Source organism: Microbacterium sp. NPDC058389 (assembly GCF_042722305.1).
GTDB lineage: Bacteria > Actinomycetota > Actinomycetes > Actinomycetales > Microbacteriaceae > Microbacterium.
Map to the genome: position 1 here is coordinate 13,444 of NZ_JBHXJQ010000006.1, position 56,221 is coordinate 69,664.

Annotated in this window: 52 protein-coding genes and 3 tRNA genes (1 of these 55 cut by a window edge); 21 read left to right on the forward strand and 34 right to left on the reverse strand. The window is 70.7% G+C overall.

What is annotated here, in order from left to right; genetic code table 11:
• Positions 1–133: 133 nt before the first annotated feature.
• The 3 genes from pstC to pstB are packed head-to-tail and all read left to right on the forward strand — an operon-like array spanning position 134 to position 3,008.
• Entirely contained in the window at positions 134–1,090 is a 957-nt protein-coding gene (gene pstC / locus ACFWJ8_RS09840; protein ID WP_378810975.1) for a phosphate ABC transporter permease subunit PstC, read from the forward strand.
• A gap of 1 nt (position 1,091) precedes the next feature.
• Positions 1,092–2,198 (forward strand): phosphate ABC transporter permease PstA, encoded by a 1,107-nt coding sequence (gene pstA, locus ACFWJ8_RS09845; protein ID WP_378810977.1) that lies wholly within the window; start codon positions 1,092–1,094, stop codon positions 2,196–2,198.
• 30 nt (positions 2,199–2,228) lie between these two features.
• Positions 2,229–3,008, forward strand: coding sequence for a phosphate ABC transporter ATP-binding protein PstB (pstB, locus tag ACFWJ8_RS09850; RefSeq protein ID WP_378810979.1), 780 nt, complete (start codon positions 2,229–2,231; stop codon positions 3,006–3,008).
• Between the two features lie 69 nt (positions 3,009–3,077).
• On the opposite strand, the gene ACFWJ8_RS09855 is transcribed toward pstB, so the two are convergent.
• The 8 genes from ACFWJ8_RS09855 to ACFWJ8_RS09890 all read right to left on the reverse strand — a co-directional run bounded on the left by ACFWJ8_RS09855 (position 3,078) and on the right by ACFWJ8_RS09890 (position 9,730).
• The gene (locus tag ACFWJ8_RS09855) at positions 3,078–3,965 is read right to left on the reverse strand and encodes an aminodeoxychorismate lyase (RefSeq protein WP_378810980.1); all 888 of its coding nucleotides are present in this window, start codon (positions 3,963–3,965) and stop codon (positions 3,078–3,080) included.
• A 234-nt stretch (positions 3,966–4,199) separates the two neighbouring features.
• Positions 4,200–4,838, reverse strand: a complete 639-nt coding sequence (locus ACFWJ8_RS09860; RefSeq protein ID WP_378810981.1) for a DNA-directed RNA polymerase subunit beta — start codon at positions 4,836–4,838, stop codon at positions 4,200–4,202.
• 98 nt (positions 4,839–4,936) lie between these two features.
• Positions 4,937–5,344 (reverse strand): VOC family protein, encoded by a 408-nt coding sequence (locus tag ACFWJ8_RS09865; RefSeq protein WP_378810982.1) that lies wholly within the window; start codon positions 5,342–5,344, stop codon positions 4,937–4,939.
• A 53-nt stretch (positions 5,345–5,397) separates the two neighbouring features.
• Positions 5,398–5,745, reverse strand: coding sequence for a helix-turn-helix transcriptional regulator (locus tag ACFWJ8_RS09870; RefSeq protein WP_378811321.1), 348 nt, complete (start codon positions 5,743–5,745; stop codon positions 5,398–5,400).
• 98 nt (positions 5,746–5,843) lie between these two features.
• A complete protein-coding gene (locus tag ACFWJ8_RS09875; protein ID WP_378810983.1) occupies positions 5,844–6,461 on the reverse strand; it encodes an anti-sigma factor domain-containing protein in 618 nt (205 codons plus the stop codon).
• 106 nt (positions 6,462–6,567) lie between these two features.
• Positions 6,568–7,359: an anti-sigma factor domain-containing protein gene (locus tag ACFWJ8_RS09880; protein WP_378811322.1), complete on the reverse strand. Its 792-nt coding sequence runs from the start codon at positions 7,357–7,359 to the stop codon at positions 6,568–6,570.
• The gene (sigK, locus tag ACFWJ8_RS09885) at positions 7,359–7,961 is read right to left on the reverse strand and encodes an ECF RNA polymerase sigma factor SigK (protein WP_378810984.1); all 603 of its coding nucleotides are present in this window, start codon (positions 7,959–7,961) and stop codon (positions 7,359–7,361) included. Before sigK ends, ACFWJ8_RS09880 begins: the two co-directional genes overlap by 1 nt.
• 32 nt (positions 7,962–7,993) lie before the next feature.
• Positions 7,994–9,730 (reverse strand): cytochrome c biogenesis protein DipZ, encoded by a 1,737-nt coding sequence (locus ACFWJ8_RS09890; protein ID WP_378810985.1) that lies wholly within the window; start codon positions 9,728–9,730, stop codon positions 7,994–7,996.
• A 212-nt stretch (positions 9,731–9,942) separates the two neighbouring features.
• On the opposite strand from ACFWJ8_RS09890, the gene ACFWJ8_RS09895 reads away from it, so the two are divergent.
• The 7 genes from ACFWJ8_RS09895 to narI all read left to right on the forward strand — a co-directional run bounded on the left by ACFWJ8_RS09895 (position 9,943) and on the right by narI (position 19,193).
• Positions 9,943–10,605: a fasciclin domain-containing protein gene (locus tag ACFWJ8_RS09895; RefSeq protein WP_378810986.1), complete on the forward strand. Its 663-nt coding sequence runs from the start codon at positions 9,943–9,945 to the stop codon at positions 10,603–10,605.
• A gap of 190 nt (positions 10,606–10,795) precedes the next feature.
• Positions 10,796–12,112, forward strand: coding sequence for a serine/threonine-protein kinase (locus tag ACFWJ8_RS09900; protein WP_378810987.1), 1,317 nt, complete (start codon positions 10,796–10,798; stop codon positions 12,110–12,112).
• Positions 12,113–12,187: 75 nt separating this feature from the next.
• Positions 12,188–12,260: transfer RNA gene (locus tag ACFWJ8_RS09905), tRNA-Lys, on the forward strand.
• A gap of 126 nt (positions 12,261–12,386) precedes the next feature.
• Positions 12,387–16,091, forward strand: a complete 3,705-nt coding sequence (locus tag ACFWJ8_RS09910) for a nitrate reductase subunit alpha (RefSeq protein ID WP_378810989.1) — start codon at positions 12,387–12,389, stop codon at positions 16,089–16,091.
• On the forward strand, positions 16,091–17,782 hold the full coding sequence (gene narH, locus ACFWJ8_RS09915; RefSeq protein WP_378810990.1) for a nitrate reductase subunit beta: 1,692 nt from the start codon (positions 16,091–16,093) through the stop codon (positions 17,780–17,782). Before ACFWJ8_RS09910 ends, narH begins: the two co-directional genes overlap by 1 nt.
• The gene (gene narJ, locus ACFWJ8_RS09920) at positions 17,779–18,402 is read left to right on the forward strand and encodes a nitrate reductase molybdenum cofactor assembly chaperone (protein WP_378810991.1); all 624 of its coding nucleotides are present in this window, start codon (positions 17,779–17,781) and stop codon (positions 18,400–18,402) included. The genes narH and narJ overlap by 4 nt, the downstream gene beginning before the upstream one ends.
• Positions 18,402–19,193 carry a respiratory nitrate reductase subunit gamma gene (narI, locus tag ACFWJ8_RS09925; protein WP_378810993.1) on the forward strand — a complete coding sequence of 264 codons (792 nt, stop codon included), beginning with the start codon at positions 18,402–18,404 and terminating at the stop codon, positions 19,191–19,193. The genes narJ and narI overlap by 1 nt, the downstream gene beginning before the upstream one ends.
• A gap of 46 nt (positions 19,194–19,239) precedes the next feature.
• On the opposite strand, the gene ACFWJ8_RS09930 is transcribed toward narI, so the two are convergent.
• The gene (locus ACFWJ8_RS09930) at positions 19,240–19,551 is read right to left on the reverse strand and encodes a hypothetical protein (RefSeq protein ID WP_378810995.1); all 312 of its coding nucleotides are present in this window, start codon (positions 19,549–19,551) and stop codon (positions 19,240–19,242) included.
• On the reverse strand, positions 19,548–19,997 hold the full coding sequence (locus ACFWJ8_RS09935) for a GNAT family N-acetyltransferase (RefSeq protein WP_378810997.1): 450 nt from the start codon (positions 19,995–19,997) through the stop codon (positions 19,548–19,550). Before ACFWJ8_RS09935 ends, ACFWJ8_RS09930 begins: the two co-directional genes overlap by 4 nt.
• A 114-nt stretch (positions 19,998–20,111) precedes the next feature.
• On the opposite strand from ACFWJ8_RS09935, the gene ACFWJ8_RS09940 reads away from it, so the two are divergent.
• Complete coding sequence (locus ACFWJ8_RS09940) at positions 20,112–21,332, forward strand: S1C family serine protease (RefSeq protein WP_378810999.1); 1,221 nt, start codon at positions 20,112–20,114, stop codon at positions 21,330–21,332.
• 36 nt (positions 21,333–21,368) lie between these two features.
• Here the strand turns inward: ACFWJ8_RS09940 and ACFWJ8_RS09945 are convergent, their stop codons facing one another.
• Both ACFWJ8_RS09945 and ACFWJ8_RS09950 read right to left on the reverse strand, forming a co-directional pair.
• Complete coding sequence (locus ACFWJ8_RS09945) at positions 21,369–21,956, reverse strand: isochorismatase family protein (protein WP_378811001.1); 588 nt, start codon at positions 21,954–21,956, stop codon at positions 21,369–21,371.
• Positions 21,953–24,232: an MMPL family transporter gene (locus ACFWJ8_RS09950; protein WP_378811002.1), complete on the reverse strand. Its 2,280-nt coding sequence runs from the start codon at positions 24,230–24,232 to the stop codon at positions 21,953–21,955. The genes ACFWJ8_RS09945 and ACFWJ8_RS09950 overlap by 4 nt, the downstream gene beginning before the upstream one ends.
• Positions 24,233–24,327: 95 nt before the next feature.
• Between ACFWJ8_RS09950 and ACFWJ8_RS09955 the strand changes: the two genes are divergently transcribed.
• Entirely contained in the window at positions 24,328–25,284 is a 957-nt protein-coding gene (locus ACFWJ8_RS09955; protein ID WP_378811004.1) for an EamA family transporter, read from the forward strand.
• 103 nt (positions 25,285–25,387) lie between these two features.
• Here the strand turns inward: ACFWJ8_RS09955 and ACFWJ8_RS09960 are convergent, their stop codons facing one another.
• Positions 25,388–25,786: a hypothetical protein gene (locus ACFWJ8_RS09960; RefSeq protein ID WP_378811006.1), complete on the reverse strand. Its 399-nt coding sequence runs from the start codon at positions 25,784–25,786 to the stop codon at positions 25,388–25,390.
• A 60-nt stretch (positions 25,787–25,846) separates the two neighbouring features.
• A tRNA-Thr gene (locus tag ACFWJ8_RS09965) sits at positions 25,847–25,918 on the reverse strand.
• Between the two features lie 260 nt (positions 25,919–26,178).
• Between ACFWJ8_RS09965 and ACFWJ8_RS09970 the strand changes: the two genes are divergently transcribed.
• From ACFWJ8_RS09970 to ACFWJ8_RS09980, 3 genes are all read left to right on the forward strand, one after another.
• The gene (locus tag ACFWJ8_RS09970) at positions 26,179–27,081 is read left to right on the forward strand and encodes a MetQ/NlpA family ABC transporter substrate-binding protein (protein WP_378811007.1); all 903 of its coding nucleotides are present in this window, start codon (positions 26,179–26,181) and stop codon (positions 27,079–27,081) included.
• Between the two features lie 79 nt (positions 27,082–27,160).
• The gene (locus ACFWJ8_RS09975; RefSeq protein ID WP_378811009.1) at positions 27,161–28,234 is read left to right on the forward strand and encodes a methionine ABC transporter ATP-binding protein; all 1,074 of its coding nucleotides are present in this window, start codon (positions 27,161–27,163) and stop codon (positions 28,232–28,234) included.
• Positions 28,227–28,886 (forward strand): methionine ABC transporter permease, encoded by a 660-nt coding sequence (locus tag ACFWJ8_RS09980; RefSeq protein WP_378811010.1) that lies wholly within the window; start codon positions 28,227–28,229, stop codon positions 28,884–28,886. The genes ACFWJ8_RS09975 and ACFWJ8_RS09980 overlap by 8 nt, the downstream gene beginning before the upstream one ends.
• Positions 28,887–28,954: 68 nt before the next feature.
• Here ACFWJ8_RS09980 and ACFWJ8_RS09985 read toward each other — a convergent pair whose 3' ends face one another.
• The 9 genes from ACFWJ8_RS09985 to ACFWJ8_RS10025 all read right to left on the reverse strand — a co-directional run bounded on the left by ACFWJ8_RS09985 (position 28,955) and on the right by ACFWJ8_RS10025 (position 38,326).
• Complete coding sequence (locus tag ACFWJ8_RS09985; protein ID WP_378811011.1) at positions 28,955–30,532, reverse strand: alpha/beta hydrolase; 1,578 nt, start codon at positions 30,530–30,532, stop codon at positions 28,955–28,957.
• Positions 30,529–31,713, reverse strand: a complete 1,185-nt coding sequence (locus ACFWJ8_RS09990) for a DNA polymerase III subunit delta' (RefSeq protein WP_378811013.1) — start codon at positions 31,711–31,713, stop codon at positions 30,529–30,531. Before ACFWJ8_RS09990 ends, ACFWJ8_RS09985 begins: the two co-directional genes overlap by 4 nt.
• A gap of 64 nt (positions 31,714–31,777) precedes the next feature.
• On the reverse strand, positions 31,778–32,413 hold the full coding sequence (tmk, locus tag ACFWJ8_RS09995) for a dTMP kinase (RefSeq protein WP_378811014.1): 636 nt from the start codon (positions 32,411–32,413) through the stop codon (positions 31,778–31,780).
• A gap of 8 nt (positions 32,414–32,421) precedes the next feature.
• The gene (gene topA, locus ACFWJ8_RS10000) at positions 32,422–35,139 is read right to left on the reverse strand and encodes a type I DNA topoisomerase (RefSeq protein WP_378811015.1); all 2,718 of its coding nucleotides are present in this window, start codon (positions 35,137–35,139) and stop codon (positions 32,422–32,424) included.
• 68 nt (positions 35,140–35,207) lie between these two features.
• Positions 35,208–35,525 carry an Rv3654c family TadE-like protein gene (locus ACFWJ8_RS10005; RefSeq protein WP_378811016.1) on the reverse strand — a complete coding sequence of 106 codons (318 nt, stop codon included), beginning with the start codon at positions 35,523–35,525 and terminating at the stop codon, positions 35,208–35,210.
• 43 nt (positions 35,526–35,568) lie between these two features.
• Entirely contained in the window at positions 35,569–35,928 is a 360-nt protein-coding gene (locus tag ACFWJ8_RS10010) for a TadE family type IV pilus minor pilin (RefSeq protein ID WP_378811018.1), read from the reverse strand.
• Positions 35,925–36,164 (reverse strand): DUF4244 domain-containing protein, encoded by a 240-nt coding sequence (locus tag ACFWJ8_RS10015; RefSeq protein ID WP_378811019.1) that lies wholly within the window; start codon positions 36,162–36,164, stop codon positions 35,925–35,927. Before ACFWJ8_RS10015 ends, ACFWJ8_RS10010 begins: the two co-directional genes overlap by 4 nt.
• Before the next feature lie 39 nt (positions 36,165–36,203).
• Positions 36,204–37,172, reverse strand: a complete 969-nt coding sequence (locus ACFWJ8_RS10020) for a type II secretion system F family protein (protein ID WP_378811020.1) — start codon at positions 37,170–37,172, stop codon at positions 36,204–36,206.
• A complete protein-coding gene (locus ACFWJ8_RS10025; protein WP_378811022.1) occupies positions 37,169–38,326 on the reverse strand; it encodes a TadA family conjugal transfer-associated ATPase in 1,158 nt (385 codons plus the stop codon). Before ACFWJ8_RS10025 ends, ACFWJ8_RS10020 begins: the two co-directional genes overlap by 4 nt.
• Positions 38,327–38,744: 418 nt before the next feature.
• Here ACFWJ8_RS10025 and acs point away from each other — a divergent pair, with 418 nt between their 5' ends.
• Entirely contained in the window at positions 38,745–40,739 is a 1,995-nt protein-coding gene (acs, locus tag ACFWJ8_RS10030) for an acetate--CoA ligase (RefSeq protein ID WP_378811023.1), read from the forward strand.
• Between the two features lie 70 nt (positions 40,740–40,809).
• Here the strand turns inward: acs and ACFWJ8_RS10035 are convergent, their stop codons facing one another.
• The gene (locus tag ACFWJ8_RS10035; protein WP_378811024.1) at positions 40,810–41,277 is read right to left on the reverse strand and encodes a RidA family protein; all 468 of its coding nucleotides are present in this window, start codon (positions 41,275–41,277) and stop codon (positions 40,810–40,812) included.
• A 2-nt stretch (positions 41,278–41,279) separates the two neighbouring features.
• Positions 41,280–41,495, reverse strand: a complete 216-nt coding sequence (locus ACFWJ8_RS10040; protein WP_378811025.1) for a DUF4177 domain-containing protein — start codon at positions 41,493–41,495, stop codon at positions 41,280–41,282.
• A 110-nt stretch (positions 41,496–41,605) separates the two neighbouring features.
• Between ACFWJ8_RS10040 and ACFWJ8_RS10045 the strand changes: the two genes are divergently transcribed.
• From ACFWJ8_RS10045 to ACFWJ8_RS10060, 4 genes are all read left to right on the forward strand, one after another.
• Positions 41,606–44,419: a transglycosylase domain-containing protein gene (locus ACFWJ8_RS10045; protein ID WP_378811026.1), complete on the forward strand. Its 2,814-nt coding sequence runs from the start codon at positions 41,606–41,608 to the stop codon at positions 44,417–44,419.
• A complete protein-coding gene (locus tag ACFWJ8_RS10050) occupies positions 44,419–45,357 on the forward strand; it encodes a metallophosphoesterase (protein WP_378811027.1) in 939 nt (312 codons plus the stop codon). Before ACFWJ8_RS10045 ends, ACFWJ8_RS10050 begins: the two co-directional genes overlap by 1 nt.
• A gap of 29 nt (positions 45,358–45,386) precedes the next feature.
• Positions 45,387–45,463 (forward strand) — tRNA-Pro (locus ACFWJ8_RS10055).
• A 50-nt stretch (positions 45,464–45,513) separates the two neighbouring features.
• Positions 45,514–46,287 carry an HAD-IIB family hydrolase gene (locus tag ACFWJ8_RS10060; RefSeq protein WP_378811029.1) on the forward strand — a complete coding sequence of 258 codons (774 nt, stop codon included), beginning with the start codon at positions 45,514–45,516 and terminating at the stop codon, positions 46,285–46,287.
• A 58-nt stretch (positions 46,288–46,345) separates the two neighbouring features.
• Here ACFWJ8_RS10060 and ACFWJ8_RS10065 read toward each other — a convergent pair whose 3' ends face one another.
• Both ACFWJ8_RS10065 and ACFWJ8_RS10070 read right to left on the reverse strand, forming a co-directional pair.
• On the reverse strand, positions 46,346–47,698 hold the full coding sequence (locus ACFWJ8_RS10065; protein ID WP_378811031.1) for an alpha-hydroxy-acid oxidizing protein: 1,353 nt from the start codon (positions 47,696–47,698) through the stop codon (positions 46,346–46,348).
• An 18-nt stretch (positions 47,699–47,716) separates the two neighbouring features.
• Complete coding sequence (locus ACFWJ8_RS10070) at positions 47,717–48,496, reverse strand: FadR/GntR family transcriptional regulator (protein WP_378811032.1); 780 nt, start codon at positions 48,494–48,496, stop codon at positions 47,717–47,719.
• 125 nt (positions 48,497–48,621) lie between these two features.
• Between ACFWJ8_RS10070 and ACFWJ8_RS10075 the strand changes: the two genes are divergently transcribed.
• Complete coding sequence (locus tag ACFWJ8_RS10075) at positions 48,622–49,455, forward strand: DUF1295 domain-containing protein (protein ID WP_378811034.1); 834 nt, start codon at positions 48,622–48,624, stop codon at positions 49,453–49,455.
• Positions 49,456–49,458: 3 nt separating this feature from the next.
• On the opposite strand, the gene ACFWJ8_RS10080 is transcribed toward ACFWJ8_RS10075, so the two are convergent.
• The 7 genes from ACFWJ8_RS10080 to ACFWJ8_RS10110 all read right to left on the reverse strand — a co-directional run.
• A complete protein-coding gene (locus ACFWJ8_RS10080) occupies positions 49,459–50,106 on the reverse strand; it encodes a thymidine kinase (protein WP_378811036.1) in 648 nt (215 codons plus the stop codon).
• 54 nt (positions 50,107–50,160) lie between these two features.
• A complete protein-coding gene (locus tag ACFWJ8_RS10085) occupies positions 50,161–52,194 on the reverse strand; it encodes a DUF2207 family protein (protein WP_378811038.1) in 2,034 nt (677 codons plus the stop codon).
• Between the two features lie 9 nt (positions 52,195–52,203).
• A complete protein-coding gene (locus tag ACFWJ8_RS10090; protein ID WP_378811040.1) occupies positions 52,204–52,641 on the reverse strand; it encodes a pyrimidine dimer DNA glycosylase/endonuclease V in 438 nt (145 codons plus the stop codon).
• A gap of 9 nt (positions 52,642–52,650) precedes the next feature.
• Positions 52,651–54,165 (reverse strand): malate dehydrogenase (quinone), encoded by a 1,515-nt coding sequence (gene mqo, locus ACFWJ8_RS10095; RefSeq protein ID WP_378811041.1) that lies wholly within the window; start codon positions 54,163–54,165, stop codon positions 52,651–52,653.
• A gap of 128 nt (positions 54,166–54,293) precedes the next feature.
• A complete protein-coding gene (locus ACFWJ8_RS10100) occupies positions 54,294–55,364 on the reverse strand; it encodes an aspartate-semialdehyde dehydrogenase (protein WP_378811042.1) in 1,071 nt (356 codons plus the stop codon).
• Between the two features lie 164 nt (positions 55,365–55,528).
• Positions 55,529–56,044 (reverse strand): GNAT family N-acetyltransferase, encoded by a 516-nt coding sequence (locus tag ACFWJ8_RS10105; RefSeq protein WP_378811043.1) that lies wholly within the window; start codon positions 56,042–56,044, stop codon positions 55,529–55,531.
• A gap of 5 nt (positions 56,045–56,049) precedes the next feature.
• Positions 56,050–56,221: the final stretch of an aspartate kinase gene (locus ACFWJ8_RS10110; protein ID WP_378811044.1), read on the reverse strand. Its footprint extends 1,115 nt past the window's final position; only the last 172 of its 1,287 coding nucleotides appear in the window; the start codon falls outside the window, past its right edge; the stop codon is at positions 56,050–56,052.

A 56,221-nucleotide genomic window follows, 5' to 3' on the forward strand; every position in this document is an offset into this window, starting at 1 on the left:
GCCCGACTGCCCCCCTTTACCGCCGCTCGCCCCGCCATGCCCGGGGCGGCGGTCGCGGACCTACTGCGACCCCCGGTACCGGGGCGGCCCCCCGGCGGCCCGGGACCTGCCCTCCTCCCAACAGGAAGACGACATGACGCAGACCACGGCAGCAGCCGGGACCGCCGCCACACCGAAGGCGAAGCGGCGAGCAGGGGACATCTGGTTCTCGGGCTCCGCGCTCTTCGCCGGATCCATGATCCTCGCGACGCTGGCAGCGGTCGCGATCTTCCTGATCATCCAGTCGGTGCCGGCGATCGGTGCCGACAGCTCGACCGCGTCGCTGCTGACCACCAACTTCTGGGACTACGTCTGGCCGCTGCTGTTCGGCACGATCTGGGCGGCGTTCCTGGCTCTCCTCATGGCCGTGCCGCTGTCGCTCGGCGTCGCGCTGTTCATCACTCATTACGCGCCCCGCCGCCTCGCGCAGGGTCTCGGCTACGTGGTCGACCTGCTCGCGGCGGTGCCGTCGGTCGTGTTCGGCCTGTGGGGCATCCTGGTCCTCGCCCCCGCCGTGCAGCCCGCCTACACGTGGCTCAACAAGAACGTGGGATGGTTCCCGCTGTTCGCCGGTGACGTGTCGGCCACCGGCCGCACGATCTTCACCGCGGCGATCGTCCTGGCCGTCATGGTCGTTCCGATCATCACCGCGATCTGCCGCGAGATCTTCCTGCAGACGCCGCGCCTCCACGAAGAGGCCGCGCTCGCGCTCGGCGCGACCCGCTGGGAGATGATCCGCATGGCGGTGCTGCCGTTCGGCCGCTCCGGAATCGTCTCCGCCTCCATGCTCGGTCTCGGCCGCGCCCTCGGCGAGACGATGGCCGTCGCGATGGTGCTCTCGGCCACGGGCACCGTCACCTTCCAGCTCTTCACGTCGACGAACCCCTCGACCATCGCGGCGAACATCGCGCTGACGTTCCCCGAGGCCTACGACGTCAACATCAACGTCCTCATCGCCACCGGTCTGATCCTGTTCATCGTGACCTTCGCGGTGAACGCCCTCGCGCGCTTCATCGTCAGCCGTCGCAAGGAATTCTCGGGAGCCAACTGACATGACCATCGCGACTGCTCCCGCTCCGTCCCCGACGCCGACCCCGGTCCGCACCGCTCCCCGCCTCACCAGCGGACACCTCAAGCGGTGGATGCCGTGGGCCCTGCTCGGCGCGAGCATCGTCCTCACCGGTCTGGTGTTCGCCCTCGTCGCCGTCGCCGGCGACACCGACTTCGATCTGACCGGCTGGCTCGTCGTCAGCGCGATCGTCTACCTCGTGCTGATCACGCTGATCTCGGGCATGGTCGAAGGTCGCCGCAAGGCCGTCGATCGCTTCATCACGGGGCTCGTCACGATCGCCTTCCTCATCGCGATGGTTCCGCTCGTGTCGGTCGCCTGGACCGTGGTGGCGAACGGCCTCGCCCGGTTCGACGCGATGTTCTTCTCGTCCTCGATGCGCAACGTCGTCGGTGAGGGCGGCGGTGCCGTCCACGCCATCTGGGGCACGCTGCTCATCACCCTGGCCGCCGCGATCATCTCGATCCCGATCGGGCTCATGACCTCGATCTACCTGGTCGAGTACGGCGAGGGCAAGCGTGTCGCGCGGGGCATCACGTTCCTCGTCGACGTCATGACCGGCATCCCCTCCATCGTCGCGGGCCTGTTCGCGTACGCGCTGTTCGCCCTGTTCCTCGGGCCGGGCATCCGGATGGGCATCATGGGCTCGATCGCGCTGGCCGTGCTCATGATCCCGGTCGTGGTGCGCTCGAGCGAGGAGATGCTGCGGCTCGTGCCGAACGAGCTGCGTGAGGCGTCGTACGCACTCGGCGTACCCAAGTGGCTGACGATCCTCAAGGTCGTGCTGCCCACGGCGATCGCCGGCATCACGACGGGCGTCATGCTGTCGATCTCGCGCGTCATCGGCGAGACGGCACCGCTGCTCATCACTGCGGGCTTCACCGACTCGCTGAACCTCAACCTGTTCGACGGCCGCATGAACACGCTCCCCGTGTTCACGTACTCGCAGTACATGAACCAGGGCATCCCGGCCGAGGCGTACGTCGACCGCGCGTGGGCGGCAGCGCTCACCCTCATCCTCATCGTCATGGTGCTGAACCTCGTCGCGCGTCTGATCGCGAAGCTGTTCGCCCCCAAGCTCGGCCGCTGAGCCTCAAGAGTCACGAAAGAACCCGGATAAGTGTCAAAGAGCATCGAAGTCAACGACCTCAACGTCTACTACGGCGACTTCCTCGCCGTCGAGGGCGTGGGCCTGCACATCGACCCGCGCTCCGTGACGGCCTTCATCGGCCCGTCGGGCTGCGGCAAGTCGACGTTCCTGCGCACCCTCAACCGCATGCACGAGGTGATCCCGGGCGCGCGCGTGGAGGGCGAGGTGCTGCTGGACGGCACCGACCTGTACGGCGCGAACGTCGACCCGGTGCTGGTGCGCCGCCAGGTGGGCATGGTGTTCCAGCGTCCGAACCCGTTCCCCACGATGTCGATCAAGGAGAACGTGCTCGCGGGCGTCAAGCTCAACAACAAGCGCATCTCGAAGTCCGACTCCGAGGCGCTCGTCGAGCAGTCGCTGCGCGGCGCGAACCTGTGGAACGAGGTCAAGGACCGCCTCGACAAGCCGGGCTCCGGCCTGTCGGGCGGTCAGCAGCAGCGTCTGTGCATCGCGCGTGCGATCGCCGTGTCGCCCGAGGTGATCCTCATGGACGAGCCGTGCTCGGCGCTCGACCCGATCTCGACCTACGCGATCGAGGAGCTCATCGGCGAGCTGAAGAACGAGTACACCGTCGTCATCGTGACGCACAACATGCAGCAGGCGTCGCGCGTGAGCGACAAGACGGCGTTCTTCAACATCGCCGGCACAGGCAAGCCCGGCAAGCTGATCGAGTACGACGCCACCTCCACGATCTTCACGACGCCGTCGGTCCAGGCGACCGAGGACTACGTCTCGGGCCGCTTCGGGTGATCGACGCGTTCGGCTGAGACAACGGGATGCCGCGGCACATCGTGCCGCGGCATCCCTCGTTCTCGGACGTCAGTCGCGCGGGCTCAGCAGGTAGCGGTTGATGGATGCCGTCAGCCCGGCGTCCATCGGAACCTCGACGCCGTCGATCGCCGTGATCGGCGCTGCCAGGCGCACGCTCGACACCAGCCACGCGGCATCCGCCTGCTGCAGCGTGCGCGTCGGGAGCGTCGCGTACCCCGTCACATGCCCTTCGGACTCGAGGTGCGCGAACAGGCTCAGCTGCGTCGTGCCGCGGAGGATGCCGCCGTTCGGCGCAGGGGTGACGAAGCGTCCGTCGAGTCGCAGGATGAGCGACGCCGTCGGCGCCTCGAGCACGAAGCCGTCCGATGTCACGAAGATCGCGTCGTCGGCGCCGCGCCGGCGCGCCTCGCGAAGGGCGGCCATGTTGACGGCGTACGACAGCGTCTTCGCGCCGAGCAGGAGCCACGGCGCCTTCGCCGGTGTGTCGATGCCGTAGCCGCGGTCGAGCGTCACCACGCGGATCCCGCGCTCGCGCGACGCCGTGTTGTCCGCCGCCGCTGCCGCGGTCACCCACGCCGTCGGCGCGGGGCCGTGCTCGACGCCGCGGCTCAGGATGAGCTTGATCACGCCTTCGCCCTGCTGGGGCGCCTGTGCCGCGGCGATCGTCACGGCCTGTCGCCACTGCTTCAGGTTCGGCGCGGGCAGATCGCAGATCTCGGCCGAGTGTGCGAGACGCTCCAGGTGCGCCTGCGTCTCCTGCGGATGCCCGTCGATCACGCCGATGGACTCGAAGATGCCGTCGCCGCGCTGCGTGCTCAGCTCTCCGACGCTCAGCGCCGGGGCGGACGGGTCGATCGTCCGGAAGGTCCCGCCGAAGTCGGGGCGGTCGTCGTCGGAGGCCACGGGCTCGATCACGAGCGCGAAACGCAGGGTCATGTCCCCGAGCCTAGGTGTTCGGGAATGCGGAGGCCGCCGACTCCGTTACACTGGATCGGCCGGGCCGCAGTAACCCCGGGCTCCATCTTTTGCCGCTACGAGCGGCACCGCGCCGAGAGGCGTTCTGCGGCCCGGCACTTTCATGCCCGGACCCTGTCGAGGTCAGGCCGCCGGGATCCGCTGATGCGGCACACGGAGCACAGCGGATCGCCGGATGAAGCGACGACGGAAGTCTCAGGCCAGCGCGTCGCGGCGCCACAGGGCGGCGCACGCCGAGAGGTCTGCGGCGTAGTCCGACAGCCGCAGTGCGCGGGTCGTGAACGCCGACGCGCGCTCGGGCTCGGTGCCCTCGTAGTCGTCGGCGACGTGTGTGGCGCCGGACGCCTGCACCCGGCAGAACGCCGCGGCACGGTCGAGCGCGACCGCGAAGTCGCCCTCGAACAGGCCGCGCATGATCGTGTCGACCAGCGCGACGAGCTCGTCGGGTCCGGCGGGCGTCGGGGCGCCCGCCACGACGTCGTCGGCCGAGGCGAGCTCGGAACGGCCGCGTTCGTAGAGGAACGCGGCCGTGCGCGGGTCGTCGTGGATCATGAGCTGCACGAGGTACAGCCGCCACAGCGCGCCGGGGAGGCTGCGCGACGGCGACCGCGACCAGAGCTCCGCCAGGTCGTCGATGCCGTGCTCGTCCGTGAACGCGACGAGGCGGTCGACCGTCCCGGCGTCCGGATCGGCCCGGACGCGCGCCAGCAGCGCGTGCGCGGTGGTGTGGGCGACGCGCGAGACCTCCGCCGGGTCCTCGGCCGAGAACGTCCGGTCGAAGAGTTCTGCGGGCCGGCGGACGGGTTTGTGGAACTCACGGGACGAATCGCTCATCCCCTCCAGGCTACCCGCCGCCACGAGCACACGCTCGGCCTCGGCCTCCTGCTCGCGCTGCATCGCGGCGATCCACGGCAGGCACATGTCCGCCCCGATCAGACCTGGTTGATGCGGATGTGGTTGCCGGCGGGGTCGCGGAACGCGGCGTCGCGCGGTCCCCAGCCCTGCTCCTTCGGCTCCTGCAGCACCTCGGCGCCGAACGAGCGCAGCTTCTCGAAGGTGGCGTCGAGGTCGGTGGTCGTGAAGACGTAGGGTCCGGGGCCGGAGCCCTTGACCACGAGGCGCAGCAGCGCCTCGCCGTCATCGGGCGAGCGCCCCGCTGCGGGGTCCGACACGACGAGCGTCAGACCGGGCTGCCCGGGGAAGCCGAAGCTCACCCAGCGGTGCCCGTCGTAGGCGACGTCGTTGACGAGCTCGAGGCCGAGTCCGTCGCGGTAGAAGGGGATGGCGGCGTCGACGTCGTCGACGGTGATGGGGCTGTACGCCAGTGCGATGTTCGTCATGGCTGCCACGCTACGGACCGAGCTCGCGCGGTGCTTCTCCGATCCTGCTCGGTTCAGGCGTAGCGCGTGGGCCGGGTGAGGATCTTCGCGACGCACAGCGGCATCGCCTCGGCGGCGTCGTGCGGCCTCGAGCGGTACGAGCTCGGCGTCTCGCCGACGATCTCGGTGAAGGTCGAGCTGAACGAGCCCAGCGACGTCGCGCCCACCGCGGTGCACGCGTCGGTCACCGATGCGCCGTCGCGCAGCAGCGCCATCGCCCGTTCGATGCGCCGCGTCATCAGGTAGGCGTACGGCGTCTCGCCGTACGCGGCCTTGAATTCGCGCGAGAAGTGGGCGGGCGACATGAGCGCCTTCGCGGCCATCGTGGGCACGTCGAGCGGCTCCGCGTAGTCGCGGTCCATGAGGTCGCGGGCGCGCCTCAGGTGGGCGAGCGTCTGCGTCGTCTGCGTCGGTGAGGTCCTCTGGAGGGCGGATGCCACAGCCCCAGGCTACCGAAGCGTCACTCGGTCGGGATGCGCGCGATCGTGTCGCCGAGGGGGCGGCCCGCCATGTCGTCGGCGCGCTCCACCGTGACGATGATCTCGTCCGCCGACGCCCAGTCGTCGACCACGAGGGTCGCCGAGCCCGAGACGTCGGTGTCGAAGGTGCCCGCCTCCACCGGGTCGCCGTCGCGCATCGCCCAGACGGCCCGCGTCTCGCCCACGCCGATCTCGGGCATCCGCTGCGTCACGAGCACGAGCAGGCCCGCGTCGTCCGACCAGTGGGCGGTCGCGATCCCGCCGCCGACGACCTTGACGGTCGCCGACGCGCCGTCCGCCGCGTCCTGCACATCCGAGAGCGCGGCGGCCTGGGGTGAGAGATGGAAGCGCTCGTTGATCGTCGCGACCGCGAACCCCACCCCGGTGAGCACGACGAGGGATGCCGCGAACCCGCCGATCACGCGGCCCCAGTTGCGGCGGCTCTGGGCCTGGATCGTGACGGTGTCAGTGGCCGGGCCGTGGCCCGGGACGGGAGCGGCGGCGGCCGCCTCGGCCGCCGGCAGGTCGGGAAGCGGGGGGATCAGCGATTCGACGCCCTGATCTGCGGCATCCAGCTCTCGCTCCCCGTCCCCCGTCATGCCTCCAGCATGCCGCACCGGCCTCAGCCGAGCCTGAGAGGTCGCCCTGTCCGCTGCGACCACGGCCCCGCCGCCGGACGCCGGGCGCGCGGAGACGAGGATCAGGTCACGCCGTCGGGATCGTCACGATCGGCTCGGACGAGGGCTGTCCGGTCGGGGAACCGCCCTGAGGCTCCACGGTGACCGCGATCGTGTCCCCTGGCTGCATCGCGCCTTCCATCAGCGCGGCCGTCGTGCCCGCCGCGGGCTCGAAGGTGCCCGCGGCCACGGCCGCACCGTCCCGCACGAACCACAGTTCGAAGCTCTCGTCATCGGCGATCGCAGGGAGCCCGTCCGACACCAGCACGGCCTTTCCGACCGACTCCGACCAGTGGGCGGTCGCCGTGCCGCCGTCCGCCAGGTCGGCGGTCGCCGATCGGGCATCGGGGGCGTCTTCGATCTGCTGCAGCGCGACCACCGCCGCGGGCCGGTTCAGATACGAGCTGATCATCGCCGCGCCGAGTCCGAGCGCGACCAGAAGGACGACCGATGCCGCGAGAGCCAGGATGCGGCGCGTCCAGCGCCGTGGCGACGGCGTCCGGGGCGCGGCTGCGGGAGGCGCGGGTTCCTGTGGCGCGGCGGCGGCGGGGACGGGTTCCTCCGGCGCCACGGCCGCTCCGGTCGCGGGCAGCTGGGGGGTCGAGGCGATGCGGGACAGCAGCGCGGAGCGAACGTCCGGGGACGGGATCGCCGGGGGAACCGCCTCGGCGAGCGCGGCGGTCGTCGCGGCGTCCTCGTCGACCCAGTGGCCCCATTCCGGATGCTCCCGCCGAGCCGTGTCGAACGCCTCGCGGTCGGCGGGCGACAGCGCGTGCAGCGCAGCACCTGCGGCGAGTTCGGCGAACTCCTTCTCGTCCATCACGCGGTCACCCCCATCTCGGTCCTCAGGCGGGACAGTCCATCCCGCATCCTCGTCTTGATCGTCCCCAACGGCGCCCCCAGCAGGGCCGCGATCTCGCTCTGACTGTAACCTCCGAAATACGCGAGGGTGATGGCTTCGCGCTGGACGTCGGGGAGCGCGGCCAGCGCCGCCGTCACCTTCTCTCCCTCGATGCGCAGCTCGACCTGCTCCGAGACCGCGTCGTGGGCGACGTCGAGGTCGCGGAGCCCCGTGCGCACGTCGCGATCGCTGCTCGCCTGCGCCGACCTCACCCGATCGACGGCCCGGCGGTGCGCGATCGTGAGCACCCACGACCTCCCCTGACCTCTGTTCGGCGCGAACCGCCCAGCGGATTGCCACACTTCGAGGAAGACCTCCTGCAGCACCTCCTCGCTCTGGGCGCGGTCGACGAGCACCCGGAGGATCAGCCCGAAGGCGCGGGGCGAGAGGATGTCGTAGACGCGGGCGAACGCCTGCTCATCGCCGCCGGCGACACGCTGCAGCAGCTCCCCCACGCCGTCGGCGGGCTCGGTGCCGTCATCCGGCACGTCGATCCCGTCGATCACCACGTCCACCAGCATGCCCTACCCACCCCCCTGGAACGGGCGACGCCTCAGCCGAACGTGAACGAGTACACCTCGACCCCGGGAGAGACCCGGACATCGAGCACGTGGGCGGCCGTCGCATCCGTCCCCAGGGCCACCGCATACGACCTCGGCGTCCCCGACACGGCGATCGTCCGCTCCCGCCCGCCGTCCAGCCGCACGCGCACCTCTCCTTCGCCGGCGAGCACCATGCGGACCTCCCCGGCGTGGAACCGCAGTCGGATGCCGCCGTCCCCGCCTGCCGACGGGGTGGCGAACTGCGTCTCGATGCGCCACATCCCGTCGAGGGCGAACGAGTCCGCGGGCTGATCCTCCGCCAGCGCGAACGTCCCGTCCCCCGCGCGATAAGCGCCCTCACCGCCGAAGTTCACGTCCTTGGCCGAGCCGAGGAAGGTCTCGCGCGTCCGCGGGCCGGCACCCGGCGTGTCGTCGGCGACCTCGGTGGCATCGGGCAGCGCCTGTCCGGGGTGCGCGTCGGCCAGCAGCTCGCGGACGAGCTTCTCGGTCGCGGCGTAGTTGCCCTCGCCGAATGCGATGTGCCGCACGACGCCGTCGGCGTCGATCAGGTAGTGCGCGGGCCAGTAGCGGTTGCGGTAGTTCGTCCAGGTCGAGAGGTCGTTGTCGAGGGCGACCGGGTAGGTGATCCCGAAGTCTGCCGCACCGGCCGCGACGTTGCCGGCATCCTTCTCGAAGGCGTACTCGGGCGAGTGCACGCCGATCACCCGCAGCCCGGCGGAGCGGTACGCGGCATCCCACGCGACGACGTGCGGGATGCTGCGCTGGCAGTTGATGCACGAGTACGCCCAGAAGTCGACGAGCACCACCTCGCCGCGCAGGTCTTCGAGGTCGATCGGCGCACCGTCGGGCGTGTTGAGCCAGGTCTGGATGCCCCGGATGCTGGGAGCCGTGCCGCAGGACTCCAGTTCCGATGCTCCGTTCGTGCACTTGTCGAGGTCCTTGTTCTCATCCGTCACGAGACCGCCGAGGTCGAGCGCCCGGCGGGCGTCCGGGCTGTCGGTGAGCTGACGCTGGACGCCCGCCGTGTAGTCGGGCACGAGCCGCTGCAGCAGCTGCGGGACGTCGAACACGAGGCCGACGGCCAGGGCGAGCATCGCGACGCCGGCCGCGATCCGCAGCCCGCGCTCGTGCGTGCGGAAGGCGCGGATGCGCTCGACGAGACCGCGGCCGGCCAGCGCGAAGAACAGCAGCGGGATCGCGACCCCCACGGCGAACGACAGCGTGAGCACGACCGTCCCGACATCGATCCGGCCGGTGGACCCCGCCACGATGATCGCCGCGAGGACGGGGCCCGCGCAGGGGACGAAGACTGTTCCGAGCGCGAGGCCGACCCCGTAGCCGCTTCCGCTGTTCTTCACCTCGGAGCGACGCGCGAGTCGTTGGAACGGCTTCTCGAGCAGCCGCTCGACGCGGGGCACGAGCAATCCCACGCCGATGAGCACCAGCACCCCGATGCCTGCCCAGCGAAGGACGTCCTGCGAAAGCCCCAGCGCGCCCAGGACGAGCGACCCCACGAGGGTCACGAAGGTGAAGCTCGTGACGAGCCCCGCGATCACGAGGTACGGACGCCACCGCGACGCGGGCACGAGCCCCTGGTCGCCCGCCGCGGACTCGAACCGGGCGGACTGCGCACCGCCGGTGAGGAAGATGACCGGCAGCACCGGCAGGATGCACGGCGAGATCCCCGTGATGAGTCCGCCCAGCAGACCGATGATGACGAGCTCCATGCGTGCCCTCCCTCTCTCGGGGTAGTTCGCTCCGGCACCCGGTTCGGATTGGCGCGGATCCGGATGCCGCTCCTTCAGGCGCCCTCGTGCGCCACCGACCAATCCGATCCGCGCGGGTCTCCGAACAGACCGTGTAGCCGCTCCTGCGGCGCACTCCCCGCACCGGGGACCGTCAGAAAGCGGGCCGAGGCCCGCGCACTGAGGAGGAAGACATGTCTCGCATCACCAGGAACCGGCTGTCGGCAGGATTGGCACTCGCCGTCGCCGCGACCTTCGCCCTCTCCGGCTGTGCGATGGGCGGTTCGACGGCCGACCCGACGACTGACCCGTCCACCCCTGCCATGGAGGCGACCGAAGAGGCGATGACGCCCGACCCCGCCGCGGACCTCGTCGGCCCGGGCTGCGCCGCCTACGCCGAAGCGGTTCCGGACGGCGACGGCTCCATCGAGGGGATGTCGGGCGACCCGGTCGCGGTCGCGGCATCCAACAATCCGATGCTGACGACGCTCACCGCCGCCGTGAGCGGCCAGCTGAACCCCGACGTGAACCTCGTCGACACGCTCAACGGCGACGAGTTCACGGTGTTCGCGCCCGTGGACGACGCGTTCGCGAAGATCGATCCCGCCACGATCGAGGCGCTGAAGACCGACTCCGCCACGCTGACGTCGATCCTCACGTACCACGTGGTGCCCGGTCGCATCGAGCCTGCCGACATCGCGGGCACGCACACGACGGTGCAGGGCGCCGATCTCGAGGTCACCGGCAGCGGAGACGCGTGGATGGTCAACGACGCCAACGTGATCTGTGGCGGCGTCCAGACCGCGAACGCCACCGTGTACCTGATCGACTCGGTCCTGATGCCTCCGGCTCAGTGACCGACGCCGGCGAGCGCCGGCACCCGGGGGGCGCGAGGCCGCCGACGCAGCGAGGTGCGTCGGCGGCCTCGTCGGTCGTTGCACGGCGCCGGCGGAAGGTCAAGGGTCTGCACGCCACACGTCCCGGGGCTTAGCCTGAAGTCGGCCGCAGGGTCGCGCCGGAGGGGTGCGCACACCGGCCAGGAGGATCATGACGGACCTGCGCGAGCCGGCGACGCTCTCGACCGGCGCGATCATCGACGGCCGCTATGCGCTGCGAGAGCAGATCGGCGAAGGCGGCATGGCGCGGGTCTTCCGCGCCGAAGACCTGCACCTGAAGCGGGTCGTCGCGGTCAAGATCTTCCGGGAATCGGCGGACGACCGCGCATCGATCGAGCGCGCGCAATCGGAGACGCTGCTCCTCGCCTCGGTGAACCATCATGCGCTCGTGACCGTGTTCGACGCGCATGTGTCGGCCCACGACACGAGCTACCTGGTGATGGAGCACGTCGAGGGGCCGACGCTCCGAGACCTGCTGAGGCGTGGCCCGATCGACGCCGCGACGGCGGCATCCATCGCCAGGGACCTTGCCGACGGACTGCACACGGTCCACACGGCGGGGATCGTGCACCGCGACATCAAGCCGTCCAACGTCCTGCTGACGAGATCAGACCTGACCGACCGCGCATGGCGTGCGAAGCTCGCCGACTTCGGCATCGCGCACCTGCACGACACCGCGCGCCTGACCACGCCCGGGCTCCTCATGGGGACGGCCGCGTACATCGCGCCGGAGCAGGCGCGGGGCGCGCCGCCAGCGCCCGCGGCTGACGTGTACTCGTTCGGCATCATGATGATCGAGGCGCTGACCGGCGAACGCCCGTTCGCCGACTCGGAGGGCATCGGCACCGTGATGGCGCGTCTCGCCGGGCCGCCGGAGATCCCCTCGCACCTGCCCGCCGCGTGGCAGGGTCTGCTGCGCGGCATGACGGCTATGCGTCCGGACGATCGTCCCAGCGCGCGGGAGGTCGGTGAGGCGCTCTCGGCCCTGGCGGCGTCGCCACCCGTGGCGCGCGCCCGCGTCGAGGACGAGCCGACCGCGCCCTTCCCCGCGTCAGAGGAACTCGCCCCGACCGCGGTGCTCCCTCCCGTCGATCCGCCGCCGGCACGGATCGCGGATGCCCCGTCACCCCGGATCCCCGACGACGCGCCGCGCCCGCGCCGGCGTCGGGTGGCGATCGCTGCGTCCGCCGGCGCTGCGGTCGTGGCAGCGCTGGTGGGTGCGCTGTGGTTCTCGACCCTGCCGTCCGCCACGCCTCGTCCGGAACCGACCTCACCGGTCCTGCAGGAGCAGCCGTCGCCCACCGACGCCCCACCTCCCACCGCTCCCGCGGACGAGGGCGACCCGAAGGGCGACAACGACAACAGCGGTCCCGGCAACAACAACGGGAACGGGAACGGGAACGGCAGCAGCAACGGCAACGGCAACGGCGGCGGAAACGGGAACGGGAACGGGAACGGCGGCGGTTGACGGGCTGCGAGTCCGCTTGCCCCGCGTGGGCGAAGGACGGACCGCCCGGCGGACCCCAGTAGGCTGGATGCCAGAGGGCCTCTAGCTCAGTCGGTAGAGCATCGGACTTTTAATCCGCGGGTCGTGGGTTCGAGCCCCACGGGGCCCACCGCGGACGAGGGCGGTCGGCAGCGGCCGCCCTCGTCGCATCCGTCTCCCGGTCCTCCGCGCGCAGACGCCGAACGGCATCGGAACCCCTGGCGCACCCGCCCGGCGGTTCGCTAGGGTCCGAGACATGACGCCCCAGATCGGTGTGGACGGTCCGGCTTCCGACGCGCTGCTCGCGGCGGGACGATTCTTCACGAGGTGGGACGAGACCGACGACAATCGGGCGGCGTTCCTCACGGGGGGCCGCGAGGGCGACGTCTTCTACCGCGATCGGTGGAGCCACGACAAGGTCGTCCGCTCGACGCACGGCGTCAACTGCACCGGGTCGTGCTCGTGGAAGGTGTACGTCAAGGACGGCATCATCACGTGGGAGTCGCAAGAGACCGACTATCCGAGCGTCGGTCCTGATCGCCCCGAATACGAGCCCCGCGGTTGCCCCCGCGGGGCTGCGTTCTCCTGGTACACCTACTCGCCCACCCGGGTGCGCTACCCGTACGTGAGGGGCGTGCTGCTGGACGCCTACCGCTCCGCGAAGGCGCGCGGCAAGGACCCCGTCGAGGCGTTCCACGAGGTGACCACCGACCCGGGTGTGCGCAGCCGCTACCAGCTGGCACGCGGCAAGGGCGGCCTTGTGCGCGCGAGCTGGCAGGAGGCCGTCGAACTCGTCGCCGCCGGCTACGTGCACACGATCAAGGAGTACGGCCCCGACCGGGTCGCGGGGTTCTCGCCGATCCCGGCGATGTCGATGGTGTCGCATTGCATCGGCACGCGCTTCACGCAGCTCATCGGCGGCGTGATGACGTCGTTCTACGACTGGTACGCCGACCTGCCTGTCGCGAGCCCGCAGGTGTTCGGCGACCAGACCGACGTCCCGGAATCGGGCGACTGGTGGGATGCCACGTACCTCATGATGTGGGGCTCGAACGTCCCCGTCACCCGCACGCCCGACGCGCACTGGATGGCCGAGGTCCGCTATCGCGGCACCAAGGTCGTGACGGTCAGCCCCGACTACGCCGACAACACGAAGTTCGCCGACGAGTGGCTGCCGTGCCAGGCCGGAACCGATGCCGCCCTCGCGATGGCGATGGGCCACGTCGTGCTCAAGGAGAACTACGTCGACCGCCGGGTGCCGTTCTTCGCGGACTTCTCGCGCCAGTACACCGACCTGCCCCACCTCGTGCGACTCGTCGAGCGCGACGGGGCCCATGTGCCCGGAACGTTCCTGACGTCGAAGGATCTCGGCGGCGACACCCCGGAGGACGAGTGGAAGACGGTGGTGCTGGATGCCGCCACCGCGACCCCGCGCGTCCCCAACGGCTCGATGGGGTTCCGGTACGCGCCTTCGGGCGAGGGCCGCTGGAACCTCGACCTCGAGGGCGTGGAGCCGGCGCTGTCGGTGAGCGATCTGCCCGCGGGCACTGCGATCGAGAACGCCGAGGTCCTCCTCCCCCGGTTCGATTCGTCCGACGGCGAGGGCGCGGTGCTGCGCCGTGGCGTGCCGGCCACGCGGGTGGACGGCATCCTCGTCACGACCGTCCTCGATCTGATGCTCGCCCAGTACGGCGTGGGCCGCGACGGTCTCCCGGGTGATTGGCCGGCGGACTACGACGACGCCGACGCGCCCTACACGCCGGCGTGGCAGGAGGAGATCACGGGCGTGCCGGCGCAGGCTGCCATCCGCATCGCGCGCGAGTTCGCCGCGAACGCGGCCGAGTCGCAGGGCCGCTCGATGATCATCATGGGCGCGGGCATCTGCCAGTGGTTCCACGGAGATGCCACCTACCGGGCGATCCTCGCGCTGCTGATCCTCACCGGCTCGATGGGACGCAACGGCGGCGGTTGGGCGCACTATGTCGGTCAGGAGAAGTGCCGCCCTATCACCGGCTGGCTGTCGCTGGCGAACGCGCTGGACTGGTCACGGCCGCCGCGCACGATGATCGGCACGGCGTACTGGTACATGCACACCGACCAGTGGCGCTTCGACGGCTACTCGGCGGACGCGCTCGCCTCACCGCTGGCCGAGGGCAACCTGACGGGCATGCACACGGCCGACACGATCGCGCAGTCCGCGCGGCTGGGCTGGATGCCCTTCTACCCGCAGTTCGGCGTGAACCCGCTCGACCTCGCCGACAAGGCGGATGAGGCGGTGGCGAACGGCGAGGCGGCGGACGCGGCATCCTACGTCGTCTCGCAGCTCGAGTCCGGGGAGCTGCAGCCGGCGATCTCGGACGTCGACGCCCCCGAGAACTGGCCGCGCCTGCTGACGCTGTGGCGCTCGAACCTCATGGGATCGAGCGCGAAGGGCAACGAGTACTTCCTCAAGTACCTGCTCGGCACCCACAGCAACGTCATGGCAACCGACGAGGCGAGCGTCCGCCCGAACGACGTGACGTGGCGCGACCGGATCCCCCAGGGCAAGCTCGACCTGCTGGTGTCGGCCGACTTCCGCATGACGTCGACGACCCTGCTGTCGGACGTCGTGTTCCCCGCGGCGACCTGGTACGAGAAGCACGACCTGTCGTCGACCGACATGCACCCGTTCGTGCACGCCTTCACACCGGCGATCGACCCGCCGTGGGAGGCCCGCAGCGACTTCGACCTGTTCCACGCCATCGCGGTGGAGTTCTCGGCACAGGCCGCCACCCATCTCGGCACGCGCCGGGACCTGGTGTCGACGCCGATGCAGCACGACACCCCGGGCGAGACGGCCCAGCCCGGCGGCGAGGTGCGCGACTGGTCGCGCGGGGACGGTCGCGGCATCCCGGGCAGGACGATGCCGCAGTACACCGTGGTCGAACGCGACTACACCGCGATCGCCGACAAGCTGGCCGCGGTCGGGCCGCTCGCCGACACCCTGGGCTTCACCACCAAGGCGGTGACCTACGACCTGAAGCACGAGGTCGAGGTGCTCGCGCAGAAGACCGGCGTCATGCTCGGCGGCGCGGCCGAGGGGCGTCCGGCGATCGACACCGACGTCAAGATGGCAGAGGCGATCCTGTCGTTCTCGGGCACGACGAACGGCGAGCTCGCAGCACAGGGCTTCCGCACCCTCGAGAAGCGGGTCGGCAAGCCGCTGGCCGACCTCGCCGAAGGCTCGGAGGAGAAGCGCATCACGTTCGCGATAACACAGGCGGCACCCGTGCCGGTGATCACGTCGCCGGAGTGGTCGGGCTCCGAGACCGGCGGCAGACGCTACGCCCCGTTCACCGTGAACATCGAGCGGCTGAAGCCGTTCCACACCCTCACCGGGCGCATGCACTTCTACCTCGACCACGCGTGGATGCGCGACCTCGGCGAGTCGCTGCCGATCTACCGGCCGCCGCTGGACATGCACCGTCTGTTCGGCGAGCCCAAGCTCGGACCCGACGGCTCGCAGCAGGTCGTGGTGCGATACCTCACGCCGCACTCCAAGTGGTCGATCCACTCGGAGTATCAGGACAACCTGTTCATGCTGTCGTTGTCGCGCGGCGGCCCCACGGTCTGGATGAGCCCGGCGGATGCCGCGGCCATCGGCGCCGCCGACAACGACTGGGTCGAGTGCGTCAACTCCAACGGCGTGCTGGTTGCCCGCGCGATCGTGTCGCACCGCATGCCGACCGGGGTCGTCTACGTGCACCACGCGCAGGAGCGCACGATCGACGTGCCCAAGTCGGAGGCGACCGGCCGGCGTGGCGGCATCCACAATTCCGTCACGCGACTGCTCGTGAAACCGACGCATCTCATCGGCGGATACGCGCAGCTGTCGTACGCGTTCAACTATCTGGGGCCGACGGGCAACCAGCGGGACATGGTCGCGACGGTGCGACGTCGCAGCCAGGAGGTGGTGTTCTGATGCGCGTGATGGCCCAGATGGGCATGGTCATGAACCTCGACAAGTGCATCGGATGCCACACCTGCTCGGTCACCTGCAAGCAGGCGTGGACCAACCGGGCCGGCACCGAGTACGTGTGGTTCAACAACGTCGAGACGCGGCCAGGTCAGGGCTACCCGCGCCGGTACGAGGACCAGGAGCAGTGGCGCGGCGGATGGACCCTGAACCGCCGCGGCCGGCTCTCGCTGCGTACCGGCAGCCGCGCGAAGCGCCTGTTCTCGATCTTCTCGTCGCCCGTGCAGCCGAAGCTCGAGGACTACTACGAGCCGTGGACGTACGACTACGAGACGCTGATCGACGCGCCGCTCGGCGACGACTTCCCGGTGGCACGGCCGAAGTCGCTCATCACCGGCGAAGACACCAAGATCACGTGGTCGGCGAACTGGGACGACGACCTGGGCGGGGCTTCGGAGATGGGGCATCTCGACCCGATCGTGCAGAAGGTGCGCCGGGAGTCCGAGGACGCCATCAAGCTGCAGTTCGAGAAGACCTTCATGTTCTACCTGCCGCGGATCTGCGAGCACTGCCTCAACCCGTCGTGCATGGCGTCGTGCCCGTCGGGCGCGATCTACAAGCGCGCCGAGGACGGCATCGTGCTCGTCGACCAGGACCGCTGCCGCGGCTGGCGCCAGTGCATCACCGGCTGCCCGTACAAGAAGATCTACTTCAACCACAAGACCGGCAAGGCCGAGAAGTGCACGCTGTGCTACCCGCGCCTTGAGGTCGGCATCCCGACGGTGTGCTCCGAGACGTGCGTCGGGCGTCTGCGCTACCTCGGCCTGTTCCTCTACGATGCCGACGGCGTCACCGCGGCCGCGTCGACGCCTGACGAGCAGGACCTCTACGAGGCGCAGCTCGACCTCATCCTCGATCCGAACGACCCCGAGGTCATCGCCGCGGCCCGTGCCCAGGGCGACATCCCCGAGGATTGGATGGATGCCGCCCGACGGTCGCCCGTGTACGCCCTGGCCAAGAAGTACCGGGTGGCGCTGCCGCTCCACCCCGAGTACCGCACGATGCCGATGGTCTGGTACATCCCGCCGCTGTCGCCGATCGTCGACCTGCTGCGCGACCAGGGCCACGACGCCGAGTCCGCCGGCACGCTGTTCGGCGCGATCGAGTCCCTTCGCATCCCCGTCGAATACCTCGCCGAGCTGTTCACCGCCGGCGACACCGACATCATCACCGCGGTGCTGTGGCGCCTCGCGGCCATGCGGTCGTACCTGCGCGACATCACGCTCGACCGCGAGCGCGACGAGTCGATCCCGGAGGCGGTCGGCATGACCGGCGAGTCGATCTACGAGATGTATCGCCTCCTGGCGATCGCGAAGTACGAGGACCGCTACGTCATCCCCACCGCACATTACGAGCGGGCCCACGAGCTCGAGGAGCTCGGCTGCTCGCTCGACTTCGACGGCGGCGCATACGGCTCGGAGTCGGGACCGTTCGGCGAGGCGAGCGGCCGGCCGGTCCCGGTCGCGGTCGAGACGTTCCAGGCCCTGAAGGACCGTCAGACCGCCGATACAGCGGCCAGCGGCGAGTCGCTGCGCGGCCGCGTCAACCTCCTGAACTGGGACGGCAACGGCGCACCCTCCGGACTCTTCCCGCCGAAATCCTCCCCTCGGGATGCCTCCGGCGGAGGCGCGCCGTGAGCTCGGCGGTCGTCCACCAGGCCGCGTCGCTGTGCCTGAGCTACCCCGACGACACCGTGCTGGGGTCGGCCGCCCTGATCGAGCAGGCCTTGCGGGAGTCGGCACCCCGAGCGGCGGCATCCTTCGCCCCTCTGCTCGAGTGGTGGAACGCGACACCAGCGTCCGAGGTGCAGGCGGTCTATGTCGACACGTTCGACATGTCGCGACGGCACGCCCTCTACCTCAGCTACTGGACCGACGGCGACACGCGTCGCCGGGGTGCGGTGCTGGCCGATCTCAAACGCCGGTACCGCGAGGCCGGGCTGGAGCTCGACCGCACCGGCGAGCTGCCGGACTACCTGCCGCTCGTGCTCGAGTTCGCCCGTCATGCGCCGCGCGAGGGCGCCGCCCTCATGCAGGAGTATCGTCCGAGCCTCGAGCTCATCCGCATCGCCCTCGCCGAACGCGGATCCCCGTACGCGGGGGTCGTCGCCGCCGTGTGCGACACGCTCCCCGGCCGCTCCCCCGCCGACCGCCAGCAGGCCATGGCGATGGCGGCGGCCGGACCCCCGCGCGAGTCCGTCGGGCTCGACGCGCACGACCCGCGGCTGCTGCCGCTCCACCCGGCCGGAGGACGCTGATGGACCTCTTCCTGTGGGGGATCCTGCCCTACCTCATGGTCGCGGTGCTCGTCGGCGGCACCATCTGGCGCTACCGGTACGACCAGTTCGGCTGGACCACCCGCTCGTCGCAGCTGTACGAGTCGCGCCTGCTGCGGATCGGGTCCCCGCTGTTCCACTTCGGCATCCTCGTCGTCGTCATCGGCCATGTCGCGGGGCTCGTGATCCCCAAGGCGTGGACGGACTTCTTCGGCATCTCGGACGAGATGTACCACCTCGCCGCCCTCGGCCTCGGCTCGATCGCCGGGTTCGCGACGCTCGTCGGCATCGGCATCCTGATCTACCGCCGACGCACCACGGGACCGGTGTTCATGGCGACCACCAAGAACGACAAGACGATGTACGTCGTGCTGGTCGCCGCGATCGTCGCCGGCCTCGCGACGACCGTGCTGGGGGTGATCGGTCCCCACCAGGAGCTCACGTACCGCGACACGGTCGCGCCGTGGTTCCGGTCGCTGTTCGTGTTCCAGCCGAACATCGACGCCATGAGCCAGGCGTCGCTCGACTTCCAGCTGCACACCCTCATCGGCATGGTGCTGTTCATGCTGTGGCCGTTCACGCGGCTCGTGCACGCGTTCACAGCACCCGTGCACTACCTCTTCCGCCCCTACATCGTGTACCGCTCCCGTGACGGACGGCCGAGCACGGCCCGCGGCATCCGCCGCGGGTGGGCACCCGTCGGCACGCGTGACCGCACGTCCGACAAGTCCGCGAAGAGCGTCACCAGCGGCAGGTCCGCCGACCGTCGATGAGGGATGCCGGTCACCGTCCCGCGCGCGATCGCCCGCGACAAGGACGTCAGCGCACGATCGCGAGCGCGACGAGCCACGCCACGATGCTCAGCACGAGCGCGATCAGCGGGTACCAGAACGCCAGGCGCCGGCGCGAGAGCGCGACGATGCCGATGACGCCGCCGATGATGCAGAACGCGAGCGGCAGGTAGCCGCCGAGCACGATCGCGAGCGTGTTGTCGTGCGCGCCGACCGCCCACAGCAGCGACACGAAGAACATCACCACGGCGACGCCCACAGAGAAGCCGATGAGCAGCAGCGTCGCGATCAGGTCGCCGGTGCGTCGCTCCGGCGCGGCTGCGGGCGTGCTCGCGGTCATGCGCCGAGTCCGATCTGGTAGTGGACGTAGCCCGTGTGGGTCGCCACACGGTCGTACAGCGTGCGCGCCGTCTCGTTCGTCTCCTGGGTGAGCCAGTAGACCTTCGGCGAACCGTGGGCCTCGGCCCATGCGGCGACATGCGCGATGAGCGCACGGCCGGCGCCGCCGCCGCGCACCGCGGGGTCGACGAACAGGTCCTCCAGATAGCAGTACGGCTCGGCCGACCACGTCGCCGCGTGGGTGAGCCAGTGCACGAGCCCCACGGCAGTGCCGTCGTCGCCGATGGCGAGGGCGCCGTGGATCGGGAACTGCGGATCGACGAGACGGTTCCACGTGAGCGCCGTCTGCTCGTCGGAGAGCTGGGTCTCGTAGAACTCGAGATACCCGTGCCACAGCGGCAGCCAGGCGTCGCGATCGGTGGGGAGCAGGGGGCGGATGGTGGTCACGATCCAGAGGCTAGCGGTCCCGCGGCGCGTCGATCCATAACCGACGCATAGGCGTCGGATCGGCGGCTCACGGCGTCCGGTGTTCCGATGGAGTCCTGAGAGAGCGAGGGCATCATGTTCACACACCGCACACCCGAGCCGACCGCCGACCTCCCGCCGTCGGCGCCTGCCGCACCGTGGTACCGGCGACGGACGGCGCTGGCATGCGCCGGCCTCGTGATGGCAGGTTCGCTCGCTCTGGCCGCGCCACTCGCCACGGCCGCGAACAGCGCGAACGCCGTGAGCGCCGCGCCGACGGCGGTGACGGCATCCCTCCCCTCCGCTCCGGGCACGAGCGGCTCGCCGTACAGCTCGTACGGCGGTGGCGCGACCCGCTACGGCGGCGCGTCGACGCAGACGCCCGCGACCTCGGCGGATGCCGCGGAGTCCACCGGTGTGGTGATCATCGAGACCACGCTCGGCTACGAGGACGCGCAGGCCGCGGGCACGGGCATGGTGCTGACCGCCGACGGTCTCGTGCTGACGAACAACCACGTGATCGAGGGTTCGACCGAGATCGCGGTGACGATCGCCGCCACCGGTCAGACCTACACGGCGACCGTCGTGGGCACGGATGCCGCCGACGACGTCGCGCTGCTGCAGCTGCAGGGCGCGAGCGGGCTGCAGACGGTCGCCGTCGACGACGATGCCGAGGCCGTCGGCGACGCCGTGACCGCGGTCGGAAACGCCTCGGGCGGCGGCGTCCTCATGGCCGCCGACGGCGCGATCACCGAGCTCGAGTCTTCCGTCACCACGTCTTCCGACGGGCTGACCGCGGGCGAGACGCTCGACGGCATGATCGAGTTCGCGGCCGACGTGGTGGCCGGCGACTCGGGGGGCGCGCTGCTCGATGCCGAAGGAGAGGTCGTCGGCATGACCACCGCCGCCTCCAGCGGATCGGCGACCACCGTCGCATACGCCATCCCGATCGAGGACGCGCTCGCGATCGTCGACCAGACCCGCGCCGGAGACGAGACCAGCGGCGTCGCGGTCGGATCGCCCGCCTTCCTCGGCGTCCAGGTGGCGCGTGTGCCCGCCGGGTACCGGTACGGCGGGTCCACGACCGCGGGCGCCCTGATCGCCGGGGCCATCGACGGCACCCCCGCGGCGGCCGCCGGACTCACCGCCGGCGACTCCATCACGGCGATCGACGGCGCAGCGGTCGCCGACGGCGACGCGCTCTCGTCGCTGCTCGCGGGCTACGAGCCCGGAGACACGATCACGCTGACGTGGGTCGACGCGTCCGGCGCGACCCGGTCGGCCGCGGTGACGCTCATCGCTGGCCCCGCCGCCTGACCCGGCGCGGGGCGAGCCGGGCCGGCCCGGCTCGCCTCAGTCGCGGGATGCCGCAGCCGCCAGCTCGGCGCCGGCGTGGGCGAGCTCGGCCAGCGCGGCCTCGCTCGACCCGGGCGCGACGCCGGCCACGAGATCCGTGAGCACGCGGACGTGGCGTCCGTGCTCGATCGCGTCCAGCGCGGAGGCGCGCACGCAGTAGTCGGTCGCGATGCCCACCACGTCGACGTCGACCACGCCGTGGGCGTCCAGCAGCTGCGACACCGTCTCGCCCTCGTCGGTCGTGCCTTCGTACAGGGAGTACGCGGGTCTGCCCTGCCCCTTCTTGACATGGTGCGTGACTGCGGCCAGGTCGAGGCCCGGGTCGTAGTCGGCGCCCGCGGTGCCGGCGACGCAGTGGACCGGCCACGTGTCGACGAAGTCCGGCTCGCCGGCGGCGAAGTGCCCGCCGTTGTCGTTGTCGCCGTCATGCCAGTCGCGCGACGCGATGACCACGGCGTAGTCCTCGGCGTGCGTCACGAGGAACTGCGAGATGCCGCGGGCGACGGCGTCACCGCCCTCGACACCCAGCGCGCCGCCCTCGGTGAAGTCGTTCTGTACGTCGACGATGAACAGTGCCTTGCTCATGGTTCGAGCGTACGCCGGTACTCCTCGCGCGTGAGGCGATGGCCGTCGTCCGCGGTCAGGGCGCCTGCGTCCGGTGCGTCATCGGCCGGGGATGCATCGTGGCGCCAGAGCTTCGACGGCCACCAGATGGCGCGTCCGATGTCGTACGACAGGGCGGGCACCAGGAGCGAGCGCACGACGAAGGTGTCGAGCAGCACGCCGAAGGCCACGATGAACGCGATCTGCGCGAGGAACAGGATCGGGATGACGCCGAGCGCTGCGAACGTCGCCGCGAGCACGAGGCCTGCCGACGTGATGACGCCGCCGGTGGCGACGAGCCCCCGCAGGATGCCGGGTCTGGTGCCGTGGACGAGGGACTCCTCGCGCACGCGCGACATCAGGAAGATGTTGTAGTCCACCCCGAGGGCCACCAGGAACACGAACCCGTACAACGGCACCGCGGGATCGGCGCCCGGGAACAGGAGGATGCCGTTGAACACGAGTGCGCTGACGCCGAGCGCCGTCGCGAACGACAGGATGACCGTCGCGATGAGCAGCACAGGCGCGAGGATCGACCGCAGCAGAAGCATGAGGATCACCAGGATCACCAGGAGGATGACCGGGATGATGAGCGTGCGGTCGCGCGTGGACGTGTCGTTCGTGTCGATGTCGGTCGCCGTCTCGCCGCCGACCAACGCGGTGCCGGCGCCGAGTTCGTCGTCGAGGTCGGCCCGGAGCGCACGCACGGTGTCTTCGGCGGCCACCGAGTCGGCGGCATCCGTCAGCGTCCCGATCACGAGCACGTCGCCGTCCGACACGGTCGGCGCGGGCGCGGGGGTCCCCGGCGGCCCCACGGCGGTGAACACCGGTTCGCCGTCCTGGACTTCGACGCCGGCCTGCCCGGTGGGCGAGTCCGCCGACGCGACGGAGACCGATTCGATCCCGTCGGAGGCGTCGAGCACCTCGACGGTCGCGGCCAGGTCGTCCTGGGGCACCACGACGTACACGGGCGATCCTGATCCGGCCGGGAAGTGCTCGGCGAGCACCTCCTGGCCGTCGCGCGCCTCGGAGGAGCCGAGCACGAGATCGCTCGTCGGCACGCCGTCGGCCTTCAGCTGTGTGATGCCGAGGGCGCCGGCCAGGAGCACCACGGTGCACACGATCCACACGACGCGCGCGTTGCGGGCGACGAAGCGGGCCTGCCGGGGCCACAGGCCCTTCACCGGCTGGGTGAGGTCGTCGGGGATCGTCGCCACGGCGTGCTTCGGGATGAACGGCCAGAACGCCGCCCGTCCGCACAGTGCCAGCAGCGCCGGCAGGAAGGTGAGCGCCGACAGCACCGAGAAGGCGATGCCGATCGAGGCGATGGGGCCGAGCGCGCGGTTGGTGGCGAGGTCCGACAGCAGCAGGCACAGCAGACCCGCGATCACGGTGCCGCCCGAGGCGAGGATGGGCTCGAACGCGCCGCGCCACGCCGTCAGGGTGGCATCCCACTTGCGCACTCCGGTGGCGATCGCCTCTCGGAATCGGGCGACGTACAGGAGCGCGTAGTCCGTCGCCGCGCCGATCACGAGGATGAACAGGATGCCCTGGACCTGCCCGTTGAGCACGACGATGCCGGCGTACGCGAGCCACCACACCGTCAGCAGGGCCGCGCACAGCGCGAACATCGACGTCGCGAGCACGAGGACGGGCAGCAGCGGCGAGCGGTAGACGATGACCAGGATCAGGAACACTGCTCCCAAGGCCACGCCGAGCAGTAGTCCGTCGATTCCGAGGAAGCCCGCGACGAGGTCCGCCGTGAACCCGGCGGGACCGGTGACCCACGCGGTCAGGCCGTCGGGCAGGTCTTCGGCGGCCATCGCCCGGATCTCGGCGACGGTGTCGCCCACCTCGCCGGACGCATCGATCGGCACGAAGACCTGCACGGCCTCGCCGTCGTCGGAGGGGATCGGCGGCGAGATGTCTCCGGCGACATCGTCGAGTTCGGCGACGTCGTCGACGAACGTCTGGACGTCGGCGATCTGGTCGTCGGTGAGGTCGCCGTCGCCGGTGACGACGATGACCGCCGGGATGCTCTCGTCTCCGAGGAAGTCGGCGAGGCGCTCGTTCACCTGCGTCGCATCCGCACTCTGCGGCAGGAACGTCGAGCGGTCGTTCGACGACACCTCGTCCACCTTGCCGAAGTAGGGTCCGCCGATAGACCCGGCCGCCAGCCACACGAGCACCAGAAGGACCGGGATGCCGATCCGCAGCCATCGCGTCGGTACTCGTCTCGCGTGATGAGGCTGCGTCATATCGCTAGCTTATCTAGCAACTTGGCCGATCATGCAAATCCGGTTCGGGCGCGATCGGCCCTCGGCCGTCGCGGCCTTCGCTAGGCTCCCCCACGATGCTCTCCGCCGCCCTCGCACTGATCGGCGCGCTCGTCTACGGCTCGGCCGACTTCCTCGGCGGACTGGCGGCGAGGCGTCTGCGCTCCATCGTCGTGACCGCCGTCGCCGCGCTCTCCGGTCTCGTCGCACTCGTCGTCGCGCAGCCCCTTCTGGGCGGCGAGTGGACGGGCGCCGATCTGGCGTGGGGCGTGCTCGGCGGTGTCGTCAGCGTCGTCGCGATCGCCCTGCTGTACGCGAGCCTCGCGGTCGGCCCCATGAGCATCCTGTCGCCCCTCACGGCCGTCGTCTCGGCCATCGCGCCCATGCTGTGGGGGCTGCTCGTCAACGGCGAGGCGCTCGCGCCGCTCGGGTACGCCGGCCTCGCGCTCGCGCTCGTGGCCGTCGTGCTCGTCGGGTTCATCCCCGGCGAGCGCATCGTGCGGCCGACGGTCCGCGGACTGGTGATGGCACTCGGGGCGGGCCTGGCGATCGGGGCGTTCCTCATCATCGTCGACCAGACCTCCGATGACAGCGGCCTCGCGCCGCTCGTCGCCAGCCGCGCCACGAGCGGCGTCATCACGGTGGCGGTCGTGGGCGCCATCGCGCTCGCGGCGTTGCGCCGCGGTCGGCCGGCACGCTCCGTGCTGGGAGTGGCCGGGCCGCCGCTCGGCGCGATGCCCAGCGGGCACGCCGACCTCGAGCACGCGACGACCGGATCGATCGCCGCCGCGCCCTCCGCGGCACGCGCCTGGTGGCTCGCGGCCGTGTGCGGCGTCGCCGACGCCGCAGCCAACGCCCTCATGCTGCTGGCCCTGCGCGAGGGCGACCTGTCGATCGTCTCGGCACTGACGGCGCTCTACCCGGCGGGGACCATCCTTCTGGCCGCCGTGGTCCTGCGCGAGCGCGTCGCGGCGGTCCAGTGGACAGGGCTCGGACTGGCGCTCCTCGCCGGCGGCATGCTCGCCCTGGCATGAGCCCGTGCGCCGTGTCGGAGACTCTTCGCGACACGCCGGCCGACCGCATCCCTATCCGGCGTGTCGTGGAGAACGTCCGGCGCTGTGCACCCGCACCGGCCGCTCAGCCGCGCACGAACAGCAGCACGAGCGACGTCACGAGCGCGAGCACGCCGAGCGCGAGGAGCCCGGCGGCGAGCAGCCCCACGGCCCGCACGGCCGGCGACCCCGGCGTCAGGCGCACGCGGTCATGGCGCCCCGGGCGCACGTAGACGTCGGCGGTCGCGGCGTTCCCGATGCGCCGCTCCTGGTCGTGCGTCAGGTACGCGGTGCCCACCCCGCCGGCGTGATCGTCGAACCAGCGCACGAGGCGCCCGTGCGGACCCTCGTCCACGACACCCTGCGTGCGCACCCACGTGCCGTCCGCGAGGCGCAGGATGAGCGCGACGACGGCAAGCAGGGCCCCGAGCCCGAATCCGATCCACGTGAAGATCTCAGCGATCGCGTCGATCGTGTCGGACACCGGGCCTCCCTCTCCGGGATACGGAAAACGGCCGCAGATCTGCGGCCGTCTTCACATCGGAGCCACCTGTCAGGATTGAACTGACGGCCTTCCCATTACGAGTGGGATGCTCTACCACTGAGCTAAGGTGGCGCGCTTCGCTTGCGCGTTGCACAAGCATCGATCTTACAGGGTTTGCGGAGTGCTCGCGAACCACGCCGGGTGTCGGCATCCCCTCGGCCCTCCTGACGCCGTTCCGCGCCCCACGGTGTCGACGTGTTACGCATCGGTTCGGGGATCCGCGCAGGCCCCCGTACGGTCGAAACCGGCCCGCGACGAAGCGTGCGCGGTCCGGCGGATCGTGCGCGCGGTCACAAGCCCCGACGGGCCTCGATCCACAGGAGCACGCACACATGTCCACGCCCAAGAAGCTCATCACCGCCGCAGCACTCGCCCTGCCCGTCGCCCTCCTCCTGGCCGGCTGCGCCGGGACCGGCACCGATTCCGCGTCGGGCAGCACCGACGAGCAGAAGACCGTCCGCATCGGCGTCGTCAACTCCGGCGACCCGTACTGGGAGACGTTCGCCGATGCCGCCGCCGACGAGGGCATCGACGTCGAGCTGGTCAACTTCACCGAGTACACGCAGCCGAACCCCGCCCTCTCTGCGGGCGAACTGGACCTCAACCAGTTCCAGCACGTGATCTACCTCGCGACCTACAACGTCAACAGCGACGATGACCTGCAGCCCATCGGCGCCACCGCGATCTACCCGCTGGGCCTGTACTCGTCGCAGTACGACTCGGTCGACGACATCCCCGCCGGCGCCACCGTCGCCGTGCCGAACGACGAGTCCAACCAGGCGCGCGGCCTCCTCGTGCTCCAGTCGGCCGGCCTCATCGAGCTCGAAGACGGCGGCTCGCCGTTCTCGACCGTCGCCGACGTGCTGCCCGATTCCAAGGTGAAGGTGGAGGCGCTGGATGCCTCGTTCACCGCGACATCGCTGCCCGATGTCGCGGCGGCCATCGTGAACAACGACTTCCTCGAGGACGCCGGCCTCAGCGCCGACGACGCGATCGCCCAGGACGACCCGTCCGACCCGGCGGCGATCCCGTACATCAACATCTTCGCGGCCAAGGCCGAGGACGCCGACAACCCGACGTACCTGAAGCTCGTCGAGATCTACCAGGAGACTCAGGCCGTGCTCGACGGCGTGGTGGAGGCGTCCGGAGGCACCGCCGTCCTCGTCAAGACGCCCGTCGACGACCTCGTCGCGTCGCTCACCGACGTCGAGGACGACATCCGCGCCAACTCGTAACACTCAGCACCACCGTCGTGTGCGGCCCGATCGCGTCCTGCGCGAGCGGGCCGCACACGCGTTCCCCCGAGGAGCACGAATGACCCGCATCCGCCTCACCGGCGTGACCAAGACCTTCCCTCCGCCGTCGAAGGACGGCTCCCCCGTCGTCGCCGTCGACGACGTCTCACTGACCGTCGCCGCCGGTGACGTGTGCGGCATCATCGGGTACTCCGGTGCGGGCAAGAGCACCGTGCTGCGCCTGGTGAACGCCCTCGAGACGCCGACCACCGGGACCGTCGAGATCGACGGTCGCGACATCACGCACCTGCGCGAGCGCGAGCTGCGCGCGCTGCGCGGCGACATCGGCATGATCTTCCAGCAGTTCAACCTGTTCGACTCACGGACCGTCGCGAAGAACGTCGCCTACCCGCTGGAGGTCGCCCGGCGCCCCCGCGCCGAGATCGCGGCGCGTGTCGACGAGCTGCTGCGCTTCGTCGGTCTCGCCGACAAAGCCGGCAGCTACCCGGAGCAGCTCTCGGGCGGGCAGAAGCAGCGCGTGGGCATCGCCCGTGCCCTCGCGACGAGTCCGCGGATCCTGCTCGCGGACGAGGCGACCAGCGCGCTCGACCCCGACACGACGCAGGAGGTGCTCGCTCTGCTCAAGCGCGTCAACGACGAGCTCGGCATCACGATCCTCGTCATCACGCACGAGATGGACGTGATCCGGACGCTCGCCGACCGCGTCGTCGTGATGGAGGACGGCCGCATCATCGAGAGCGGCGATGTCTTCGACGTGCTCTCGTCGCCGCAGCACGCGGCGACGCAGAGGTTCGTCGCGAGCATCATCGAGGACGTCCCGACCGGTGCGCAGCTGCGCACCCTGCGCGACCGGCATCCCGGCCGCATCGTCACGCTCCAGATCGGCGACGGCGGACAGATCGGTCATGACGGACCCGCAGGCACCGGTGCGGCGACGCAGGCCGATGTGTTCGCGGCGCTCGCGGCGCACGGCGTGCGGTTCGAACTCGTCCACGGCGGCATCAACGACATCCGTGGTCGCGTGTTCGGGCACCTCACCCTGGCGCTGACCGGAGAAGCGGGAGCCGTCCAGCAGGCGATCGACGCGGTCTCGGCGTTCGCCCCGCTCATCGAGGAGGACGCCCGTGGATAGGCTCATCGACCTGCTCCCCGCCCTGTGGGAGGCCACCGCCGAGACGCTCTACGTCGTGTCGCTCAGCCTCGTGTTCGGCGGCATCGCCGGGCTGTTCGTCGGGCTCGCGCTGTACGCCACGCGCCCGGGGAGCCTGTTCCCGAATCGGTTCCTGTTCGGCACCTTGAACGTCGTCGTGAATTTCTTCCGCCCGATCCCGTTCGTGATCCTGCTCGCGGCGGTGCAGCCCCTCGCACGTGCGGTCGGCATCCCCGGGATCGGGCCGGAGTTCGCGATCTTCGCCATCACGATCGCGTCGCTGTTCGCGATCAGCCGGATCGTCGAGCAGAACCTGCTCACCGTCCGTCCCGGCGTGATCGAAGCGGCGCGGGCCACCGGCGCGAGCCGGTCTCGCATCCTGCTGCGGCTCCTGCCTCGCGAAGCGCTCGGCCCGCTCATCCTCGGCTACACGTTCATCGTGGTCGCACTGGTCGACATGACGGCGATCGCCGGCGCCGTCGCGGCCGGGGGCCTCGGCGAGTTCGCGATCGTCTACGGGTTCAAGCAGTTCAACCCGTGGGTCACGTGGGCCGCCGTGCTCGTCATCATCGTGATCGTGCAGGTCGTGCAGTTCCTCGGCAACGCGCTCGCCCGTCGCGTGCTGCGGCGCTGACACGCACGCGGCCCGATGTGAAGGGGGTGGATGCCGTCGCGGCATCCACCCCCTTCACATCTTCAGGATCACTCGCAGCGCAGACCGTCCTCGGGCGCGGTGCCGTCGATGAGGTAGGTGTTCACGGCGTCGTCGACGCAGGAGTTGCCCTTGTTGTAGCCGGTGTGGCCCTCGCCGACGCGGGTCACGAGCACGCCGGACGACAGCTGGTCGGCCAGCGACACCGCCCACTGGTACGGGGTCGCGGGGTCGTTCGTGGTGCCGACCACGACGATCGGCGCAGCGCCGTCGGCCGTGATGCGCTCACGCACGCCCGTCGCGGGGTACGGCCAGACGGTGCACGGGTCGGGACCGTCCCAGTACGGCGCGATCGTCGGCGCCTCGGCGGCCAGCAGCGCATCGGCCTGTGCCTGCTGCTCGTCGGTGGCGTCGACCGGGTAGTCCATGCAGTTGTAGGCGCGGAAGGCCTCGGTCTGGTTGTCGAGGTACGCGCCGTCCTGGCGGTTGTAGTAGAAGTCGACGAGCTGGAACGCCACGCTCGCGTCACCGCCGAGCACGTCGCTGAGTGCCTGCGTGAGGTAGCCCCAGCTGTCCTGCGAGTACAGAGCGGCGACGATCGCCGTCATGAGGGAGTCGGCGCCGAGCTCGCGCCCGTCCGAGTTGGGGATCGGGCTGCGATCGACGCTGGCGAGCAGCGTGCCGAGGTCGGCCATCGCCTCGTCGACGGTGCCGCGGAACGGGCAGTCCTTGTCGGTGAGGCAGTCGGCCATGTAGGCGCGCAGGGCGGACTCGAAGCCGACCGCCTGCGAGACGCCGACGTCGAGGCCGGGAATGGACGGGTCGATCGCGCCGTCGAGCACGAGCCGGCCCACCTTGTCGGGGAACAGCTTGGCGTATGTCGCACCGAGGAAGGTGCCGTACGAGTAGCCGAGGTAGTACAGCTCCTTGTCGCCCAGCACCGCACGCATGAGGTCCATGTCGCGTGCCGAGTTGTCGGTCGTGATGTAGGGCAGGATGCCGTCGCTGTTCGCGTCGCACGCTTCGCCGAACGCCTTGTGGTTGGCGAGGAGCTCGTCGGTCCAGGCATCCGTCCCCCGCTTGTTCGCGGGGATGTCGAAGAGGTAGGCGTCCATGTCGGCGGCGTCGTAGCAGGTCACGGCGGTGGATTCGCCGACACCGCGGGGGTCGAAGCCGATGACGTCGAACTTGTCGCGCACGGGTGCGCCCACGGCATAGTCCACCGAGTCGCGGACCAGCCCGATGCCGCTGGCGCCCGGGCCGCCCGGATTGGTGAGCAGCGAGCCGATCGGCTCGCCGCCGCCCTCGGCACGGTGGCGGATGAGCGCGAGATCGATGTCGCCCTTGGACGGGTCCGACCAGTCCAGCGGCGCGGTGATCGTCGCACAGTCGAACGTGCCGTTGCACGTGGACCAGTCGATGGTCTGCTCGTAGTACGGCAGCAGGTCGGCGTCGACACCCTCGGAGTCCGGAGACTTGCTCGCGGTGGGGCGCGGCGTGTTCTCGGGGATCATCGAGTAGAGGCATCCGCTGAGCGCGAGGGATGCCACGACCAGCCCCGCCAGCACCGCGCCGGCGCGGGCGATCAGACGGGGACGGCGGGTGCTGCCGGGACGGGTGGGGTTCACGGGGTCCTTCCGCTCGCGACGGTCACGAGCATGCTCTCCAGGGCGAGCGCGGGGGCGGCGTTGAGTTCGAGGTTCTCACGGGTGACGCCGATCCTGTCGACGACGGTGAGCGTGCGGTCCGGCGTCCACGCCGTCGCGAGCGCGCGCAGCTCGGGTTCGAGTTCGCGGTTGATGAGCGCATCGCCCGCGTCGCCGCCGCGGCCGAATTGCAGCATCAGCACGTCGCGGAACATCGACTCCAGATCGGTCAGCACGCGGTCGATGCCGTCGCGGAGGCTCCGGGTCGCGCGACGCTTCTGCTCGTCCTCCAGCGCCGACAGCTGCGAGCGCACCGCGGGCGGGATCGCCGCGCCCTCGGCGATGCCGACGGTGCGCAGCAGGGTGGCACGCTCGGCCTCGTCGCGTTCGGCCGTCAGCGCCTTGGCGTCGTCGGTCGCGGCCGCGACGATCGCGCCGGCCACCTCGACGGCGTCGCCCACGCCCCGCACACCCAGCACGCCGCGAAGCGTGGCATCGCGGCGCGCTCGGGCCGCGGCATCCGTCGCCAGCCGCTGCGCCATGCCGATGTGCCGCTGCGCGTGCCGGGCGGACTGCTCGGCGATCACGGGGTCGACGTCGCTGCGCCGCACGATGAGCTCCGCGACCGCGGCGACGTCGGGCTCCCGGAGCCGGAGGGTGCGTACGCGGGAGCGGATGGTGGGAAGCAGGTCGGCGTCGCTCGGCGCGCACAGCACCCACACGGTGCGCTCGGGCGGCTCTTCGAGGGCCTTGAGGAGGACGTTGGAGGTGCGCTCGGCCATGCGGTCGGCGTCCTCCATCACGATGACGCGGTAACGCCCGAGGGACGGCGCGAAGTACGACCGCTCGACGAGGGCGCGTGCGTCCTTGATGGAGATGATGACGCCCTCGGTCCGCAGCGCGGTGAGGTCGGGATGGGTGCCCGCGAGGACCTGATGCATCGTCCGCTCGTCGCCGGGCTCGGCGATGAGCGCCGCGGCGAAGGCGTGCGCGAGCGTCGAACGCCCCGATCCGGGCGGGCCGGTGATGAGCCACGCATGGGTCATCGCGGCGGGATCGGTGGCCGCCTCCCGCAGCGCGGCGACCGCGTCATCCTGCCCCCACACGTCGCCCCACGGCGCATCGGCCGAGGTGGCGGGCACAGGTGAGGTCGCGGCATCCATCCCGCTCAGCCTAAAGCGTGCGACCGACAACGCCGGGCACGATCAGCCGACTCGGCGCAGACGGTCAGCCGAGGAGGGCCTCGACGCGCGCTCGCACCACCGCGGCGAGCTCGTCCGCGCGGAGCGACGCGTCCAGCACGAGGAACCGGCCGGGCTCGGCGGCGGCGAGGGCGAGGAACTCCTCGCGCACCCGGGCGTGGAAGTGCTCCTTCTCGGCCTCCAGGCGGTCGAACGGCTTGTCGTCGGCGTCGAGGCGCGCGCGGGCGGCGGCCGGATCGAGATCGAGCAGCACGGTGAGGTCCGGCAGCAGCCCCTCGGCGGCCCAGAGCGACAGGTCGCGCACCTCGTCACGACCGAGCACACGTCCGGCGCCCTGGTAGGCGACGGACGAGTCGAGGTAGCGATCCTGGATGACGACCTCGCCGCGGGCGAGCGCCGGGCGCACGAGCGTCTCGATGTGGTGTGCGCGATCGGCGGCGTACAGCAGCGCCTCCGCCCGCGGCGACACCTCGCCGCGGTGGTGCAGCACGATGTCGCGGATGAGCACGCCCACTTCGGTACCGCCGGGCTCGCGCGTGCGCAGGACGGTGCGCCCGGCATCCGTCAGCCATTCCTCCAGAAGCGCCGACTGCGTCGTCTTGCCGACGCCGTCGCCGCCCTCGAGGGTGATGAAGAGCCCCGCGACGGGCCCGGGGACCACGGCGGGGGTCACTTCTTGGCTGCGGGCTTGCGCGTCGTCGTGCGGCGGGCGGCGGGACGCTTGGCGGGCCCCTTCGCACGCTTGTCGGCGAGCAGCTGCACGGCGCGCTCGAACGTGACCTCCATCGCGTCCTCGCCGCGCGGGATCGTCGCGTTGGTCTCGCCGTCGGTGACGTACGGGCCGAAGCGGCCGTCCTTGAGCTTGATCGGCTTGCCGCTGGTCGGGTCGGCCTCGAACTCCTTGAGGGCCGAGCTCGCTCCGCGGGCGCCGTACTTCGGCTGCGCGTACACGGCGAGAGCTTCTTCGAGCGTGATGTCGAAGATCTGCTGCTCGCTCTGCAGCGTGCGCGAGTCCGTGCCCTTCTTGAGGTACGGCCCGTAGCGGCCGTTCTGGGCCGTGATCGGGGCTTCGGTCTCGGGGTCGATGCCGACGGTGCGCGGCAGGTCGAGGAGCTTCAGCGCCGTGTCGAGGTCGATCGTGTCGACCGACATCGACTTGAACAGCGACGCCGTGCGGGGCTTCGGAGCGGCCTCCTTCTTCGCACCGCGCTTCTTGGGCGCCGGCTCCGGCTCGACGGCCACGACCTCGCCGGTGGCCTCGTCGACCTCCTCGGCGGCCGGCGGGTCCGCCTCCTGCACGTACGGACCGAAGCGGCCGTCCTTGACGAGCACGAGCTTGCCGTTGGCGGGGTTCTCGCCCAGCACGCGGTCGCCCGCGACGGGCGCGTCGATGAGCTCCTGAGCCTTGGCGGGCGTGAGCTCGTCGGGCGCGAGTTCCTCGGGGATGTTCACGCGGCGCGGCTCGGCCTCGGGGTTCGCCTTGTCGGCGACCTCGAGGTACGGGCCGTACTTGCCGAACCGCAGGGTGGCGACGTCGCCGATCGGCGTCGAGTTCAGCGCGCGGGCGTCGATCTCGCCGAGGTTGTCGACGATGTTGCGCAGACCGACGTGATCGGTCGAGCCGAAGTAGAACTCCTGCAGCCAGTCCTGGCGCTTCTGCTCGCCGCGGGCGATCGCATCGAGGTCGTCCTCGAGGGCCGCCGTGAAGTCGTAGTCGACGAGGTCGGCGAAATGCTGCTCCAGCAGGCGGACCACGCTGAACGCGAGCCAGCTCGGGATCAGCGCCTGGCCGCGCTTCGTGACGTAGCCGCGGTTGATGATCACGTCGATGATGCTCGCGAACGTCGACGGGCGGCCGATGCCCTTCTCTTCGAGCGCCTTGACGAGCGAGGCCTCGGTGTAGCGGGGCTTGGGACTCGTCGCGTGGCCCTTGGGCTCGACGTCGCGCAGTCGCAGCACGTCGCCCACGGCCATCGCCGGCAGCGACTGGTCGTCGGACTTGTCGGCGTCGCTGCGCTTCTCGTCGCGTCCTTCTTCGTACGCCTCGAGGAAGCCCTTGAAGGTGTACACGGTGCCCGAGGCGGTGAACTCGGCGCGACGGCCGCCCGCCGTGACCTCGAGGGTCACAGTGGTCGTCTCGTACTTCGCGTCGGACATCTGGCTGGCCATCGTGCGCTTCCAGATGAGGTCGTACAGGCGCAGCTCGTCGCGGTCGAGTTCGCCCGAGACCGCCGACGGCGTGCGGAACGTCTCGCCCGACGGGCGGATCGCCTCGTGGGCCTCCTGCGCGTTCTTGCTGTTGTTGCGGTAGGTGCGGGGGTTGAGGGGCACCGACTGCGCGCCGTAGAGCGTGACCGCCTGCTCGCGCGCGGCCTGCACGGCCTGCGTCGACAGCGCGGTCGAGTCGGTGCGCATATAAGTGATGAACCCCTTCTCGTACAGGCGCTGGGCAACGCCCATCGCGTGCTTGGCGCTCATCGAGAGCTTGCGACCGGCCTCCTGCTGGAGGGTCGAGGTCGTGAACGGGGGCTTGGGGCTGCGCGTGCCGGGCTTGGACTCGAGAGCGGTGACGGATGCCTCGGCCGCGGCTTCGATGGCGGCCGCGAGCTCGCGCACCTGCGCCTCGTCCAGGACCAGCACGGCCTTCTTGAGCTCACCGCGGTCGTCGAAGTCGGTGCCGCGGGCGAGCACCGCGCCGTCGACGCGTGCCAGGCGCGTCGAGAACGACTCGTCGAGGCCCTGCGGGCGGTTCGGCGCGGCGAGCGCCTCGATGTCCCAGTAGGACGCCGACACGAACGCCATGCGCTCGCGCTCGCGGTCGACGACCATGCGCGTCGCGGCGGACTGCACGCGGCCAGCGGACGTGCCCTGCTGCACCTTGTACCAGAGCACCGGGCTGACGTCCCAGCCGTACAGGCGGTCGAGGATGCGACGGGTCTCCTGCGCGTCGACGAGCGCGAGGTCGAGCTCACGCGTGTTGCCGACGGCGGCCTGGATCGCGTCCTTGGTGATCTCGTGGAACACCATGCGCTTGACCGGGACCTTCGGCTTGAGCGTCTGCAGCAGGTGCCACGCGATGGCTTCGCCCTCGCGGTCTTCATCGGTGGCGAGCAGGAGCTCGTCCGCCCCCTTCAGCGCGCGCTTGAGCTCGGCGACGGTCTTCTTGCCGCGCTCGCTCTCGACGTAGTAGGGATCGAAGCCGTTGTCGATGTCGATCGAGTACTTCCCGTACGCCTCCTTCTTGTCGGCCGGGATGCTCTTCTTGTCCGCCAGATCGCGGATGTGCCCGACCGAGCTGAGCACCTCGTAGCCATCGCCGAGGTACCCCTGGATCGACTTCATCTTCGTCGGTGACTCGACGATGACGAGCTTCTTGCCTTCTGCCAACGGGGGCGTCCTTTCTTCGACGCACACCATACACGCCACTTCTCGGTGTGCGGGCTGTGAGCACCGGATCACGGCGGAGGTCCCGCCCGTGCCGAGGCGCGCGCGGCCACCGGTCCGACGCTCACGGCGACGGTCACGGTGGCCACGAGTCCGTCGAGGTCGCACGCCTCCACGCGTGCTCCGAAAGCGCCCGCGAGCTCGCCCGCGAGGTCGCACGGGACGCCGGCCACGGCACCGGACGCCGCATCCGCGGCGGCGAGCGCCGCGGCGTCCGCCGCGGACGCGAGGCGCTGGCCCGCGACGGACGCCGAGCCGACGGCGGCCAGCCCACCGGTCAGGAGCACTGCGCCGGCGATGATGCCCACCGCCGCCGTCGACCCGGCCATCAGCCTGCTCCGCCCGGACGCCGCTGCCGACGGCCGCCGCGACTCACAGTCCGCCCGCCAGCGCGCAGCCGGAGGCCTGGACGCGCAGGCCCAGCATCGTCGGCGCGGTGGCGGTGACGCAGACGAGATCGCCGCGGGGTGCGATCTCCACGGATGCCTCCGCCACCGCCGCGACGACGGCCTCGGTCACCCGCGACACCGGCTCGCCCCGCGCGCTCAGGCGTGCGGCATCCGCCACCGCGTCCTGCAGACGCACCTGACGGGATGCCCCGGCGAGCGCGCCGACGCCGAGCGCCAGCACGATCGCGACCGCGGGGAGGGCGACGGCGAACTCGGCGACGACCGACCCGCGATCATCGGGCTGCCGCAGCCGTCGGCCGCCGCCGGTCCGCGCGCGCCTCATGCGACGGTGAGGGCCCGGCGCACGAGATCCGTGAGGATGCCGCGCACCTCATCGCTGCGCATGATGACGACGAGCAGCCCGGCGAAGGCCACCGCCGCCATCGTCGCGATGGCGTACTCGGCGGTGGCGGCGCCGGTGTCGTCGTGGCGCCCGCCGTCGGCGCCCGGCGGACGGAACAGCCGCTCGGCACGCCGCCGCGTGAGGCGGGGAAGGGTAGAGGTCGGTCGCGAGGACATCGGGTCTCCGTTCTGTGGGTTGTCGTGGGCACGGTCGGATCAGAGCGACAGCGACATGGTCGACATGACGCTCAGCAGCATGGGGGCGACACCGAGCAGCAGGAAGGCGGGGAGCGTACAGACGCCGAGCGGGACCAGCAGCCGCGACGACAGCCGCGCGGCGCGCAGACGGCCGTCGACGCGGGCACGATGGCGCGCGTGCGCCGCAGACGCGCGCAGCAGTTCGACCGCGGGCACTCCGGCCGAGCGCGACAGGGCGAGCACGGCCTCGACGCCGTCATCGGTCGCTGCTGCCGCAGGCGCGGCGGACGTGGCCGCACCAGCGGCCCCGTCGGGACACCGCAGCACACCCGCGTCGGCCACCACCGCGCGCGCCCGCTCGATCGAGACGCCGCCGCTCAGCGCGATGGCGACGAGCTCGGCGTCCAGGCCAGGGATGCCGCCCGCGTCGCGGGCGGCACGCACGAGCCTCGCCGTCCAGCGCTGCGCGACGATGATGAGCGCGACGCCGGCCGCCAGACACGCGATGCCCAGCGGTGTGGCCACGAGGGTACCGAGCGTGTCGAACCCCAGTGCCGCGCCGAGCGCGACGGCCAGGAGCGGCAGCCAGCCCATCAGCCGGGCGGTGCCGGCGGGCTCGGCGAGGGCGACGCGCACATCGTCCGCCGCTTCCTGCGCATCGCTCAGCGCCGCCGCCAGGCTGCGCAGGCATGCCGCGAGCGGGGCGCCGACCGTCGTCGCGACCTGATAGGCCACGGCGACCTCGCGCCACGAGCCGCCGCCGACGCCCGCGATGGCCGTCGCAAGCGGGGTCTCGTGTGCGAGCGCTGCGACGACCCGGGCGGCGGCGTCGTCCCCCGCATGCGCCAGATGGGTCCACGCGCGCGCCGGTGCGACGCCGGCCTGCAGCAGCACGGCAAGACGCAGCACGGTCTCGGCGGCGGCCTCTGCCCCGCGCTCGCGCGACGTGCCGCCGCCACGAGCGCCGCGCCGGCGCAGGGCCGTCACGACCCACCGCCGTCGAGGGACGCCATGTCGAGCCTGCCGCCGTCGTCGACGAGCGGTCGTCCGATCGCCGCGATGCGCCGGACCCCGTCCGCTCCGCGCTCGACGTGTAGCACCAGATCGATGGCGCTCGCCACCTGTCGGGCGAGAGCGCGATCATCGAGCCCGGCGAGCGCGCCGAGCGCCTCCAGCCGCGCCGGGACGTCGTGGAGCCCGTTCGCGTGCACGGTGCCCGCACCGCCGTCGTGACCCGTGTTGAGAGCGGACAGCAGTTCGCGCACCTCGTCGCCGCGACACTCCCCCACCACGAGCCGATCCGGTCGCATGCGCAGGGCCTCGCGCACGAGACGTGCCAGGCCGATGCCTCCGGCGCCTTCGAGGTTCGGCTGACGCGCCTCGAGCCGCACGTGGTGCGGGTGGGCGATCCGCAGTTCGGCGACGTCCTCGATGGTGACGATCCGCTCGTGCGCGGGCGCTTCGCCGAGCAGCGCCGCGAGCAGCGTCGTCTTCCCTGCCCCCGCCGCGCCGGTGACGAGCAGGTTCGACCGCCGCGCGATGGCGTCGTCGAGCGTGCGCCGCACCGTGTCGTCGAACATGCCCGTACGGCGCAGATCGTCCAGGCTCGGATCCGTCAGGCGCGGCACGCGGATCGAGATCGCAGTACCCGCGGGTGCGACAGGCGGCAGGACCGCATGTACCCGGATGCCGCCCTCCAGCCGCACGTCCACGCACGGCGCAGCATCGTCGATATGCCGGCCGCCGCACCCGATGAGCGACACGGCGAGGTCGCGCACCTCCTCTTCGGTCGCCCGCCACTCGCGCGCAGCGATCGCTCCCGCCCCGCGGTCGACGAAGAGGCCGGCCGCGCCGTTCACGAAGAGGTCGGTGACGGCGGGATCGTCGAGGTACGCCGCGAACGGGACGAGAGCGGGATGCCGCTCCCTCGCCGGTGCGATCGGCGCCGGTCGCGCCTCGGCCGCCGCCGAGGCGGCCGATGCCGCGGCGCCGCGCTGCGGCACCCACGCCGCCGACGGGCGCTCGAGCACCGCCGGTACAGGTGCCGTCGCGAGCGCGGGGCCGGCGGCATCCACCGTCTCCGTGGGCGCCCCCGCGACACCAGGGCGAGGGCGGGGCCGGACGGTGAACGGCGTGGACATGGGTCCGACGCTAGGAGCGCGCGAAGGGGCCCGGCGGGCGGATCCGGCGATCGGTGGAGGACCCGCCGACACACCCGGCTGTGGAGGAGAGCGCCACCCGGCGGAACCGCTCCCAGAAGATTAAAGGCGGCATCCCATGGGGGGAATGGGATGCCGCCGTGCGCGGACCCGAATTCGGGGGGTGACGTCGGGTTCCGCAATGCCAGAATCGAATGTTCGGCCAACGGTCAGCATATGCGAGGTAAGGGTCCGAACAAAACGAAAAGGAGAGGATTCTCACTGATATATCGGTCGTGTCGTGGGTCGGTGGCGCCACCTACTATCGGGGGTAGTCGCCGGCGGGCGTCGTGAGTACATTTCCTGGCAGACTCGCCGACTTCCCTCGGCCTCCCTCAAGCCCGCAAAGGAGCGCGCTCACATGAGCGAACAGAACCCGATCACGCATGCCGGCAGCAGCCAGATCGACCACCTGCTCACCGAGGACCGGCGCTTCGCACCCTCGGCCGAATTCGCCGCGAACGCTGTTGCGACGTCCGACCTCTACGACCGGGCGAAGGCCGACCGCGAGGGCTTCTGGGCCGATCAGGCGCGCGAGCTCCACTGGCACAAGCCCTTCACCGAGGTGCTCGACTGGTCGAACCCGCCCTTCGCCCAGTGGTTCGCCGACGGCGAGCTGAACGTCGCGTACAACTGCCTCGACCGGCACGTCGAAGCGGGCAACGGCGACCGCGTCGCCCTGCTGTGGGAGGGCGAGCCCGGCGACGAGCGCCGCGTGACCTACGCCGAGCTCACCGACGAGGTCAAGCGCCTGGCGAACGTGCTCGAGGGCCTCGGCATCGGGCAGGGCGACCGCGTCGCGATCTACCTGCCCATGATCCCGGAGGCCGTCGCCTCCATGCTCGCCGTCGCGCGCATCGGCGCGATCCACTCCGTCGTCTTCGGCGGCTTCTCCGCCGACAGCCTGCGCGCCCGCATCGACGATGCCGGCGCCAAGCTCGTCATCACCGCCGACGGGGGCTACCGCAAGGGCAAGGTCTCGCCGCTGAAGCCGGCCGTCGACATGGCCCTCGCCGACCGCGGCGCCGGCGTGCAGGAGACCGTCGAGCATGTCCTCGTGGTCAAGCGCGGCGACAACGAGGTCGACTGGGCCGACGGCCGTGACCTGTGGTGGCACGACGTCGTCCCCGCGGCATCCGCCGACCACGAGGCTCAGGCGTTCCCCGCGGAGAACCCGCTCTTCATCCTCTACACGTCGGGCACCACCGGGAAGCCCAAGGGCATCCTCCACACCTCGGGCGGCTACCTCACGCAGGCGACGTTCACGAACAAGGTCGTGCACGACATCCACCCCGAGACCGACGTGTTCTGGTGCACGGCCGACATCGGCTGGATCACCGGCCACAGCTACGTCACGTACGGCCCGCTCGCGAACGGCGCGACCCAGGTGATGTACGAGGGGACGCCGGATGCCCCGCACCCGGGCCGCTGGTGGGAGATCGTGCAGAAGTACGGCGTCACCGTGCTCTACACCGCGCCGACTGCGATCCGCTCCTTCATGAAGCTCGGCCGTGCGATCCCGAAGCAGTTCGACCTGTCGACTCTGCGCCTGCTCGGCTCGGTGGGCGAGCCCATCAACCCCGAGGCGTGGATGTGGTACCGCAAGATCATCGGCGGCAAGACCGCGCCGATCGTCGACACGTGGTGGCAGACCGAGACCGGCGCGATCATGGTGTCGGCGCTTCCGGGCGTCACCGAGACCAAGCCCGGTTCGGCGCAGGTCCCGCTTCCCGGCATCTCGATCGACGTCGTCGACGAGGACGGCACGCATGTCGGCAACGGCAACGGCGGCCTCCTCGTCATCACCGAGCCGTGGCCGTCGATGCTCCGCGGCATCTGGGGCGACCCCGAGCGCTTCGTCGAGACGTACTGGGAGAAGTTCCAGAAGCAGGGCTTCTACTTCGCCGGCGACGGCGCCCGCCTCGACGACGACGGCGACGTGTGGTTCCTCGGCCGCGTCGACGACGTCATGAACGTCTCCGGGCACCGTCTGTCGACAACCGAGATCGAGTCTGCCCTCGTCGGCAACGAGGCGGTCGCCGAGGCCGCGGTCGTCGGCGCCTCCGACGAGACCACCGGCCAGGCGGTCGTGGCCTTCGTGATCATCAAGCAGTCCTACCTCGATGCCCACTCCCCCGACGGCCTGGCGCAGGGCCTGCGCCTATGGGTGGGCGAGCAGATCGGCCCGATCGCCCGCCCGCGCGACGTCTACATCGTGGGCGAGCTGCCCAAGACCCGCTCGGGCAAGATCATGCGCCGGCTGCTCCGCGACGTCGCCGAGGGCCGCGAGGTCGGCGACACCACGACGCTCGCCGACACCGCCGTGATGTCGGTGATCTCTGCGCAGGTCAAGTAAGGACGAGAAGAGGGGATGCCGCAGCCTCGGGCTGCGGCATCCCCTCTGTCGTTCGTGACGGGCGCCGGACTCAGGCGAACGAGAAGACGACCTCGACCTCGACGGGTGCGTCCAGCGGCAGGACGGGAACGCCCACGGCCGAGCGGGCGTGGCGGCCGGAGTCTCCGAAGATCTCGCCCAGCACCTCGCTCGCACCGTTGATGACGCCGGGCTGTCCGGTGAACTCGGGCACCGAGGCCACGAAGCCGGTGACCTTGAGGACGCCGGTCAGGCGGTCGACCCCGCCCACTGCGGCCGCCGCCGCGGCGATCGCGTTGAGCGCGCTCTGACGCGCGTAGGCCTTGGCGTCGTCGGCCGGCACGAGACCGTGACCGTCGCCCACCTTGCCGGTCGCGGGCAGGGAGCCTGCGACCATCGGCAGCTGGCCGGCGGTGTAGACGAGGTCGCCGTGCGCCTTCGCGGGCACGTAGGCGGCCACCGGCGGGACCACGGAGGGAAGCTCGATCCCGAGCTCGGCGAGGCGGTCGCTGACGACCATGCTCACTCCCCCTCGAACTGGCGGGCGGCCTGAGCGGCGGCACCCAGGCCGGCGTTCTCCTGGCCGCCGCCCGACGGCCGCTTGAAGTAGGCGACGAGCCCACCCTCGGGACCGGGGACGATCTGCACGAGCTCCCAGCCCTGCTTGCCCCAGTTGTTGAGGATCGCTGCGGTGTTGTGGATCAGAAGGGGCGTGGTGAGGTACTCCCACGTCGTCATCGCGACTCCTCGAGTGTGCGGAAACTGACGGCTGATGAAGGCTGGGAAACGCCTTTGTGGGCTGAGAGTCCTTGATGGATCGCCCAGGTATCTCCCCTACGATCAAGCCTATGCCTGATACCAAACGCACGGCCACCGGCGTGCTCGGCGGACTCGCCGGACTCGTCGGCCTGAGTGCCGCAGCCGGTGTCCTCATCGCCGCGACCGTCACCCCCGCGGTCGCGATCACGAGCACCGCGGCAGAGCGCGCGATCACGATGTTCGACAACCTCCCGAGCGTCCTCGAACTCGATCAGCTCATGCTCCCCAGCAACTTCTACTACAACGATCCGAACACGGGTCAGCCCGCGCTGATGACGCAGTTCCTCGAACAGGACCGCACGACGGTCCAGTTCGACCAGATCAGCCCGATCATGTACGACGCACTGCTGTCGAGCGAGGACCCGCGCTACTACCAGCACGGCGGGATCGACCTCATCGGAACGGCGCGAGCCCTCCTCTCCAACGCCAAGGGCGGCGCCGAGACCCAGGGTGCATCCTCGATCAGCCAGCAGTACGTCAAGAACGTGCTCATCCAGAAGTGCGAACAGGACGCCAAAGACGTCTACGAGCTCGACGCGGACGGCAAGGAGGTCAAGGGGGACGACGGCAAGCCGGTCCTCGAGATCAGCCGTGAAGACGCGCTGCGCAAGTGCTGGACCGATGCCACCACGGCAGACGGCGCCGAGGGCTACACGCGCAAGCTGCAGGAGATGCGCTACGCGATCTCGCTCGAGCAGAAGTACTCGAAGAACGACATCCTCCTCGGCTACATGAACATCGCCAACTGGGGCGGCGTCACCTACGGCATCGAGTCGGCCGCGCGGGAGTACTTCAGCACGACCGCCGCCAACCTGACGGTCGCTCAGGCCGCGACGCTCGCGGGCATGGTGCAGAACCCGAACAACTACCGCATCGACAAGCCCCAGGGCTCCATCTGGAGCCTTGACGGCAAGACCAGCTTCAACAAGGAGCCCGATGGCGTGATCGACGAAGGTGCGAACCTCGTCGCCCTCGACAACCTCGTGAAGTCGGGCGAGATCACGGAGGAGCAGAAGTTCGCCGCGGCCGACGGGTACACCTCGACCAAGGTGCGCCAGCTGTATGTGCTCAGCCGCATGCTCGAGGACGGCAAGATCACGCACGAACAGTACGTCGAGGCGGCGGTCTGGCCGATCACGCCGGCGGTGACACCGGCGAAGACGGGATGCGTCAACGCCGGCGGTGCGGCGTACTTCTGCCAGTACGTCAAGGACGTGATCCTGAACGACCCGGCCTTCGGCGACACCAAGCCGGAACGTCAGGCGCTCCTCCAGCGCGGCGGCCTCAACGTCTACACGACGCTCGACCCGCGGATCCAGGGCCAGGCCGAGGCGGCGATGGCGCAGTACGCTCCGTCGACGATCGCGATGACGCAGGGGACGACTCTTCCTGATCAGCCCGGCGTCTTCGGCTCGACCACCACGAGCATCGAGGCCACGACCGGCCGCGTGCTCGCGATCGCGCAGAACACGCAGTTCAGCGAGGACGCCGCACTAGCGAGCACCCCGGGCGTCTCATCCCTGGTCTATGCGGGCGACGGGACGTACGGCGGTTCCGGCGGCGCACCCGCGGGATCGACGTTCAAGCTGTTCACCCTGATCGACTGGCTGGAGAAGGGCCACTCCGTCAACGAGACGCTCAACGGAACGCTGCACGTCTTCAAGCGGATGAAGAACTCGTGTCAGGGCGACTGGGTCAACTACGGCAACGACCTCGTCGGGAACTTCGCCAAGAACAAGGGATACATGGGTACCCCGATGCGCTTCACGAAGGACTCGCTCAACACCGGCTACTTCGCGATGGCGGAGAAGCTCGACCTGTGCGACATCCAGAAGGTCGCCACGCGCATGGGCGTGACCGTCGCGCGGTCCGGCGACGAGGTCGACATGGGCAAGCTCACGTCGATCATCGGCACCAACAACGTCTCGCCGCTCGCGATCGCCGGCGCGTACGGAACTGTCGCGAACAACGGCATCTACTGCCAGCCGCAGGTGATCGACCGCGTCACCGACGCGAAGGGCAACGAGCTTCCCAAGCCTGAGCGGACCTGTACTCCGGTGATCGAACCGAACGTGGCGGCCACCGCGGCGTATGCTCTCGCGGGCGTCATGAACGGCGGCACCGGAAGCCAGGGAAACCCGTACGACGGCACCGCCCTCATCGGCAAGACCGGCACGCACGAGGAGCTCCAGACCTGGATGGTCGAGTCGAGCACGCGTGTCGCATCGGCGACGTGGGTCGGCAACGTGCAGGGCGGCGGCGACATGTTCAAGACCTACAACGGCCGCATGCCGCTGTCGAACATCCGCTACAGCATCGCCAAGGCCGTGCAGTCGGCGGCCAACGAGGCCTACCCCGCCGGCGCCTTCGCAGCCCCCGACAACGAGCTCACCAAGGTGCAGATGGTCCAGCTGCCGAACGTCCTCGGCATGACGATGGATGCCGCGCAGGCCAAGCTCGAAGAGGCCGGGTTCACCGTCGAGGTCGGAGCCGAGGTCGACTCGAACCAGCCGGCCGGATCGGTCGGCGCGCAGAACCCCGCGGCGGGCGAGGTCGCCGGCGGCACGACGGTCACGATCAGCCCGTCGAACGGCAAGGGCATCTCGATCCCCGACGTGTCAGGACGTTCGCTGGACGACGCGAAGCGTGCGCTCCGGCAAGCCGGATTCGGCAATGTCAGCGACGGCACCTGCACGGCGACGAAGGACGACTCGAGCCAGTCGCGCGCGACGGGCACGAATCCTGCCGCAGGCAGTGTCGTGAACCGCAACGCCTCCATCAGCGTCGACTACACCGCTTCCGACTGCGGTGGCGGCGGTCGCGGCAACGGCGGCAACGGCTAGTGCCCTCCGCCCCCACTCGCACCGCCCTCACCGTGCTCGGCACGGTGGGGGCGGTCGGTGTCGGCGCAGCGGTCTGGGGCATCGGCATCGAGCGCTACCTTTTCACCGTCCGCTTCCACGACGTTCCGGTGCTCCCCGACGGCGCCGCCCCGATCCGGGTGCTGCATCTCTCGGACGCCCACATGGCGCCCTGGCAGCATCGCAAACAGCAGTGGATCGCCGCCCTCGCCGAGCTCCAGCCCGATCTGATCATCAACACGGGCGACAACATGGGCCACGCTGAGGGTCTGCGCGGCCTGCGGAGCGCGTTCGACGCGCTGCGCGGCATCCCGGGTGTGTTCGTCCACGGTTCGAACGATCACGCGTCGCCCTCGCCGCGCAATCCGTTCAAGTACTTCCTCGGCCCCTCGAAGGCGGAGCCGACGTGGGAGCCGCTCGACACCGAGGCGCTCGACCAGTACTTCACCGACGAGCTCGGCTGGCTCGACCTCAACAACCACGCGGGAGAGCTGGATGCCGGCGGCCTGCGCCTCGGCGCGTTCGGGGTCAGCGACGCCCACCGTCACTGGGACCGTCTGGACGTGCTCCCCGAACTCGTCGCCGGACTGGGCGCACATGATCTCGCCATCGGCGTGACCCACGCGCCGTACCGCCGCGTACTGGACGACTTCGTCGACCTCGGCGCGGACGCGATCTTCGCGGGCCACACGCACGGCGGCCAGGTGCGCGTCCCCGGGTTCGGAGCGCTCGTCGCCAACTGCGACATCCCTTTGAAGCAGGCGCGGGGGCTGAGCGAGTGGACGCATCTCGGTCGTACGGCGCCTCTCAACGTGAGCGCCGGACTCGGGCATTCGATCTACGCCCCGGTGCGCTTCGCATGCCGCCCCGAGGCATCACTGCTCACGCTGATCCCCCGGCGTGGTCAACAGCACCCCTGAGGATCGGTTAGACTCGGAGGGTTGCAAAACGGGGTGTGGCGCAGCTTGGTAGCGCGCTTCGTTCGGGACGAAGAGGCCGCAGGTTCAAATCCTGTCACCCCGACCACAGAGAGGCCCCGCCGGAAGGCGGGGCCTCTTGCATGAAGGGAAGCACCGATGACCGCCATCGCCCCTCGTCTCGTCGCGTTCGACCTCGACGACACCCTGGCGCCGTCGAAGAGCCCGATCGACCCGCGTATGGGAGAGCTGCTCGTCGCGCTCGCCGAGCGCGTCGAGGTGGCGGTCATCTCGGGCGGACAGCTCGCGCAGTTCACGACGCAGGTCGTGGACCGGCTCCCCGCGGCCTCCGAGGACGCCCGCGCGCGCCTGCACCTGCTGCCCACGTGCGGCACCCAGTACTACCGCCTGTCGGCCGACGACGTGGTCACGATCTACCAGCGGTCGTTGACCGACGACCAGAAGTCCCGCGCCCTCGCGGCCGTCGAGGGTGAGGCGCGTCGCCTGGGCCTGTGGGAGCCGGAGACGTGGGGCGCGATCCTCGAGGACCGCGGCTCGCAGATCACCTTCTCGGCCCTCGGCCAGCAGGCTCCCGTCGCCGCGAAGTCGGCGTGGGATCCGACCGGCGAGAAGAAGAACGCGCTGCGCGCGGCCGTGGCCGCGCTCCTGCCCGACCTCGAGGTCCGCTCGGGCGGATCGACGTCGGTCGACATCACCGAGCGCGGCATCGACAAGGCCTACGGCATGCGCCGGCTCGCCGAGCAGACCGGCATCAGCCTCGACGACATGCTGTTCGTGGGCGACCGTCTCGACCCCGACGGCAACGACTACCCGGTGCTCGCGATGGGCGTGCGCTGCCACGCGGTCGACGGGTGGGAAGACACGGTCACCTACCTCGAGGCGCTGATCCCCACGCTTGCCGTCCGCGTCTGACGCAGGCGAGTGCGACGAAGGGCGGGCTCCACGGAGCCCGCCCTTCGTGGTCTTCGGTTCAGGCCTTGGCGCGCGTGGCGGCGGGCTTCGCGGGGCGGGATGCCGCAGCATCCCCCTTCGCGACGCTCGCACGCGCGGCACGCGGGCGCGGAGCGGCCTCGGCCGCCGCGGCGACGGGCGCCGCCACCGGCACGAGGCGCTGCAGCTGCGTGACGTGGCGCGGCTCGAGCTCGGCGATCGACGAGACGCCGAGGAGCTTCATCGTGCGCTCGATCTCGCTGCGCAGGATCGCGATCGTGCGGTCGACTCCCTGGCGCCCGCCGGCCATCAGGCCGTAGAGGTACGCGCGGCCGATGAGGGTGAACTTCGCGCCGAGGGCGACCGAGGCGACGATGTCGGCGCCGTTCATGATGCCGGTGTCGACCATGACGGTCGCGTCCTTGCCGACCTCGCGGACGACCTCGGGCAGCAGGCGGAACGGGATCGGCGCACGGTCGAGCTGGCGCCCGCCGTGGTTCGACAGGATGATGCCGTCGACGCCCGCGTCGATGAGCCGCTTCGAGTCGGCGACGTTCTGCACGCCCTTGACGACGATCTTGCCGGGCCAGATGTCGCGGATGATCGCGAGGTCGTCGTAGCTGATCGTCGGGTCCATGGCGGCGTCCAGCAGCTCGCCGACGGTACCGCCCGTGGTCGACAGGGAGGCGAACTCGAGCTTCGGCGTGGTCAGGAAGTCGTACCACCACCACGGGCGCGGGATCGCGTTGACGATCGTGCCGAGGGTCAGCTGCGGCGGGATCGAGAAGCCGTTGCGCTTGTCGCGCAGCCGTGCGCCCGCGACCGGCGTGTCGACCGTGAACTGCAGCGTGTCGAAGCCCGCCTCGGCGGCGCGGCGCGCGAGTGCGTACGAGATCTCGCGGTCGCGCATGACGTACAGCTGGAACCAGTTGCGCCCGTTCGGGTTGGCCGCCTTGACGCCCTCGATCGAGGTCGTGCCGAGCGTGGAGAGCGTGAACGGGATGCCGGCGGCACCGGCCGCCCCGGCGCCCGCGGTCTCGCCCTCCGTCTGCATGAGGCGCGTGAAGCCGGTCGGCGCAATGCCGAACGGGAGCGCCGATGGGCCGCCGAGGATCTCGGTCGACATGTCGACGCGCTCGGCGGGACGCAGCACGTCGGGGTGGAACTCGACGTCCTCGAACGCCTGACGGGCCCGCGCGAGCGACAGCTCGCCTTCGGCGGCACCGTCGGTGTAGTCGAACGCGGCCTTGGGCGTGCGGCGCTTGGCGATCGTGCGCAGGTCGTAGATGGTGAGCGCGGCGTCGAGACGGCGCTTGCGTCCGTCGAGCTCGGGCTTCTTGAACTGCATGAGCTCGAGCAGCTCGGCGGGCTTGGGGAACTGGCGGGTGACCATGGGGACCTCTCCGGTGGGTCAGGGATGCGTGGGGTTCGGGATGCCGGCGGCCGAGGGGTCGAGCCCTGCGGCCTCGTAGTATCCGGTGATGTGGTCGTGGACGAGGGTGCGCGCGCGGGCGCCGTCGCCGTCGTCCACGGCGTCGAGGATGGCGTGGTGCTCACGGCGCAGGCGCGCGGCCGCGGCATCCCACTGCGCGATGCCGGCGGCACCGGCCTGCACGTACGACTCGATGGCGGTGCGCAGGCCCGCCATCATCGCCGCGATCACGACGTTGCCGGACGCCTCGGCGAGCGCGAGGTGCAGCTGCGCGTCGAGCGCGAGGAACTCCGTGGCCGTGAGGTCGTCGGCGTCCATCGCGACCAGGATGTCGCGCGCGTCCGCGGTCGACCGCGCCGGATCGGCGGCGAGCGCCTCGACGACGGCTGATTCGAGCACGAGGCGCGTCGCGACGACGTCGTCGAACGGGAAGCCCTGTGCGGCCACCTGCAGCCGCAGGAGCGCCGACATGCCGCCCCGGGGGGTGGCGATGATGATCGCGCCGGAGGTGGGACCCGAGCCGGTGCCGGTGCGGATGAGGCCCATGACTTCGAGGACGCGCAGCGCCTCGCGCACGCTGGAACGGCCGACGCCGAGGCTGGCGGACAGCTCGCGCTCGGGCGGCAGCCGGTCGCCCGGCCGCAGGGTGCCGTCGAGCAGGTCGGTCTCGATCCGCTCGAGCACGACGCGCCACGCGCGCGCGGCGGGAGCGGCCACCGCTGTCGGCGGCGCGCTGGATCGGGCGGGGGTTCCAGTCACGGATCTCCTCATCCATGCTCGGGACACGGCGTCCGCGCCGTGTGGTCTGACCACTGTACTGTGTGGTCCGACCACAGGCAACCACGATGACGCCGGATGTCGCCCGGGCGCGCTAGCCTGACCTCATGGATCCCCTCCTCCTCGTCCTCATCGTCGCGGGCATCGCAGCGGCCTTCTGCTGGATCACCTCGCTCGTGACGAACGAGACGTCGTGGATCGACCGGGTGTGGTCGATCGTGCCGGTGATCTATGTGTGGATCTTCGCGGTCGCCGCCCTCGTCGGCGGACTCGACGCGACGCGCCTGCTCGTGATGGCGATCCTCGTCACGGCATGGGGCGCACGACTCACGTTCAACTTCGCCCGCAAGGGCGGCTACACGGGCATGGAGGACTACCGCTGGGCGATCCTGCGCGGCCGCATGTCGCGCTGGCAGTTCCAGCTGTTCAACCTGTTCTTCATCGTGCTGTTCCAGAGCGCCCTGCTGGTGCTCATCACGCTGCCCGCTTACATCGCCTGGCAGCATCCCTCCCCCTTCAACGGCTGGGATGCCGCCTTCTCGGCGCTGTTCGTCGCGTTCCTGGTCGGCGAGACCGTCGCCGACCAGCAGCAATGGCGGTTCCACCAGGCGAAGAAGGCCGCGGGCGGCGTGCGGGAGCCCGGCTTCCTCACGACGGGGCTGTTCGCCTACAGCCGGCACCCCAACTTCTTCTTCGAGCAGGCGCAGTGGTGGGCCTTCTACGCGATCGGCGCGGTCGCGCTCGTCGCGGACGGCGGCGGCTGGCTCAACTGGACCATTGTGGGCGCGGTGCTGCTGAGCGTGCTGTTCCTCGGGTCGACGATCTTCACCGAGTCGATCTCGTCGGCCAAGTACCCGGCGTACCGGGACTACCAGCGCGCGACGTCGATGCTCGTGCCGCTCCCCCGTCGCCGAGGCTCCAAGACGCCCGAGGCGGCCTGAGCGCTACTTCAGGCGTCCGCCCGACGCGCGCAGGTAGTCCTCCGCGCACAGCGACTCGTACGTGATGCGGTCCGCGGTGAGCTCATCGATCGCGACCTGATCGCCGTCGAACACGAACCGCCCGCCGACCAGGCGCGCGTTGAAGAGCGCCTTGCGTCCGCAGCGGCAGATCGTCTTGAGCTCTTCGAGGCTGTGCGCGAGCTCGAGCAGTCGCGCCGACCCCGGGAAGGCCTGCGTCTGGAAGTCGGTGCGGATGCCGTAGGCGAGCACCGGCACCCCGTCGAACACGACGATGCGCAGCAGGTCGTCGACCTGCTCGCGCGTGAGGAACTGTGCCTCGTCGATGAGGAGGCATGCGACGTCGACCTCGTGCTCGAGCGCCTCGGGCACGAGCGTGTCGGCCGCCTCAGCCTTGACGCGCGCACGGTGCTCGGCGAACAGCGCGCGGATGTCGTCGTCGGGGCGCACCAGGAAGTCGACGGTGCGCTTGACACCCAGCCGGCTGTCGATCTGGTCGGCGCCCTTGGTGTCGATGGCGGGCTTGGCCAGCAGCACGTGCTGTCCGCGCTCCTCGTAGTTGTACGCGGCCTGGAGCAGCGAGGTCGACTTGCCCGAGTTCATCGCACCGTATCGGAAGTAGAGCTTGGCCACGGATCGAGCGTAGTCGGTGACCGTCGGGCGACGGGCGCGGCGGAGTCGGCGGGCTCAGCGTCCGCCGAAGCCGCCGCCGCCCCCGCCGCCGCCGGAGAAACCGCCGCCGAACGAGCCGCCCGACGAGGACCAGCTGCTGGAGAACGACGATCCCGACGAACTGGACGAGCTGCCGCTGGAGACGGGTGTCGCGGCGAGGCGACCGATCGACGACGAGGCGTTCGACAGCGAGTTCGACGAGACCGAGTCGAACAGCGCGACCCGCGTCGCGGGCACCTCGGCGGGGGCGGCGGCCTGGATCACGCGCACCCACTCGCGCTGCATCCCGAACAGCACCGCATACGGCAACAAGCGCTCGTACAGGTTCACGACATCCGCCCCCGGCGTGTTCCGCGCGTCGCCGTAGGCGCGGCGGCCCGCGGACACCAGGTCGGCGGTCTGCGGCGTCTGGGCCGCGCGCAACCGGTCCTCCTCGGCCAGGCGCAGATACTCCCGGATACCCTCCAGATAGGTCTTGTGACGGCCGCCGGCCAAGGTGAGCGTCGTCTTCGGCAGCCCGAACCAGGGCAGCACGATGAAGGCGCCGAACGCGCTGGCGATCGCGAGGAAGTTGATCCATCCGCCGAGCGCACCGAGGTCGGTGAGCACGGACGGCACCGCGTCGACGAAGAACGTCAGCATCACCGCGACGGCGAGGCCGCCGAACTGCAGCAGGCCGCGGATGCCGCCGACCCAGGCGGGCGTGCGACTGCGGTAGCCGCGGTCGACGGTGGAGTCCTCGATGCGCCGCACGTACGTCACGGCCCGCACCGGCGGCTTCGCCGCGAACACTCCCAGGTCGACGCGGTCGCCGGGTGCGGCATCCTTCCCGAACAGCGTCGTGACGATGCGGCGATCGTCGTGCTCGAGGCCCTCGGCATCGCGCAGGATCACGTGGAAGTCGTCGGCGTCGGAGCGGTCGCCGGATGCCGTGATCTCGACCTTGTCGCGCACGGCGAGGTCGACGACGTGGGCGGCGAGCGCCTTGGCGGGCACGCCGAGCACGCCCGCCGACAGCGTCGGCGACTCGTCCACGGGCGGCGTGTACTCGACGATCACCGGCGATCGGTCGGGGTTGCGGCGCAGGAACCGTTTCATGACCACGACGAAGACCAGCCCGCCGAAGCCGGCGAGGAGCCCCAGCACCGGGAGGATCCACTCCCACCACGGGTAGGGCGGCGGCGGAGGCGGTGACGGCGCCACGAAGGTGCCGAGCTCGAAGCCGATGGCGACGGTCACGTTCTCGTCAGCCCCGAGATCGGCGTCGGCCGCGGTGAACGAGATCTGCGTCTCGGCGGCACCCGCGATGCCCTGCGCGAGAGCCCACACCGAGACCTCGTCCGGCGCAGGCGCGACGTCGGCCGGCTCGATCGAGCAGCGGTCGGTCGACTGCGCCGGGCCGCTGTAGCAGTAGATCCGATCGGCGAGGATGCCCTCGACGGCGTCACCGAGGATGTGGACGTGCGCCCGCACGTCGGCGAACGGCTGCGCATGGTCGGTGCCGACGGTGTCCCAGTAGAACTCATCGGCCTGAGTGTCATCGAACCGCAGCACGACGTCGCGCATCGTGTACGAGATGACGTACGTCTGCGCGCCGTGGACGTACGTGTCGTCGCCGGTGAGCACGTAGACGAAGTCGTCGTCCTCCTCGGTCCACCACGGGACGGCCTCGCCGCCGGCGCCGGTGACGCCCACCACCACCGGGTCGTGCGCGATGCCCGAGTCCGACTTCGGGATCCACCGCACGATGCCCTTGTTCTGGTCGAAGTCCGGGAAGTGGGCGACGATCCGCTCGGTCGTGTACAGCCGGCTCTGGCCGCCGGCATCCCGTCCCAGCCAATAGTCGGCCTCGAACGCGTCGTAGGAGAAGTCGTCGACGGATCCCGCGACGCGCAGCGCGGCGGCGGACGAGGACCCGGCGCGCGCGGCGACCCCCGCACTGTCGCCCGCGGTGGTCGCACGGGCGAGCGCGATGGCCGCCGCCACCGCGAGGACCGCGACGAGGGCGATGGCGACGCCCCAGAACCGCCAGGTGAGCCGTGCTCGCATGCCCCCACCCTAGGGGGCGAGCGTGCCGCGCTCCCACGGTTCGATGTCGCCCGGCGTCTCGACGAACGTCGGTGCCGGCGACGCGCTGTCGGGCAGCTGCACCAGCCAGGCCGCGTCGCGCGCGGCCACTTTCGCACGCAGGTGGGCGAGCTCGAACGCGAGCTGCCCTGTCGTGACCGGGATGCCGGGGTTCGCGGCATCCCCCCGACGCACGCGCGAGGCGTCGAACGAGTAGCCGCGATCGTCGGCCTCACGGCGCAGTGCCGTCAGGTAGTGCCCGACCGCGTCGAGGGGGTCGTCGCACGCCCGGAAGCGCTCCAGCTGCGGGTGCCGCGTGTAGCCGCGCGTCGCCCCGGCCAGCACGTTCTGGGCGAGCAGTGCTTCACGCCAGCACGCGACCAGCGCCATCCGGTCGAGGATCGACGGATGCACCGACCACAGCCGCATGAGGCGAGGTCAGGCCGTGAGGGCGAGGGTCTCGGCGGTCTCACCGAGCGACTCGCGCGCGACCTCGGGGCGCGGGTTGAGCGTGTCGCCGTAGCTCGGGATCAGCTCGCGCAGGCGCGGCTCCCACTCGGCGATGCGGTCCGGGAAGCACGTCTTGACGAGGCCCAGCATGATCGAGACCGCGGTCGAGGCTCCCGGCGAGGCGCCGAGCAGGCCGGCGATCGTGCCGTCGGCGCCGGTGACGACCTCGGTGCCGAACTGCAGCACGCCGCCCTTCTCGGGGTCCTTCTTCATGACCTGCGCGCGCTGGCCGGCCTGGATGAGCGTCCAGTCGGCGTCCTTCGCGGTCGGCATGAAGACGCGCAGCGCGTCGACCTTGCGATGGTGGTTCTTGACCAGCTCGCCGACGAGGTAGGTGATGAGGCTGGGGTTGTCCCACGCGACCTTGAGCATCGGACCGAGGTTGCCCCACCGCACCTGGCCGACGATGTCGAACCAGGAGCCGGTCTTGAGGAACTTGGGGCTGAACGTCGCGAACGGGCCGAACAGCAGGGAGGCCTCGCCGTCGACCATGCGGGTGTCGAGGTGCGGCACCGACATCGGCGGGGCACCCACCGAGGCCTGCGAGTACACCTTCGCCTGGTGCTGGGCGACGATGGCCGGGTTCGACGTCTTGAGGAACTGCCCGCCGATCGGGAACACGCCGTAGCCCGAGATCTCGGGGATGCCCGAGCGCTGCAGGAGCTTCAGCGCCCAGCCGCCGGCGCCGACGAACACGAACTTCGCACGGATCTCGCCCGGGGTGCGGCCGATGGTGCGCCGGTACTTGACCTGCCACGTGCCGTCGGCGAGGCGCTTGAGGCGGCGCACCTCGGTGTTGGTGCGGACATCCGCGCCCTCGTCGGCGAGACGGTCGAACAGCTGGTGCGTGAGGGCGCCGAAGTCGACGTCCGTGCCGGCCGGCATGCGGGTGGCGGCGAACGGCTCGCCCTTGCGGCGCTTCTGCATGAGCAGCGGCGCCCACTGGTTGATGACGCGCGAGTCCTCGCTGTACTCGATGCCCTGGAACAGCGGCTCGTCCTTGAGCGCCTCGTAGCGCTTCTTGAGGTAGGCGACGTCCTTCTCGCCGCGCACGAACGTCATGTGCGGGGTCGAGTTGATGAAGGTGGTGGGAGCGTCCAGCACGCCCGCATCGACGAGCGACGACCACAGCTGGCGGCTCTGCTGGAACTGCTCGTTGATCGAGATGGCCTTCGCCGGGTCGACGGAGCCGTCCTTGCCCTCCGGCATGTAGTTCAGCTCGCACAGCGCGGCGTGGCCGGTGCCGGCGTTGTTCCACGCGTTCGAGCTCTCGAGAGCGACATCGCTGAGCCGCTCGAACACCGCGATCTTGAGGTCGGGCTGCAGCTGGTGCAGCAGCGTCCCCAGCGTCGCGCTCATGATCCCGCCGCCGATCAGCAGCACATCGACGGTCTCGACGTGAGGAGCGTGGGCGTGGGCGGACTCAGCGGGCGTATCGGTCACCCGTCAATCTTAGTTCGCCCGCAAACGACCGCCGTCGCCACGACGGCCAGCGAGACCACGACCGCTGTCCACCATGTACGAAGGGGATGCCGCGGATCGCGGCATCCCCTTCGTCACAGCGGTGCGGATCAGGCGTTGGCGCCCAGGTTCGCCGCGACGACCTCGGCGACCTGCACGGCGTTGAGGGCCGCGCCCTTGCGCAGGTTGTCGTTCGAGATGAACAGCACGAGGCCCTTGCCCTCGGGCGCGGACTGGTCGGCGCGGATGCGGCCGACGTAGCTGGGGTCGGTGCCGGCCGCCTGCAGCGGCGTGGGCACCTCCTCGAGCTTCACGCCGGGCGCCGACGCGAGCACCTCGCGGGCACGGTCCGGCGTGATGTCGCGCGCGAACTCGACGTTGATCGACAGCGAGTGGCCGGTGAGGACGGGGACGCGCACGCACGTGCCCGCGACACGGAGATCGGGCAGCTCGAGGATCTTGCGGCTCTCGTTGCGGAGCTTCTTCTCCTCGTCGGTCTCGTTGTCGCCGTCGTCCACCAGGTTGCCGGCGAACGGGATGACGTCGAAGGCGATCGGGGCGATGTACTTCTCGGGCTGCGGGAAGTCGAGGGCCGCACCGTCACGGGCGAGGCGCTCGACGTCGCCCTGCGCGAGCGCGCCCTCGAGCTGACCGAGGAGCTCCTGGACTCCCGCAAGACCCGAGCCGCTGACGGCCTGGTAGGTGCTGACGATGAGGCGTTCCAGACCGGCCTCGGCGTCGAGGACCTTCAGGATCGGCATCGCGGCCATCGTGGTGCAGTTGGGGTTCGCGATGATGCCCTTGCGCGCCTCGGCGATCGCGTGCGGGTTGACCTCGCTGACGACGAGCGGGACATCGGGGTCCATGCGCCACGCGCTCGAGTTGTCGATGACGACGGCGCCGGCCTCGGCGAAGCGGGGCGCGTAGGCACGGCTGCCGGTGGCGCCGGCCGAGAACAGCGCGATGTCGATGCCGGCGAAGTCGGCGGTCGCGACGTCCTCCACCGTGACGGCCTTGCCCTGGAAGATGACGTCCGACCCGGCGGAGCGCGCCGTCGCGAACGCACGGATCTCGCGCACCGGGAACCCGCGCTCCTCGAGGATGTCGATCATCGCACCGCCGACCTGGCCGGTGGCGCCGACGACGGCGACGGAGAGTCCTGAATCGGAGATGCGGGTCATGACGTGTTCCTCAGCGGGGCGTGGAGCGGACGCGCGGGCATCGTCGGACGCGCGGGGTTTGGGTGATTCTACCGCCGCCCCGGACGGCCCCGGCTCGCCGTTACATCGAGCGACGGGATGCCGCGGCCATCGGCTGCGCCGGGCGAGCGTAGCGACCGTGCAGGTCAGCCCCGCGGCACGCGCAGCTTGAAGCCGAGGTGCGACGGGGTGTAGCCGAGTCGCTCGTAGAAGCGGTGGGCATCGATGCGCGCGGCGTCGGACGTGAGCTGGATCAGCGTGGTGCCGAGCGCCGGTGCGGCGACCTCTTCGACCCAGCGCATCATGGCCGCGCCGATCCCGGACGACCGCCGGTCGCTCGCGACCCGGACCGTCTCGACCTGCAGGCGGTCCGAGCCGGCGCGGGCGAGGCCCGGGATGACGGTCAGCTGCATCGTGCCGACGAGACGCGCACCGTCGGTCACGACGAGCTGCGTGTTCGCCGGATCGGCCTCGATGCGGGCGAGCGCGCGGGCGTAGGCAGGACGGTTCTCGTCGAGCCCGTTGTCGCCGCGGGCGGCGCTGATGGGGTCGTCCGACAGGAGCGCCATGAGCGCGTCGAGGTCGTCGGCCCGCGCGTCGCGCAGCGTGACGCCGGCGTCGCGCGTGGCGAGGACGACGGGAAGGTCGAGCCCGGCGAGCACGCCGGTCAGCGGCCGGTGCCGGCGTGGACGACGGCGTCGATGTCGCCGTCGAGGCCGTAGGCCGTGTGCACCACGCGCGCCGCCTCGGCGAGGTCGTCGCCGCGCACCACGACCGAGATGCGGATCTCGGACGTCGAGATCATCTCGATGTTGATGCCCGCGACGCTGAGCGCCTCG

Excerpts from the sequence above, each read along its gene's own strand:
- ACFWJ8_RS09950 (WP_378811002.1), bottom strand. The coding sequence starts at position 24,232 with ATGACGCAGCCTCATCACGCGAGACGAGTACCGACGCGATGGCTGCGG.
- ACFWJ8_RS10065 (WP_378811031.1), bottom strand. The coding sequence starts at position 47,698 with ATGGTCACCCGCCAGTTCCCCAAGCCCGCCGAGCTGCTCGAGCTCATG.
- ACFWJ8_RS09880 (WP_378811322.1), bottom strand. The coding sequence starts at position 7,359 with ATGGACGAGAAGGAGTTCGCCGAACTCGCCGCAGGTGCTGCGCTGCAC.
- sigK (WP_378810984.1), bottom strand. The coding sequence starts at position 7,961 with ATGCTGGTGGACGTGGTGATCGACGGGATCGACGTGCCGGATGACGGC.
- ACFWJ8_RS09945 (WP_378811001.1), bottom strand. The coding sequence starts at position 21,956 with ATGAGCAAGGCACTGTTCATCGTCGACGTACAGAACGACTTCACCGAG.
- acs (WP_378811023.1), top strand. The coding sequence starts at position 38,745 with ATGAGCGAACAGAACCCGATCACGCATGCCGGCAGCAGCCAGATCGAC.
- ACFWJ8_RS09900 (WP_378810987.1), top strand. The coding sequence starts at position 10,796 with ATGACGGACCTGCGCGAGCCGGCGACGCTCTCGACCGGCGCGATCATC.
- pstA (WP_378810977.1), top strand. The coding sequence starts at position 1,092 with ATGACCATCGCGACTGCTCCCGCTCCGTCCCCGACGCCGACCCCGGTC.
- ACFWJ8_RS10035 (WP_378811024.1), bottom strand. The coding sequence starts at position 41,277 with ATGGTCGTCAGCGACCGCCTCGCCGAGCTCGGGATCGAGCTTCCCTCC.
- ACFWJ8_RS09875 (WP_378810983.1), bottom strand. The coding sequence starts at position 6,461 with ATGACGGGGGACGGGGAGCGAGAGCTGGATGCCGCAGATCAGGGCGTC.
- ACFWJ8_RS10090 (WP_378811040.1), bottom strand. The coding sequence starts at position 52,641 with ATGCGGCTGTGGTCGGTGCATCCGTCGATCCTCGACCGGATGGCGCTG.
- ACFWJ8_RS09955 (WP_378811004.1), top strand. The coding sequence starts at position 24,328 with ATGCTCTCCGCCGCCCTCGCACTGATCGGCGCGCTCGTCTACGGCTCG.
- ACFWJ8_RS09895 (WP_378810986.1), top strand. The coding sequence starts at position 9,943 with ATGTCTCGCATCACCAGGAACCGGCTGTCGGCAGGATTGGCACTCGCC.
- ACFWJ8_RS10015 (WP_378811019.1), bottom strand. The coding sequence starts at position 36,164 with ATGTCCTCGCGACCGACCTCTACCCTTCCCCGCCTCACGCGGCGGCGT.
- pstC (WP_378810975.1), top strand. The coding sequence starts at position 134 with ATGACGCAGACCACGGCAGCAGCCGGGACCGCCGCCACACCGAAGGCG.
- ACFWJ8_RS10085 (WP_378811038.1), bottom strand. The coding sequence starts at position 52,194 with ATGCGAGCACGGCTCACCTGGCGGTTCTGGGGCGTCGCCATCGCCCTC.
- ACFWJ8_RS10100 (WP_378811042.1), bottom strand. The coding sequence starts at position 55,364 with ATGACCCGCATCTCCGATTCAGGACTCTCCGTCGCCGTCGTCGGCGCC.
- ACFWJ8_RS10045 (WP_378811026.1), top strand. The coding sequence starts at position 41,606 with ATGCCTGATACCAAACGCACGGCCACCGGCGTGCTCGGCGGACTCGCC.
- ACFWJ8_RS10010 (WP_378811018.1), bottom strand. The coding sequence starts at position 35,928 with ATGAGGCGCGCGCGGACCGGCGGCGGCCGACGGCTGCGGCAGCCCGAT.
- ACFWJ8_RS10060 (WP_378811029.1), top strand. The coding sequence starts at position 45,514 with ATGACCGCCATCGCCCCTCGTCTCGTCGCGTTCGACCTCGACGACACC.
- ACFWJ8_RS09975 (WP_378811009.1), top strand. The coding sequence starts at position 27,161 with ATGACCCGCATCCGCCTCACCGGCGTGACCAAGACCTTCCCTCCGCCG.
- ACFWJ8_RS09870 (WP_378811321.1), bottom strand. The coding sequence starts at position 5,745 with ATGGACCGCGACTACGCGGAGCCGCTCGACGTGCCCACGATGGCCGCG.
- ACFWJ8_RS09910 (WP_378810989.1), top strand. The coding sequence starts at position 12,387 with ATGACGCCCCAGATCGGTGTGGACGGTCCGGCTTCCGACGCGCTGCTC.
- ACFWJ8_RS09930 (WP_378810995.1), bottom strand. The coding sequence starts at position 19,551 with ATGACCGCGAGCACGCCCGCAGCCGCGCCGGAGCGACGCACCGGCGAC.
- ACFWJ8_RS10005 (WP_378811016.1), bottom strand. The coding sequence starts at position 35,525 with ATGGCCGGGTCGACGGCGGCGGTGGGCATCATCGCCGGCGCAGTGCTC.
- ACFWJ8_RS09970 (WP_378811007.1), top strand. The coding sequence starts at position 26,179 with ATGTCCACGCCCAAGAAGCTCATCACCGCCGCAGCACTCGCCCTGCCC.
- ACFWJ8_RS10075 (WP_378811034.1), top strand. The coding sequence starts at position 48,622 with ATGGATCCCCTCCTCCTCGTCCTCATCGTCGCGGGCATCGCAGCGGCC.
- ACFWJ8_RS09865 (WP_378810982.1), bottom strand. The coding sequence starts at position 5,344 with ATGACGAACATCGCACTGGCGTACAGCCCCATCACCGTCGACGACGTC.
- ACFWJ8_RS10025 (WP_378811022.1), bottom strand. The coding sequence starts at position 38,326 with ATGTCCACGCCGTTCACCGTCCGGCCCCGCCCTCGCCCTGGTGTCGCG.
- ACFWJ8_RS09860 (WP_378810981.1), bottom strand. The coding sequence starts at position 4,838 with ATGAGCGATTCGTCCCGTGAGTTCCACAAACCCGTCCGCCGGCCCGCA.
- ACFWJ8_RS10040 (WP_378811025.1), bottom strand. The coding sequence starts at position 41,495 with ATGACGACGTGGGAGTACCTCACCACGCCCCTTCTGATCCACAACACC.
- narH (WP_378810990.1), top strand. The coding sequence starts at position 16,091 with ATGCGCGTGATGGCCCAGATGGGCATGGTCATGAACCTCGACAAGTGC.
- ACFWJ8_RS09855 (WP_378810980.1), bottom strand. The coding sequence starts at position 3,965 with ATGACCCTGCGTTTCGCGCTCGTGATCGAGCCCGTGGCCTCCGACGAC.
- ACFWJ8_RS09890 (WP_378810985.1), bottom strand. The coding sequence starts at position 9,730 with ATGGAGCTCGTCATCATCGGTCTGCTGGGCGGACTCATCACGGGGATC.
- ACFWJ8_RS09990 (WP_378811013.1), bottom strand. The coding sequence starts at position 31,713 with ATGGATGCCGCGACCTCACCTGTGCCCGCCACCTCGGCCGATGCGCCG.
- ACFWJ8_RS09940 (WP_378810999.1), top strand. The coding sequence starts at position 20,112 with ATGTTCACACACCGCACACCCGAGCCGACCGCCGACCTCCCGCCGTCG.
- narI (WP_378810993.1), top strand. The coding sequence starts at position 18,402 with ATGGACCTCTTCCTGTGGGGGATCCTGCCCTACCTCATGGTCGCGGTG.